General features: G+C 66.5%; 52 protein-coding genes and 1 pseudogene (2 of these 53 only partly in view). 33 read left to right on the top strand and 20 right to left on the bottom strand.

Annotation, left to right across the window (positions count from 1 at the left end; translation table 11 throughout):
* Positions 1-515, bottom strand: the 5' portion of a protein-coding gene (locus HMPREF3014_RS03140; RefSeq protein WP_003082431.1) for an outer membrane protein. Its footprint begins 88 nt before the window's first position; 515 of the gene's 603 nt are visible here — the first part of the coding sequence; it begins with the start codon at positions 513-515; its stop codon lies beyond the left edge, outside the window.
* A 221-nt stretch (positions 516-736) separates the two neighbouring features.
* Between HMPREF3014_RS03140 and napE the strand changes: the two genes are divergently transcribed.
* From napE to HMPREF3014_RS03110, 6 genes are read left to right on the top strand one after another with little or no spacing between them, the layout of a single operon-like run.
* On the top strand, positions 737-904 hold the full coding sequence (gene napE / locus HMPREF3014_RS03135; RefSeq protein WP_003082429.1) for a periplasmic nitrate reductase, NapE protein: 168 nt from the start codon (positions 737-739) through the stop codon (positions 902-904).
* 8 nt (positions 905-912) lie between these two features.
* Positions 913-1,404 carry a ferredoxin-type protein NapF gene (gene napF / locus HMPREF3014_RS03130; protein WP_003116340.1) on the top strand — a complete coding sequence of 164 codons (492 nt, stop codon included), beginning with the start codon at positions 913-915 and terminating at the stop codon, positions 1,402-1,404.
* Positions 1,397-1,726: a chaperone NapD gene (locus HMPREF3014_RS03125; protein WP_003082422.1), complete on the top strand. Its 330-nt coding sequence runs from the start codon at positions 1,397-1,399 to the stop codon at positions 1,724-1,726. Before napF ends, HMPREF3014_RS03125 begins: the two co-directional genes overlap by 8 nt.
* Complete coding sequence (napA, locus tag HMPREF3014_RS03120; RefSeq protein ID WP_003107632.1) at positions 1,707-4,211, top strand: nitrate reductase catalytic subunit NapA; 2,505 nt, start codon at positions 1,707-1,709, stop codon at positions 4,209-4,211. Before HMPREF3014_RS03125 ends, napA begins: the two co-directional genes overlap by 20 nt.
* Before the next feature lie 10 nt (positions 4,212-4,221).
* Positions 4,222-4,713, top strand: a complete 492-nt coding sequence (locus HMPREF3014_RS03115) for a nitrate reductase cytochrome c-type subunit (protein ID WP_003082414.1) — start codon at positions 4,222-4,224, stop codon at positions 4,711-4,713.
* 10 nt (positions 4,714-4,723) lie between these two features.
* Positions 4,724-5,320, top strand: a complete 597-nt coding sequence (locus HMPREF3014_RS03110; protein ID WP_003082412.1) for a cytochrome c3 family protein — start codon at positions 4,724-4,726, stop codon at positions 5,318-5,320.
* Positions 5,321-5,351: 31 nt separating this feature from the next.
* On the opposite strand, the gene HMPREF3014_RS03105 is transcribed toward HMPREF3014_RS03110, so the two are convergent.
* Positions 5,352-6,548, bottom strand: coding sequence for a lytic murein transglycosylase (locus HMPREF3014_RS03105; RefSeq protein WP_023087668.1), 1,197 nt, complete (start codon positions 6,546-6,548; stop codon positions 5,352-5,354).
* A 456-nt stretch (positions 6,549-7,004) separates the two neighbouring features.
* Here HMPREF3014_RS03105 and HMPREF3014_RS03100 point away from each other — a divergent pair, with 456 nt between their 5' ends.
* On the top strand, positions 7,005-7,739 hold the full coding sequence (locus HMPREF3014_RS03100; protein WP_034067906.1) for a TerC family protein: 735 nt from the start codon (positions 7,005-7,007) through the stop codon (positions 7,737-7,739).
* A gap of 42 nt (positions 7,740-7,781) precedes the next feature.
* On the opposite strand, the gene HMPREF3014_RS03095 is transcribed toward HMPREF3014_RS03100, so the two are convergent.
* The 3 genes from HMPREF3014_RS03095 to HMPREF3014_RS03085 all read right to left on the bottom strand — a co-directional run bounded on the left by HMPREF3014_RS03095 (position 7,782) and on the right by HMPREF3014_RS03085 (position 11,408).
* Positions 7,782-9,839 (bottom strand): lipoxygenase LoxA, encoded by a 2,058-nt coding sequence (locus HMPREF3014_RS03095; protein ID WP_023087669.1) that lies wholly within the window; start codon positions 9,837-9,839, stop codon positions 7,782-7,784.
* 77 nt (positions 9,840-9,916) lie between these two features.
* On the bottom strand, positions 9,917-10,237 hold the full coding sequence (locus HMPREF3014_RS03090) for a hypothetical protein (protein WP_003082401.1): 321 nt from the start codon (positions 10,235-10,237) through the stop codon (positions 9,917-9,919).
* A gap of 499 nt (positions 10,238-10,736) precedes the next feature.
* On the bottom strand, positions 10,737-11,408 hold the full coding sequence (locus HMPREF3014_RS03085; RefSeq protein ID WP_003082396.1) for a polysaccharide lyase family 7 protein: 672 nt from the start codon (positions 11,406-11,408) through the stop codon (positions 10,737-10,739).
* A gap of 175 nt (positions 11,409-11,583) precedes the next feature.
* Here HMPREF3014_RS03085 and HMPREF3014_RS03080 point away from each other — a divergent pair, with 175 nt between their 5' ends.
* Positions 11,584-12,372 (top strand): dienelactone hydrolase family protein, encoded by a 789-nt coding sequence (locus HMPREF3014_RS03080; RefSeq protein WP_003082385.1) that lies wholly within the window; start codon positions 11,584-11,586, stop codon positions 12,370-12,372.
* Positions 12,373-12,599: 227 nt separating this feature from the next.
* Entirely contained in the window at positions 12,600-13,328 is a 729-nt protein-coding gene (locus HMPREF3014_RS03075) for a 4'-phosphopantetheinyl transferase family protein (protein ID WP_003082383.1), read from the top strand.
* On the opposite strand, the gene tcdA is transcribed toward HMPREF3014_RS03075, so the two are convergent.
* Positions 13,329-14,141: a tRNA cyclic N6-threonylcarbamoyladenosine(37) synthase TcdA gene (gene tcdA, locus HMPREF3014_RS03070; protein ID WP_003086553.1), complete on the bottom strand. Its 813-nt coding sequence runs from the start codon at positions 14,139-14,141 to the stop codon at positions 13,329-13,331.
* Positions 14,142-14,353: 212 nt separating this feature from the next.
* On the opposite strand from tcdA, the gene ndvB reads away from it, so the two are divergent.
* The 4 genes from ndvB to HMPREF3014_RS03050 all read left to right on the top strand — a co-directional run bounded on the left by ndvB (position 14,354) and on the right by HMPREF3014_RS03050 (position 19,433).
* Positions 14,354-16,963 (top strand): glycosyltransferase NdvB, encoded by a 2,610-nt coding sequence (gene ndvB, locus HMPREF3014_RS03065; RefSeq protein WP_016253717.1) that lies wholly within the window; start codon positions 14,354-14,356, stop codon positions 16,961-16,963.
* A gap of 114 nt (positions 16,964-17,077) precedes the next feature.
* A complete protein-coding gene (dapE, locus tag HMPREF3014_RS03060) occupies positions 17,078-18,229 on the top strand; it encodes a succinyl-diaminopimelate desuccinylase (RefSeq protein ID WP_003082377.1) in 1,152 nt (383 codons plus the stop codon).
* A complete protein-coding gene (locus HMPREF3014_RS03055) occupies positions 18,229-19,032 on the top strand; it encodes a putative RNA methyltransferase (protein ID WP_003101808.1) in 804 nt (267 codons plus the stop codon). The genes dapE and HMPREF3014_RS03055 overlap by 1 nt, the downstream gene beginning before the upstream one ends.
* Positions 19,033-19,049: 17 nt before the next feature.
* Complete coding sequence (locus HMPREF3014_RS03050; protein ID WP_003082373.1) at positions 19,050-19,433, top strand: hypothetical protein; 384 nt, start codon at positions 19,050-19,052, stop codon at positions 19,431-19,433.
* Positions 19,434-19,538: 105 nt separating this feature from the next.
* Here HMPREF3014_RS03050 and HMPREF3014_RS03045 read toward each other — a convergent pair whose 3' ends face one another.
* The 3 genes from HMPREF3014_RS03045 to HMPREF3014_RS03035 all read right to left on the bottom strand — a co-directional run bounded on the left by HMPREF3014_RS03045 (position 19,539) and on the right by HMPREF3014_RS03035 (position 22,478).
* Positions 19,539-19,748 carry a cold-shock protein gene (locus HMPREF3014_RS03045; RefSeq protein WP_003082372.1) on the bottom strand — a complete coding sequence of 70 codons (210 nt, stop codon included), beginning with the start codon at positions 19,746-19,748 and terminating at the stop codon, positions 19,539-19,541.
* 319 nt (positions 19,749-20,067) lie between these two features.
* Positions 20,068-21,684: an ATP-binding protein gene (locus tag HMPREF3014_RS03040; protein WP_003086549.1), complete on the bottom strand. Its 1,617-nt coding sequence runs from the start codon at positions 21,682-21,684 to the stop codon at positions 20,068-20,070.
* A gap of 83 nt (positions 21,685-21,767) precedes the next feature.
* Positions 21,768-22,478 (bottom strand): winged helix-turn-helix domain-containing protein, encoded by a 711-nt coding sequence (locus tag HMPREF3014_RS03035; RefSeq protein ID WP_003082360.1) that lies wholly within the window; start codon positions 22,476-22,478, stop codon positions 21,768-21,770.
* 732 nt (positions 22,479-23,210) lie between these two features.
* Here HMPREF3014_RS03035 and HMPREF3014_RS03030 point away from each other — a divergent pair.
* From HMPREF3014_RS03030 to HMPREF3014_RS03015, 4 genes are all read left to right on the top strand, one after another.
* On the top strand, positions 23,211-26,102 hold the full coding sequence (locus tag HMPREF3014_RS03030; RefSeq protein ID WP_019372026.1) for a ribonucleoside-diphosphate reductase subunit alpha: 2,892 nt from the start codon (positions 23,211-23,213) through the stop codon (positions 26,100-26,102).
* A gap of 263 nt (positions 26,103-26,365) precedes the next feature.
* On the top strand, positions 26,366-27,613 hold the full coding sequence (locus HMPREF3014_RS03025) for a ribonucleotide-diphosphate reductase subunit beta (RefSeq protein WP_003086547.1): 1,248 nt from the start codon (positions 26,366-26,368) through the stop codon (positions 27,611-27,613).
* 359 nt (positions 27,614-27,972) lie between these two features.
* Positions 27,973-28,506: an REP-associated tyrosine transposase gene (locus HMPREF3014_RS03020; protein ID WP_004348668.1), complete on the top strand. Its 534-nt coding sequence runs from the start codon at positions 27,973-27,975 to the stop codon at positions 28,504-28,506.
* Between the two features lie 532 nt (positions 28,507-29,038).
* Positions 29,039-29,593: a BRO-N domain-containing protein gene (locus HMPREF3014_RS03015; RefSeq protein WP_023087670.1), complete on the top strand. Its 555-nt coding sequence runs from the start codon at positions 29,039-29,041 to the stop codon at positions 29,591-29,593.
* Between the two features lie 452 nt (positions 29,594-30,045).
* Here the strand turns inward: HMPREF3014_RS03015 and HMPREF3014_RS03010 are convergent, their stop codons facing one another.
* From HMPREF3014_RS03010 to HMPREF3014_RS34750, 4 genes and pseudogenes are all read right to left on the bottom strand, one after another.
* On the bottom strand, positions 30,046-30,318 hold the full coding sequence (locus HMPREF3014_RS03010; RefSeq protein WP_016561652.1) for a colicin immunity domain-containing protein: 273 nt from the start codon (positions 30,316-30,318) through the stop codon (positions 30,046-30,048).
* A 1-nt stretch (position 30,319) separates the two neighbouring features.
* A complete protein-coding gene (locus HMPREF3014_RS35360; protein ID WP_223699913.1) occupies positions 30,320-30,577 on the bottom strand; it encodes a colicin D domain-containing protein in 258 nt (85 codons plus the stop codon).
* On the bottom strand, positions 30,522-31,106 hold the full coding sequence (locus HMPREF3014_RS35355) for an S-type pyocin domain-containing protein (protein ID WP_223699915.1): 585 nt from the start codon (positions 31,104-31,106) through the stop codon (positions 30,522-30,524). Before HMPREF3014_RS35355 ends, HMPREF3014_RS35360 begins: the two co-directional genes overlap by 56 nt.
* Before the next feature lie 337 nt (positions 31,107-31,443).
* Positions 31,444-32,309 (bottom strand): annotated as a pseudogene (locus tag HMPREF3014_RS34750) (hypothetical protein).
* 475 nt (positions 32,310-32,784) lie between these two features.
* Between HMPREF3014_RS34750 and HMPREF3014_RS03000 the strand changes: the two are divergent.
* From HMPREF3014_RS03000 to HMPREF3014_RS02985, 4 genes are all read left to right on the top strand, one after another.
* The gene (locus tag HMPREF3014_RS03000) at positions 32,785-33,153 is read left to right on the top strand and encodes a DUF2195 family protein (RefSeq protein ID WP_003112477.1); all 369 of its coding nucleotides are present in this window, start codon (positions 32,785-32,787) and stop codon (positions 33,151-33,153) included.
* A 249-nt stretch (positions 33,154-33,402) separates the two neighbouring features.
* Positions 33,403-35,319 (top strand): exotoxin A, encoded by a 1,917-nt coding sequence (toxA, locus tag HMPREF3014_RS02995; protein WP_023087672.1) that lies wholly within the window; start codon positions 33,403-33,405, stop codon positions 35,317-35,319.
* 259 nt (positions 35,320-35,578) lie between these two features.
* On the top strand, positions 35,579-37,069 hold the full coding sequence (locus HMPREF3014_RS02990; RefSeq protein WP_016851884.1) for an APC family permease: 1,491 nt from the start codon (positions 35,579-35,581) through the stop codon (positions 37,067-37,069).
* Between the two features lie 101 nt (positions 37,070-37,170).
* Entirely contained in the window at positions 37,171-38,352 is a 1,182-nt protein-coding gene (locus HMPREF3014_RS02985) for an iron-containing alcohol dehydrogenase (RefSeq protein ID WP_009876076.1), read from the top strand.
* A 4-nt stretch (positions 38,353-38,356) separates the two neighbouring features.
* Here HMPREF3014_RS02985 and HMPREF3014_RS02980 read toward each other — a convergent pair whose 3' ends face one another.
* On the bottom strand, positions 38,357-39,259 hold the full coding sequence (locus tag HMPREF3014_RS02980) for a LysR family transcriptional regulator (protein ID WP_003086538.1): 903 nt from the start codon (positions 39,257-39,259) through the stop codon (positions 38,357-38,359).
* Between the two features lie 493 nt (positions 39,260-39,752).
* Between HMPREF3014_RS02980 and HMPREF3014_RS02975 the strand changes: the two genes are divergently transcribed.
* From HMPREF3014_RS02975 to HMPREF3014_RS02955, 5 genes are all read left to right on the top strand, one after another.
* Complete coding sequence (locus tag HMPREF3014_RS02975) at positions 39,753-41,087, top strand: MFS transporter (RefSeq protein ID WP_014603174.1); 1,335 nt, start codon at positions 39,753-39,755, stop codon at positions 41,085-41,087.
* Between the two features lie 67 nt (positions 41,088-41,154).
* A complete protein-coding gene (locus HMPREF3014_RS02970) occupies positions 41,155-41,808 on the top strand; it encodes an HAD family hydrolase (protein ID WP_003082318.1) in 654 nt (217 codons plus the stop codon).
* A gap of 81 nt (positions 41,809-41,889) precedes the next feature.
* Positions 41,890-42,606, top strand: a complete 717-nt coding sequence (locus HMPREF3014_RS02965) for a UTRA domain-containing protein (protein ID WP_003086532.1) — start codon at positions 41,890-41,892, stop codon at positions 42,604-42,606.
* A 165-nt stretch (positions 42,607-42,771) separates the two neighbouring features.
* Positions 42,772-43,674 carry a LysR family transcriptional regulator gene (locus HMPREF3014_RS02960; protein ID WP_023086496.1) on the top strand — a complete coding sequence of 301 codons (903 nt, stop codon included), beginning with the start codon at positions 42,772-42,774 and terminating at the stop codon, positions 43,672-43,674.
* 136 nt (positions 43,675-43,810) lie between these two features.
* The gene (locus HMPREF3014_RS02955; protein ID WP_003086528.1) at positions 43,811-44,647 is read left to right on the top strand and encodes a bifunctional allantoicase/(S)-ureidoglycine aminohydrolase; all 837 of its coding nucleotides are present in this window, start codon (positions 43,811-43,813) and stop codon (positions 44,645-44,647) included.
* A 97-nt stretch (positions 44,648-44,744) separates the two neighbouring features.
* Here HMPREF3014_RS02955 and HMPREF3014_RS02950 read toward each other — a convergent pair whose 3' ends face one another.
* Both HMPREF3014_RS02950 and HMPREF3014_RS02945 read right to left on the bottom strand, forming a co-directional pair.
* Positions 44,745-45,593, bottom strand: coding sequence for a CAP domain-containing protein (locus HMPREF3014_RS02950; protein WP_023087673.1), 849 nt, complete (start codon positions 45,591-45,593; stop codon positions 44,745-44,747).
* Between the two features lie 90 nt (positions 45,594-45,683).
* Positions 45,684-46,559 (bottom strand): LysR family transcriptional regulator, encoded by an 876-nt coding sequence (locus tag HMPREF3014_RS02945; protein WP_023087674.1) that lies wholly within the window; start codon positions 46,557-46,559, stop codon positions 45,684-45,686.
* 145 nt (positions 46,560-46,704) lie between these two features.
* Here HMPREF3014_RS02945 and HMPREF3014_RS02940 point away from each other — a divergent pair, with 145 nt between their 5' ends.
* Entirely contained in the window at positions 46,705-47,691 is a 987-nt protein-coding gene (locus HMPREF3014_RS02940) for an NAD(P)H-quinone oxidoreductase (protein ID WP_003112484.1), read from the top strand.
* 6 nt (positions 47,692-47,697) lie between these two features.
* On the opposite strand, the gene HMPREF3014_RS02935 is transcribed toward HMPREF3014_RS02940, so the two are convergent.
* Positions 47,698-48,429, bottom strand: a complete 732-nt coding sequence (locus HMPREF3014_RS02935) for a PA1136 family autoinducer-binding transcriptional regulator (RefSeq protein WP_003112485.1) — start codon at positions 48,427-48,429, stop codon at positions 47,698-47,700.
* A gap of 171 nt (positions 48,430-48,600) precedes the next feature.
* On the opposite strand from HMPREF3014_RS02935, the gene hchA reads away from it, so the two are divergent.
* The 3 genes from hchA to HMPREF3014_RS02920 all read left to right on the top strand — a co-directional run bounded on the left by hchA (position 48,601) and on the right by HMPREF3014_RS02920 (position 50,562).
* Complete coding sequence (hchA, locus tag HMPREF3014_RS02930) at positions 48,601-49,476, top strand: glyoxalase III HchA (RefSeq protein ID WP_003082292.1); 876 nt, start codon at positions 48,601-48,603, stop codon at positions 49,474-49,476.
* A 255-nt stretch (positions 49,477-49,731) separates the two neighbouring features.
* Positions 49,732-50,145 carry a thiol-disulfide oxidoreductase DCC family protein gene (locus HMPREF3014_RS02925; RefSeq protein WP_003163116.1) on the top strand — a complete coding sequence of 138 codons (414 nt, stop codon included), beginning with the start codon at positions 49,732-49,734 and terminating at the stop codon, positions 50,143-50,145.
* A gap of 66 nt (positions 50,146-50,211) precedes the next feature.
* The gene (locus HMPREF3014_RS02920) at positions 50,212-50,562 is read left to right on the top strand and encodes a DUF7079 family protein (protein WP_003133878.1); all 351 of its coding nucleotides are present in this window, start codon (positions 50,212-50,214) and stop codon (positions 50,560-50,562) included.
* A 9-nt stretch (positions 50,563-50,571) separates the two neighbouring features.
* On the opposite strand, the gene HMPREF3014_RS02915 is transcribed toward HMPREF3014_RS02920, so the two are convergent.
* Complete coding sequence (locus HMPREF3014_RS02915; protein WP_003123148.1) at positions 50,572-51,261, bottom strand: hypothetical protein; 690 nt, start codon at positions 51,259-51,261, stop codon at positions 50,572-50,574.
* 312 nt (positions 51,262-51,573) lie between these two features.
* Here HMPREF3014_RS02915 and HMPREF3014_RS02910 point away from each other — a divergent pair, with 312 nt between their 5' ends.
* Both HMPREF3014_RS02910 and HMPREF3014_RS02905 read left to right on the top strand, forming a co-directional pair.
* The gene (locus HMPREF3014_RS02910) at positions 51,574-52,842 is read left to right on the top strand and encodes an MFS transporter (RefSeq protein WP_023084971.1); all 1,269 of its coding nucleotides are present in this window, start codon (positions 51,574-51,576) and stop codon (positions 52,840-52,842) included.
* Entirely contained in the window at positions 52,830-53,807 is a 978-nt protein-coding gene (locus tag HMPREF3014_RS02905) for a rhamnosyltransferase (protein ID WP_003158226.1), read from the top strand. The genes HMPREF3014_RS02910 and HMPREF3014_RS02905 overlap by 13 nt, the downstream gene beginning before the upstream one ends.
* On the opposite strand, the gene HMPREF3014_RS02900 is transcribed toward HMPREF3014_RS02905, so the two are convergent.
* Together HMPREF3014_RS02900 and HMPREF3014_RS02895 are read right to left on the bottom strand one after the other, a co-directional pair.
* The gene (locus HMPREF3014_RS02900) at positions 53,804-54,211 is read right to left on the bottom strand and encodes a FosA family fosfomycin resistance glutathione transferase (RefSeq protein ID WP_003158225.1); all 408 of its coding nucleotides are present in this window, start codon (positions 54,209-54,211) and stop codon (positions 53,804-53,806) included. The genes HMPREF3014_RS02905 and HMPREF3014_RS02900 overlap by 4 nt on opposite strands.
* A gap of 35 nt (positions 54,212-54,246) precedes the next feature.
* Positions 54,247-55,158, bottom strand: a complete 912-nt coding sequence (locus HMPREF3014_RS02895; RefSeq protein ID WP_003120586.1) for a LysR family transcriptional regulator — start codon at positions 55,156-55,158, stop codon at positions 54,247-54,249.
* Between the two features lie 134 nt (positions 55,159-55,292).
* Between HMPREF3014_RS02895 and HMPREF3014_RS02890 the strand changes: the two genes are divergently transcribed.
* Positions 55,293-55,873: the 5' portion of an aldo/keto reductase gene (locus HMPREF3014_RS02890; protein WP_003158224.1), read on the top strand. 409 nt of this gene lie beyond the right edge of the window; the window shows 581 of its 990 coding nt (coding positions 1-581); the start codon lies at positions 55,293-55,295; its stop codon lies beyond the right edge, outside the window.

The raw sequence follows: 55,873 nt of genomic DNA, 5'->3' as shown, positions 1-55,873 counted from the left end.
TCGGTGCTGGCGTTGGTGCGCAGATAACGATAGCCGCCTTCGATCGAGGCATTCTTGCTCAGCTCCTGCAGGATACCGGCCTGCAGCCCGGCAGCGTAGCCGACATCGCTGTCGCGCTTGAAGCCCTTGCCGTCCTGTTCCAGCTTGACCAGGCCGAGGGTGGCACCGCCGAACAGCTTGGTGTTGTTGTCGCCGATCGGCAGGAAGGCGTCGTAGCTGCCGAGCAGGTTCTGCTGGCGCAGCTTGTTGCCGCTGCTGGTGTCGGAGATGTTCTCGTAGGTCGCGTAGTAGCGGCCCTGCTCGAACTGCTGGCCGGCGCGGATGCCCCAGGTGCCGGTGTTGTCGATCACCTTGTCGAGGTTCGGGCTGTTCAGGTTGCGGTTCAGCGACTTGGATTTCTGGATGTTGTTGCTGGTCTCGCCCCAGGTCAGGCCGACGAAGTTGTCGGCGGCCTGGACGCCGGCGGCGGAACCCAGCAGGGCGGTGGCGATGAAGAGAGTCTTGAGTGCTTTCATGGTCTTTCTCCGTTCTGCGAGAGTCGTGTCGTTCACGGCTTGCAGAGTACGGACAGGGTACTGAACCGCCCCTGAACGCTTGCTGAACCCGGGCTGAACGACTCGCGTTTGCCGGCGAACGCTCTGTTTCCAGGCTGCCGCGCGCCGGCTCGGCGAGGTTTTTGCCCGTACTGCAAGTAGGGTCTAGGCTTTCTACAGTCGCCTGCATAGAGGCTGGGCCAATGAACGAACAACCCGACCAGGGACGCGTCAAGGGCATGGAAGCCAGGCTCTTCCTGTTTCTCGTGATCTGCCTGTTCCCGCTGCTGTCCGTCGCACTGGTCGGCGGCTTCGGTTTCTGCGTCTGGATGTACCAGCTACTGGCCGGCCCGCCCGGGCCGCCGGCCTGAGGTCGGGTATGAGCAGTCGCCGAGAGCTGTTCCGCCGCCTCGGCGGGCACCCGCCGACGCGTCGCCCGCCGTGGACCGCCGCCGACTTCGCCGCAGGCTGCACAGGCTGCGCCGCCTGCGTCGAGGCCTGCCCGGAAGGCGTGCTGAAGCTCGGCGCCGGTCGGCTCGTCGAACTCGACCTCTCCAGCGCCGGCTGCACGCTGTGCGGGGAATGCGCCAGCCGCTGCGAGGCCGGCCTGTTCGATGGCGCGCGCCCGGCCTTCCCCTGGATCGCCACGATCGGCGAAGCCTGCCTGGCCCTGGCCGGGATCCACTGCCGCAGTTGCCAGGACGCCTGCGAACCCGCCGCGATCCGCTTCCGCCCGGCCCCCGGCGGCGTCGCCCTGGCCGAGCTGGACAGCCAGCGCTGCAACGGCTGCGGCGCCTGCCTGGCGCCCTGTCCGAGCCAGGCCATCCAACTGCGCGCGCTATCCACCAAGGAGTCTCCACGACATGCCTGAAGCCCTGCAGATCGCCAGCCTCATCCTGCATTGCCGACCCGAGCGACTGCCGGCGGTGAAGGCCAACCTGGCGCTGCTCGACGGCCTGGAGATCTACCAGGAAAGCCCGCAGGGCAAGCTGATCCTGGTGCTGGAAGCCGAACGCGAAGAACAGATTCTCGACACCCTGGGCCAGTTGCAGAACCTGCCAGGAGTGCTCAACGCCGTGCTGGTCTACCACGAGATCCTGCACGACGACGATAGCAACGACGCGGCGGCCATGACCGACCGCGCGATACCGTGCTCGCCCGAGGAGACAATCGATGAACCTCACCCGTCGTGAATTCGCCAAGGCCAACGCCGCCGCCATCGCCGCGGCGGCGGCCGGCCTGCCGATCCTGGTCCGCGCCAGCAACCTGGTGACCGAGGCGGACGTCACCAGCCTGGTCTGGAACAAGGCCCCCTGCCGCTTCTGCGGCACCGGTTGCAGCGTGATGGTCGCCACCCGCGACGGCCAGGTGGTGGCCACCCATGGCGACATCAAGGCCGAGGTCAACCGCGGGATCAACTGCGTGAAGGGCTACTTCCTGTCGAAGATCATGTACGGCAGCGACCGCCTGACCCGCCCGCTGCTGCGCATGAAGGACGGCAAGTTCGACAAGCAGGGCGAGTTCCAGCCGATCAGTTGGGAACAGGCCTTCGACATCATGGCCGAGAAGTTCAAGGCCGCGCTCAAGGCCAAGGGACCGGAGTCGGTCGGCATGTTCGGCTCCGGCCAGTGGACGGTCTGGGAAGGCTATGCGGCGAACAAGCTGTTCAAGGCCGGCCTGCGCAGCAACAACATCGACCCCAACGCCCGCCACTGCATGGCCTCGGCGGTGATGGGCTTCATGCGCAGCTTCGGCATGGACGAGCCGATGGGCTGCTACGACGACATCGAGGCCACCGACAGCTTCGTCCTCTGGGGCTCGAACATGGCCGAGATGCACCCGGTGCTCTGGTCGCGGGTCACCGACCGCCGGCTCAGCGCGCCGCAGGTCAAGGTCGCGGTGCTGTCCACCTTCGAGCACCGCAGCTTCGAGCTGGCCGACCTGCCCATGGTGTTCAAGCCGCAGACCGACCTGATCATCCTCAACTATATCGCCAACCACATCATCGAGAGCGGCGCGGTGAACCGCGACTTCGTCGAGCGCCACGTGCGCTTCGCCCATGGCGCCGAGGACATCGGCTACGGCCTGCGCCCGGACGACCCGCTGGAGAAGAAGGCGAAGAACGCCGACAAGGCCAACACCTGGAGCGATATCGACTTCAAGGCCTTCGCCGAGTTCGTCAAGCCCTATACCCTGGAGCGCACCGCGCGCGAAAGCGGCGTGCCGGCCGAGCGACTGAAGGCCCTCGCCGAACTCTACGCCGACCCCAAGCGCAAGGTGGTGTCGTTCTGGACCATGGGCTTCAACCAGCACACCCGCGGGGTCTGGGCGAACAACCTGATCTACAACATCCACCTGCTCACCGGGAAGATCAGCGAACCGGGCAACAGCCCCTTCTCGCTCACCGGCCAGCCCTCGGCCTGCGGCACCGCGCGCGAGGTCGGCACCTTCTCCCACCGGCTCCCCGCCGACCTGGTGGTGACCAACCCGAAGCACCGGGAAACCGCGGAGAAGATCTGGAAGGTGCCGGCCGGCACCATCCAGGAGAAGGTCGGCTTCCACGCCGTGCAGCAGAGCCGGATGCTCAAGGACGGCGTGCTCAACGTCTACTGGACCCAGGTCAGCAACAACATGCAGGCCGGTCCCAACGTGATGCAGGAAGTGCTGCCCGGCTGGCGCAACCCGGACAACTTCGTGATCGTCTCCGACGTCTACCCCACCGTCTCGGCCCAGGCCGCCGACCTGATCCTGCCCAGCGCCATGTGGGTGGAGAAGGAAGGCGCCTTCGGCAATGCCGAGCGCCGCACGCAGTTCTGGCACCAGTTGGTGAAGGCACCGGGCGAGGCGAAGTCCGACCTCTGGCAGCTGGTGGAATTCTCCAAGCGCTTCACCACCGACGAGGTCTGGCCCGCGGAACTGCTGGCGAAGGCCCCCGAGCTGAAGGGCAAGACCCTCTACGACGTGCTGTTCCGCAACGGCCAGGTCGACCGCTTCCCGGCCAGCGACCTGGCCAAGGGCTACGCCAACGACGAGGTCGACGCATTCGGCTTCTATATCCAGAAGGGTCTGTTCGAGGAATACGCCGCCTTCGGTCGCGGCCACGGCCACGACCTCGCCCCCTTCGACGCCTACCACGAGGCGCGCGGCCTGCGCTGGCCGGTGGTGGACGGCAAGGAGACCCGCTGGCGCTACCGCGAGGGCTACGACCCCTACGTGAGCAAGGGCAGCGGCGTGCAGTTCTATGGCTATCCGGACAAGAAGGCGATCGTCTTCGCCCTGCCCTACGAGCCGCCGGCCGAGGCGCCGGACCAGGACTACCCGTTCTGGCTCGCCACCGGCCGGGTGCTCGAACACTGGCACACCGGGAGCATGACCGCGCGGGTCCCGGAGCTGTACAAGGCGGTGCCCGACGCGCTGGTCTACATGCACCCGGAGGATGCGCGCCAGCTCAAGCTGCGCCGCGGCAGCGAGGTCAAGGTGGTGAGCCGGCGCGGCGAGATCCGCGCGCGGGTCGAGACCCGCGGGCGCAACAAGCCGCCCCAGGGGCTGGTGTTCGTGCCGTTCTTCGACGCCAACAAGCTGATCAACAAGGTCACCCTGGACGCCACCGACCCGATTTCCAAGCAGACCGACTACAAGAAGTGCGCCGTTCGCATCGAACTGCTCAACCTGGCCTGAGGAGCGCGCCATGAAACCTCTGCTGACTGCCCTGCTCCTCGTCCTGCTCGGCGCCCCCGCGGCCTTCGCCGCCGACCTCGGCTACCCGCTGGACGCGCCCGCCCCCGACGGCCGCCGCCCCGGCGGCACGCTGGCCGAAAGCCGCCCCGCGCCGCCGCTGGCGGCCGAGGAAAACAAGGACCTGAAACGCGAGCGCAACTACCCCGAGCAGCCGCCGACCATTCCCCACAGCATCGTCGGCTATCGCATCGACAAGGACAGCAACAAGTGCCTGTCCTGCCACAGCCGCGCCAACAGCGCGCGAACCCAGGCGGTGATGATCAGCATCACCCACTACATGGACCGCGACGGCCAGCCGCTGGCCGCCGTCTCGCCGCGCCGCTACTTCTGCGTGCAGTGCCATGTGCCGCAACAGGACGTAAAGCCGCTGGTCGACAACCGCTTCGAGAACATCGACCAGATCCTCGAGAAAGAAGCCGCCAATGCGGCGCGCAAACCCTGAGGGAGGCCGCATGAAAGCACTCATCGCCTGGCTGGCCGGTTACTGGCGGGTCCTGCGTCGTCCCAGCGTGCATTTCAGCCTGGGCTTCCTCACCCTCGGCGGCTTCATCGCCGGGATCGTCTTCTGGGGCGGCTTCAACACCGCCCTGGAGGCGACCAACACCGAGACCTTCTGCATTTCCTGCCACGAGATGCGCGACAACGTGTTCGTCGAACTCAAGGACACCATCCACTACAGCAACCGTTCCGGAGTCCGCGCCACCTGTCCCGACTGCCACGTGCCACACAAGTGGACCGACAAGATCGCGCGCAAGATGCAGGCCTCCAAGGAGGTCTGGGGCAAGATCTTCGGCACCATCAACACCCGCGAGAAATTCCTCGATCACCGCCGCGAGCTGGCCGAGCACGAATGGGCACGACTCAAGGCCAACGATTCGCTGGAATGCCGCAACTGCCACAACTTCGAGTTCATGGACTTCACCCGGCAGAGCGTGCGCGCGCGGCAGATGCACTCCACCGCCCTGGCCAGCGGCGAAGCCACCTGCATCGACTGCCACAAGGGGATCGCCCACCACCTGCCGGACATGACCGGGGTGAAGGGCTGGTAGCGCCGCCCGCGGACCGGGCGGCGCGGCGCAATCAGGGCTGGGCGCCCTTCAGCGCCTCGAGGACCTTGCGCCCGGCGCGACCGTCGGCCGGGGTCAGGCCGAGGCGCTTCTGCTCGGCCTGGATCGCCTTGCGCGTGCTGGTGCCGATCAGCCCGTCGGCCTCGCCGATGTCGTAGCCGCGCGCCAGCAACGCCTTCTGCAATTGCTTGCGCTCGAGCCGGCTGATGCCCGGGTCGTCGGTCGGCCAGGACGCCACCAGGCCGCTGCCGCCGCGCAGGCGGTCGGAAAGCAGGGCGATGGCCAGCGCGTAGCTTTCCGCGGCGTTGTAGGAATAGATCGCATCGTAGTTGCGATAGACCAGGAAGGCCGGGCCCTGGGCCCCGGCCGGCAGGAGGATCGCGGCCTTCTCGTCGCCGCCCGGCAGCGGCTGGCCGTCGACCCGCCTCACCCCACGGGCGACCCAGGCCGACAGCGGCTGGCGCTTGCCGCGCCCGGCCAGGCTGGCGGGGAAGTCGGCCGGCACCTTCACTTCATAGCCCCACGGCTGTCCCGTGCGCCAGCCAGCCTTCTTCAGGTAGTTGGCGGTGGAACCGAGGGCATCCGGCACGCTGCCCACCAGGTCGCGGCGACCGTCGCCGTCGAAGTCCACGGCGATCCGCGCGTAGGTCGATGGCATGAACTGGGTATGGCCGAAGGCCCCGGCCCAGGAGCCGGTGATGCCGGCGTCGCGGATGTCGCCGGCCTGCAACAGCTTCAGGGTGGCGAGGAACTCGCCCTGGAAGAACGACTGGCGGCGCCCGTAGCAGGACAGGGTCGACAGCGAGGTCAGCAGCGGACGCTTGCCGAAGATCCGCCCGTAGTCGCTTTCCACGCCCCACACCGCCACCACCGTGTACTTGTCCACGCCGTAGCGCGCGGCCACCTGGTCGAGCAGCTTGTCGTGCTGGGCGAGCATCGCCTTGCCATCGCTGACCCGCTGCTCGTCCACCAGACCGGCCAGGTAGTCCCACAGCGGGGTGGTGAACTCCGGCTGCGCGTCGAGCAGGTCGAGCACGCTGAGGTCGGCCTGCAGGCCGCTGGTGAAGCGCTCATAACTGTCGGCGGAAATGCCCTGCGCCTGGGCCTTCTTCTGCAGGCCGGCGAGGCAGGAAGGGAAGCTCGAGGCGTCGGGTTGCGCCAGGGCCAGGGCGGGTAGCAGGGCCAGCGAGGAGAGAAGAAGACTGCGCATGGGGTTTCCTTGTACGGTGAACGGTCATCCATGGCACCGGCGGGCTTCCCCCGGCGCCGAAGGCCTGGTGGCCTGTACGGTTGACTCGGTGATCGGCGTTCGACTGGTCGAGTCAGCCACACGGGCCACTAGCCTACCGTCCCGCCGGGTGCGGCGCCATCTCCGCCCTGAAAGGCGGGTGAAACCTTGCTCGGGCAGACTGGCGGCGGAATACGCATGCCGGGTGTCTCGCGGCCGATCCGCCGCGTCACATCCGTGCCCGAACGCGCTGCGCCACCCGCGCGTCCGTTTTCCGGGCACTGGCCGGGCGTTCGCCGGTCCAAGCAGTGTTCCCCGCCTCCGTCCACAAGCCGGAGCCGGCCCCGACGGTCCCAGACCACCGCAGGAAAGCCGGGCGGCCGCCACCCGCCACCGCCCCGGGCTTTCCACCCTCACTACACGTTTCGGAGTACAACCTTGATCCACTGGTTGAGCGACCCGACGTTCTGGACAGCCCTGCTGCAGATCGTCGCCATCGATATCCTCCTGGGCGGCGACAACGCCGTAGTCATCGCCCTCGCCTGCCGGCACCTGCCGGCGCACCGGCGCAAACAGGCGATCTTCGGCGGCGCCGCCGGTGCCATCCTGATCCGCATCCTGCTGCTGTTCTTCGCCCTGCACCTGCTCGACCTGCCCTACCTCAAGGTAATCGGCGCGCTCCTGCTGCTGTGGATCGGCATCAAGCTGCTGCTGCCGGAGGAGGAGAACGGCGACGACATCAAGGGCAGCACCCACCTGCTCGGCGCGATCAAGACCATCATCATCGCCGACGCGGTGATGAGCCTGGACAACGTCATCGCCCTGTCCGCCGCCTCGGCCGGGGATTTCTTCCTGGTCTCCCTGGGCGTGCTGATCAGCATCCCGATCATCGTCTGGGGCAGCCAGCTGATCCTGCGCCTGATCGACCGCTTCCCGCTGATCATCCTCTTCGGCGGCGGCCTGCTCGGCTGGATCGCCGGCGGCATGCTGCTCACCGACAGCGCCCTGAAGCCCTGGCTGGCGCCCTACGCGCAATGGGATTCCTACCTGCACTACGGTGCGGCGGCCTTCGGCGCGCTGTTCGTGATCCTCCTCGGCAGCCTCCTGGCGCGCCGCCAGTTGAAGCAGCGGCATGCCGCGCCGGCGGACGCCGCCGAAAGCGAAGGCCGCTAAGAGCGACGGGGCGCCCAGGGCGCCCCGTCCTCTTTCTCCGGCTCAGATATTGGTGCTCGCCGGGATCCGGCTCGGCAACAGGTACTCGTAGGGCCTGCGGCGCGCCTGGTTGCGCGTGCGAATGGTCGCCTCGACCTCCTTCAGACGTGCCTGGAAGCGCTCCAGCGGGCCGCCACTGGCGGTCACCCGCCTGTCCGAGAACACCGGCGCGTAGGGGAACCCGGTCTGCCGGTAGTCGCCGAGGCGACCGTGGTAGACCGAACCGAGCAGGTGATAGATGTTCACCTTCTCCAGCGCCACCAGGGTCGGCGGCATCATCTTCAACCAGTCGGCCTCGCTCTTGCCACTCGGCGAGTCCGGTGCCGGCGCCGCGCTCATGGCGCAGATCGCTGGCGCGTAGGTCATCATCGAAGGCTGGGGAAAATTGACCGCCGCATGCTGCGCGGAGGCGGTGAAGATCACCATGGTCAGCACCTCGACCAGTTGGCTGCGACCGGTGATCGGGCGGAACCCGGCCACCTTGCCGCTGCCGATCACTTCGCCGACCCAGGCCGCCAGTTCGACGTCAGCGGTGACGTCGCCGTCGCTGGCGTAGTACACCGCCACGTAGTCGGCCGCCCACTGGCGGATCGCATTCCACACCAGCAGGCCGTCGTCGCGGTAGGGGTAGTCCGGTAACGCGGCCGGGTCGTCGACGTTCCGCGCCTTCAGGCTCTCCGGCAACATGCCGCGGTAGAAGTCGAAACCCAGCCGATTGCCGCCGGCGGTGGCCTGGGTGTCCTGGATCGGCGCGGCGAACATCACGTCGATGAAGCCCGCGCTGGGCAACAGGATCCGCGCCGCCCCCTCGTTGATGAACAGGGTGCCCTCGAAGTGCGGGGCGAGCAGGACGTGCAGCGGATGGCTGGGCGCCAGGGTGCGCTGGGTGGCCAGGCAGAACGCCTCGCTCACCAGGTGGGTCTGGGCCAGGTGGACGAACATCTCGTGGTAGTTCTCCTCGGCGACCTGGACCACCGTCTTGGCCATCTGCCAACCCCAGTACAGATCACTCTCCGACTCGGCGGGACGCACGAACATCGGATGGGTAGCGGGGTCCTGACCGCACTGGATGGCCACCGGCAATAGCCTCGCCCGATCCTTGCCAAGGGCGAACAGGGCGATTGGCGCATAGGCGAAGCCCGTCCCGGTGAGCAGTTTGTCCACCGCTCCCGACGGCGCCAGCTTGCCCAGCTCGGCGTAGTCCAGCAGATACAGGCGGCGGCTGGCGGCGGCCTCCAGCAAGCTGTCGTCGGCGCCCATCACCCGGCGGAACTGCTCCTCGCCCAGCGGAAAGTTGGCCGGCAGCGCATCGACGCGACGGATCAGCAGCGGATTAGACCCGGCCACCCGCCAGTAGGCGAACGCTTCGTCGTCACGGAAGCTGTCGGCGACCTCCGGCAGGCGCAGGGTGCCGAACACCGCGCGGAAGCGATTCAGGCCGTCGCCCTGTCCACCCTGGGTAACCAGGTTGCTGGCGCTCTTGAGGATGTCGTCGACCAGCAGGCCGACCCGCGTCAGCAAGGCGATCACCCGCGTCTGCAATTCCGTGAAGCGCAGCAGCAGGCTGCCGGCCGCGGCCGGATCGTTCTTCGCCTCCTCCAGCAACGCCTCGTGGACCTGGCGCGCCGCCTCCAGATCGCCGCTGAGCCCGGCGGCGATCCGCTCGAACTGCGCGGCGGCCGACGCCGGCAACGAGGCGACGAAATTGACGATCAGCTCGACGATCACCCCGGCGGTCTTCAACAGCCAGTCGACATTCGGCAACTCGCCCAGCGGCACCGAGCGGGCCATCGGCACGCCTTTGACATTGGCGAAGTTCTCGGTCCAGACATATACCAGTTTCTTGCTGGTCAATACCGCACGCCGCGCCAACTTTCCGGCCAGGTTGTCATATTGCGGCAAACTCGGCGGAATCAGGTTGTCCAGCAAACTTCGCGAGGCATCGATAGATCGCTGTTGTTCCGCCCCGAGGTATTTCAAGGGCGAAAAGAATATCGAGTCATTGGCCAGCGCGGTTCCACTCAGGGCGACACCCGACAAGAGCACACTCCTGCGTTTCATATCATCGACTCCATCAATGCATTAACCAGGAACGACTCGATGCCTGAGCATCGAATCGCTCTTTCAACAGGTTGCGATCAGCTGTAAAGCCCTTCGCCGCTTTCCTTGTTGTAATGCAACGGAACATTGTGGTTGTCGGTCCCGCCGAGAATCTTGCCGACGGTGATCGCCGCCACCGAAGGCACCTGGAAGGCCAGCAGGTCGACCAGCTCGTGGGTACGGTTGAGGCCGATGGCGCTGGCCGCGTTGCCGATGCTGGAGAACAGCGGCGAGTTCAGGAAGGAGTTGGCCGCGTAGACGCCATTGATGATGGCATCGCCCAGGAAAGTCCCGGCGCCAGAAACTTGTTCGATTTCACCCACACTTAGAACCGCCAGGGCATTCACCTGATTTTTCATGTCTGAATCTCCACGTATTCAAATGATCGAAACGAATGGTTCTCGCTGAAAACAGCAAAGAAACCTGTACGTCCGAACTTCTTCGGAACGTGGAGAAAGCAATAGCGAGAGGAAAAATCGGCAATAAGCTGACGCTTCGCACAGTTGACAGGAAAATCCTGAAACAATAGTTATCCACAATAATTATTGACGGCAAACTTTTGACTTGCAAAGAACTACACCGGACAACGGCAATAGCCGATTTTATCCCGCCAGGCCTCGACCCATTGTGCAAACCCGGCAGGCCGTTGCGCAGAACGTGGCATTTATTCGGGGCGATCCGCCAAGGCGATTTCATGTACTGAAGTACCAGAATCAGCGGATCGTGAGACCTATTCCCCCCTGGAAAGATACGGATATTTTTTCCCGCGCCCGGTTTCCTCTCTTCCGCGCCTGCCAGATCTGGCAGTTGCAAAACGCCACGGCAACGCGAAGTCCGCGGCGCAGACGCCTCGACCGCTCATTGATGGCTAACGCGCAGCTCGCTGAACGTCGCCCGCCCGCCCTCGCTGGACGGCCCGCGGTTGTCCTGCAGGTAGAGTCCGGCCTTGAAATAGAGGCCCTGGTAGGCCCACTGCGGGTCCAGTTGCTGCTCCAGGGCGCTGCCATTCACCGACACGCTGAGCAATCCGCTGCGAGACACGCCGATGCGGTAGCTGAACGACTGGCCGAGAGGAATCCCGTCCATCAGTGTGTAGGCTCTGGTCCCGCCGTCGTCCGGCCGCTCGCGGACCAGCGCCTGGACCCGCCCCTGGTCGAGCCGCAACTGGTAGAGCAGCTTCACCAGCGGCGCGGCCTGGCCGCTATTGCTGCCATCGCTGTGGATCTGGCCGATGATCATGCGCCGGGTCGAGGGCACCGCCTCGATGCGCAGAGTCGCCTCCAGCCAGTTGTCGGCCCTGGCGTAACGCCAGTTGTAGGGCCTGCCGCTGGACAGGGTCTCGCGCAACTCGCTGCGCGGGAACTCGCTGTTGCGCGTGTGGCTGCCGTTCACCGGCACCCAGAAGCGAATGCCGTCGGCGGTGCGCTGGAAATAGTCGCTGCGGTAGTCGCGCTGCAATTGGCTGGTGGAGATGGTGATGGCCGGGCGGCCCTGGGGAATGGTCAGGTTCCAGGTACTCAGGTCAGGCATCCAGACGGTGTCCTAGCGAGGGGAAGGGACTCGCCCATAGGGTAGATGAGCGGCGCACGCTTTGCCTGGCCGAATGGCCCGCGTTTGAGCGGCGCAAGGCCGGCACCGAGGGTTTTCCCCGCGTCCCGCGCACAAGCGTCTATCTTGATCGGGGACCCTTTCACGGAGAGATGCCATGCGCCTGTTCTGCGCCCTGCTGCTCATCGCCTGCGCCGCCAGCGCCCAGGCCGCTATCCAGACCCGCGAGATGCCTTACCGGAGCGCAGACGGCACGCGCATGGTCGGCTATTTCGCCTACGACGACAGCAAGCCGGGGATCCGCCCTGGGGTCATCGTGGTCCACGAATGGTGGGGGCTCAACGACTATGCCAAACGCCGCGCCCGCGACCTCGCCGAACTCGGCTACAGCGCCCTGGCCATCGACATGTACGGCGAAGGCAAGCACACCGAGCACCCGCAGGACGCGATGGCCTTCATGCAGGCCGCGACCCGGGATGCCGACGCCGCCAAGGCGCGCTTCCTCGCCGGCCTGGAACTGCTGAAGCGGCAACCGCAGACCGATCCCAGCCAGATCGCCGCGATCGGCTACTGCTTCGGCGGCAAGATCGTCCTCGACATGGCCCGCCAGGGCCTGCCGCTGGCCGGCGTGGCGAGCTTCCACGGCGCCCTCGGCACCGCCACCCCGGCCAGCAAGGGCAGCGTCAAGGCCAAGATCCTGGTGGAGCACGGCAGCGCCGACAGCCTGGTCCCGGCCAAGGACCTCGACGCCCTGAAACAGGAACTGAACGCCGCCGGCGCCGACTACCGGGTGGTGATCCAGGACGACGCCAAACACGGCTTCACCAACCCCGACGCCGACGCGCACAAAGGCCACGGCCTGGACATCGGCTACGACCGCCAGGCCGACCAGCGCTCCTGGGCAGACCTGCAGGCGTTCCTCAAGGACATCTTCGGGCAGGGTTGAACCCTGCGCCGACGCATAAAAAAACGGGAGTCCCCGGAGGGACTCCCGTCTTGAAAGGTCGAGACAGGACAGTATCCCGTCATCAACAAACAACCTCACCTGCATTCCACAGGAATGCGCGGCGCAGTCTGTCAAAACCGGGCCTCGCGGTCCGTTTTCCTTTGTTGCGCTTTTGCAATCTTGTGTAAGCGCCGCGTGACTGGTGGGCCACGTCGGGAACCGGCACAATGCGCGCCATGAACGACCGTCTCCCCTCCTTCTGCACCCCACTGGACGACCGCTGGCCGCTGCCCGTCGCGCTGCCCGGCGTGCAACTGCGCAGCACCCGCTTCGACCCGGCGCTGCTGCAACCCGGCGACTTCGCCCTGGCCGGCATCCAGCCGCCGGCGAACATCCTCCGCGCGGTGGCCAAGCGCCAGGCCGAGTTTCTCGCCGGGCGCCTCTGCGCACGCGCCGCCCTGTTCGCCCTCGATGGCCGCGCCCAGACGCCGGCCGTCGGCGAGGACCGCGCACCGGTCTGGCCGGCCGCGATCAGCGGCTCGATCACCCATGGCGACCGCTGGGCCGCCGCTCTGGTGGCGGCGCGCGGCGACTGGCGCGGGCTCGGCCTGGACGTGGAAACCCTGCTCGAAGCCGAACGGGCGCGCTACCTGCATGGCGAGATACTCACCGAAGGCGAGCGCCTGCGCTTCGCCGACGACCTGGAGCGACGCACCGGCCTGCTGGTGACCCTGGCGTTCTCGCTGAAGGAAAGCCTGTTCAAGGCGCTCTATCCGCTGGTGGGCAAGCGCTTCTATTTCGAACATGCGGAACTGCTGGAATGGCGCGCCGACGGCCAGGCCCGGCTGCGCCTGCTCACCGACCTGTCGCCGGAGTGGCGCCACGGCAGCGAGCTGGACGCCCAGTTCGCCGTGCTCGACGAACGCCTGCTCAGCCTGGTGGCGGTCGGCGCCTGATCAGGCGTTCCCCGGCGTGCGCCGCGACGGCCGCAGCGCGCGGCCTTCCGCCAGGCGCTCGACGGCGCGGGCGGCGGCGACCATGCCGAAGGTGGCGGTGACCATCATCACTGCACCGAAGCCGCCGGCGCAGTCCAGCTTCACCCCTTCGCCGACGAAACTCTTCGACTGGCACACCGTGCCGTCCGGCTTCGGGTAGCGCAGCTGCTCGCTGGAGAACACGCAGGGCACGCTGTAGGTGCGCCCCGGCGTGCGCGAGAAGTTGTAGTCGCGGCGCAGGGTGGAACGCACCTTGGCCGCCAGCGGGTCGTTGAAGGTCTTGTTCAGGTCGGCGACCTGGATCTGCGTCGGGTCGACCTGGCCACCGGCGCCGCCGGTGGTGATCACCGGGATCTTGCGCCGCTTGCACCAGGCGATCAGCGCGGCCTTGGCGGCCACGCTGTCGATGCAGTCGATCAGGTAGTCGAAGTCGACGATGTACTCGGCCATGGTCTCGCGGGTGACGAAATCGGCCACCGCGTGGACCCGGCAGGCCGGGTTGATGGCCCGGATGCGCGCCGCCATCACCTCGACCTTGGCCTTGCCCACCGAGCCTTCGATGGCATGCACCTGGCGGTTGGTGTTGGTCACGCAGACATCGTCGAGGTCGAACAGGGAAATCTCGCCGACGCCGCTGCGGGCCAGCGCTTCCGCCGCCCAGGAACCGACCCCGCCGATGCCGACCACCGCGACGTGGCTATCGGCCAGGCGTTGCAGCCCCTCGCGACCGTACAACCGGCCGATACCGCCGAAGCGCTGTTCATCCACCTGCATCACCAACCACCTCTGAAACCGAATCGCGGATTGCCGCGCGCATTATAAGAAAGCCGCGGCCGCCGCGTCGCCTGCGTTCTTACGGCTCGTCGCGCAGGCCGGACTAGACTTGCAACAGACCCGCCGGCCCGGCGCCTGTACACCCCGGGGGGTGCGGGGTAGCATGCGCCGCCCCGTGTTCAGCGAAACATCCGGAACCTGGTTTCATCTCTATGTCTTCACGCAAGATCGGGCTCAACCTGGTGGTCATCGTCGCCCTGGCCGCCCTCTTCACCGGCATCTGGGCCCTGTACAACCGTCCGGTCAGCGTACCGGACTGGCCGGAACGCATCTCCGGCTTCTCCTTCTCGCCGTTCCGCCTCAACCAGAACCCGCAGAGCGGCCGCTACCCCAGCGCCGAACAGATGCGCACCGACCTGGAACTGGTCGCCCGGCACACCCACAGCATCCGCACCTATTCGGTCCAGGGCGCGCTCGGCGACATCCCGGCGCTGGCCGAGGCGTTCGGCCTGCGCGTCAGCCTGGGCATCTGGCTCGGCCCGGACCTGGCCAGCAACGAGGCCGAGATCGCCCGCGCCATCCGCATCGCCAACGAGTCGCCGAGCGTGGTGCGAGTGATAGTCGGCAACGAGGCGCTGTTCCGCCGCGAGGTGACGGCGGAACAGTTGATCGCCTACCTCGACCGGGTCCGCGCGGCGGTCAAGGTTCCGGTGACCACCGCCGAACAGTGGCACGTCTACCGCGAACACCCGGAACTGGCGCAACACGTCGACCTGATCGCCGCCCACGTCCTGCCCTACTGGGAGGCTACGCCGGTGGCCGACGCGGTGGACTTCGTGCTCGAACGCGCGCGCGAACTCAAGGCCGCCTTCCCGAGGAAGCCGCTGCTGCTCGCCGAGGTCGGCTGGCCGAGCAACGGGCGCATGCGCGGCAGCGCCGAGGCGACACCCGCGGACCAGGCCATCTACCTGCGGCGCCTGACCAACGCGCTCAACGGCGAAGGCTACAGCTACTTCGTCATCGAAGCCTTCGACCAGCCCTGGAAGGTCAGCGCCGAAGGCTCGGTGGGCGCCTACTGGGGCGTCTACAACGCCGACCGCAAGGCCAAGTTCAACTTCACCGGGCCGGTGGTGCCGATTCCCAAGTGGCGCGCCCTGGCCATCGCCTCGGCGGTACTCGCGGTACTCGCCTTCACCCTGCTGCTGATCGACAGTTCCTCGCTGCGCCAGCGCGGGAGGACCTTCCTCGCCGTGGTCTCGTTCGCCTGCGCCTCGGTGCTGGTGTGGATCGCCTACGACTACAGCCAGCAGTACAGCACCTGGTTCAGCCTGACCGTCGGCGCGTTGCTGGGCGTCGGCGCGCTGGGGGTGGTCATCGTGCTGTTCACCGAGGCCCACGAGCTGGCCGAGGCGGTCTGGACGCGCAAGCGGCGCCGGCCATTCCTGCCGATCACCGCCGCGCAGGCCTATCGGCCCAAGGTGTCGATCCACGTGCCCTGCTACAACGAGCCGCCGGAACTGCTGAAGCAGACCCTCGACGCCCTTGCCCGCCTCGACTACCCGGACTACGAAGTCCTGGTGATCGACAACAACACCCGCGACCCGGCCGTCTGGCAGCCGGTCGAGGCGCACTGCGCGCGCCTGGGCGAGCGCTTCCGCTTCTTCCACGTCGCCCCGCTGGAAGGCTTCAAGGCCGGCGCGCTGAACTTCGCCCTGGGCCACGTGGCGGCGGACGTCGAGGTGGTCGCGGTGATCGATGCCGACTACTGCGTCGACCCCGACTGGCTCAGGCACATGGTGCCGCACTTCGGCGACCCGCGGATCGCCGTGGTGCAGTCGCCGCAGGACTACCGCGACCAGCACGAGAGCGCCTTCAAGCGGCTCTGCTACGCCGAGTACAAGGGCTTCTTCCACATCGGCATGGTCACCCGCAACGACCGCGACGCGATCATCGAGCACGGCACCATGACCATGATCCGGCGCAGCGTGCTGGACGAGCTGAGATGGCCGGAATGGTGCATCACCGAGGACGCCGAGCTGGGCCTGCGGGTGTTCGAGAAGGGCCTGTCGGCCGCCTACTTCGAGCGCAGCTACGGCAAGGGGGTGATGCCCGATACCTTCATCGACTTCAAGAAGCAGCGCTTCCGCTGGGCCTACGGCGCGATCCAGATCATGAAGCGGCATACCGACGCCCTGCTGCGCGGCCGCGGTCCCGACGGCAGCCGCCTGACCCGCGGCCAGCGCTACCACTTCGTGGCCGGCTGGCTGCCGTGGATCGCCGACGGCCTGAACATCTTCTTCACCCTCGGCGCGCTGCTCTGGTCGGCGGCGATGATCATCGTGCCCAAGCGCGTCGACCCGCCGCTGCTGATCTTCGCGATCCTGCCGCTGGCCCTGTTCGTCTTCAAGGTCGGCAAGATCCTCTTCCTCTACCGGCGCACCGTCGGCGTCGACCTGCGCGACTCGTTCTTCGCCGCCCTCGCCGGCCTGTCGCTCTCGCACACCATTGCCAAGGCGGTGCTGTACGGCTTCGTCACCCGCGGCATCCCGTTCTTCCGCACGCCGAAGATGCGCTCCAGCCACGGCCTGCTGGTGGCCCTGGCGGAGGCCCGCGAGGAAGTCTTCGTGATGCTCCTGCTGTGGGGCGCGGCGGCCGGCATCGTGGCGGTTCAGGGCGTGCCGAGCCGCGACCTGCTGATCTGGGTCGCCATGCTCCTGGTGCAATCGCTGCCCTACCTGGCGGCGCTGGTCATGGCCCTGCTCTCGTCGCTGCCGAAACCGCGCGAGGAACTGGCCGGCGGCGCCGAGCGGATCGGCGGTTGAGGTCGAGCGAGGCGTCGGGACAGCCGGCTCCGCTCGCCTAAACGGCGTCCCTTCGCCCGCGTTTATGCTTTAAGATTCCCCCTTTCCGCTCGACCCGCTCAGGATGCCCTCCCCATGACCGCCTCTTCGCCGAGTCTCTCGCCGACCCTCGAACTCGCCTGCGAGTTGATCCGCCGCCCCTCCGTCACGCCGCTCGACGCCGACTGCCAGGCCCTGATGATGCGCCGCCTGGAAGCCGCCGGCTTCGCCCTGGAGCCGATGCGCATCGAGGAGGTGGACAACTTCTGGGCACGGCGCGGCGGCGACGGCCCGGTGCTGTGCTTCGCCGGGCACACCGACGTGGTCCCCACCGGCCCGCTGCAGGCCTGGCAGCACCAACCCTTCGACGCCCTGATCGACGACCAGGGCATGCTCTGCGGGCGCGGCGCGGCGGACATGAAAGGCAGCCTGGCGTCGATGATCGTCGCCGTCGAGCGCTTCGTCGCCGACCACCCGGAGCACAAGGGTGCCATCGCCTTCCTCATCACCAGCGACGAGGAAGGCCCGGCCCACCACGGCACCAAGGCGGTGGTCGAACGCCTCGCCGCACGCGGCGAGCGCCTGGACTGGTGCATCGTCGGCGAACCGTCGAGCACCAGCCTGGTCGGCGACGTGGTGAAGAACGGCCGCCGCGGCTCCCTCGGCGCCAAGCTGACCATCCGCGGCGTACAGGGCCATGTGGCCTACCCGCACCTGGCGAAGAACCCGATCCACCTGGCCGCCCCGGCGCTGGCCGAACTGGCGGCGGAACACTGGGACGACGGCAATGCCTTCTTCCCGCCGACCAGCTTCCAGGTTTCCAACCTGAACTCCGGCACCGGCGCCACCAACGTCATCCCCGGCGAACTGACCGCGCTGTTCAACTTCCGCTTCTCCACCGAATCCACCGTCGAAGGCCTGCAGAAACGCGTCGAGGCGATCCTCGACAAGCACGGCCTGGACTGGCACGTCGAATGGGCGCTGTCCGGCCTGCCGTTCCTCACCGAGCCGGGCGAACTGCTCGATGCGGTGGCCGCCAGCATCAGGGCGGTCACCGGCCGCGAGACCCAGCCCTCGACCAGCGGCGGCACCTCCGACGGACGCTTCATCGCCACCATGGGCACCCAGGTGGTCGAACTCGGCCCGGTCAACGCCACCATCCACCAGGTCAACGAGCGGGTCCTGGCCAGCGACCTGGAGCTGCTCACCGAAATCTACTACCAGACCCTGGTGAGGCTGCTCGCCTGATGCTGATCTGCCCGCTCTGCTCCGCCGCCCTGGGCGAGGTCGACAACGGCGTCGCCTGCCCCGCCGGGCACCGCTTCGACCGCGCCCGCCAGGGCTACCTGAACCTGCTGCCGGTGCAGCACAAGAAAAGCCTCGATCCGGGCGACAACGCCGCCATGGTCGAGGCCCGTCGCCAGTTCCTCGGCGCCGGCCACTACGCGCCGCTTGCCCGGCGCCTGGCCGAACTGGCCGCCGAACGCGCGCCGCGACGCTGGCTGGATATCGGCTGCGGCGAGGGCTACTACAGCGCCCGGCTCGGCGAAGCCCTGGCCGGCGCCGAAGGCTATGCCCTGGACATCTCCCGCGAGGCAGTGAAACGCGCCTGCCGCCGCGCGCCGCAGTTGTCCTGGCTGGTGGCGAGCATGGCCCGGCTGCCGCTGGCCGACGCCAGTTGCGAGCTGATCGCCAGCGTGTTCAGCCCGATCGACTGGAACGAAGCCGTGCGCGTCCTCGCCCCCGGCGGCGGCGTACTGCGCCTGGGCCCGGCCAGCGCGCACCTGCTGGAACTGCGCCAGCGGCTCTATGACGACGTGCGCGACTACGCCGACGACAAGCACCTCGCCGGCCTGCCCGCGCAACTGCGCCTGCGCCACACCGAGACCCTCGAGTTCCGCCTGGCGCTGGACAGCTACGACGCGCGGGAAAACCTCCTGGCCATGACCCCGCACGGCTGGCGGGTCAACCCCGAGCGCCGCGCGCGAATCCTGGCCGAACCCTTCGAAGTCAGCGTGGCGGTGCGCTACGATTGGCTGCAACGCGACTGACCGTCCCCGAGGACCCCATGCGCCAACCGGATATCGAGATCTACCTGAAAGACGCCGAGCACGCGGCCGTCGCCGCCTGGCTGGAACAGGCGCTGGGGCCCTGCGGCCCATGGCAGGAGCACGGCCAGACCCTCAAGTGCACCGCCCGCGGCGAGCACGGCGCGGTGCGCGTCACCTGGCTGCCGAAGGCGGTGGGCAAGTGGCACAGCCTGTTCTTGGAGAGCGACAGCACGCCCTGGGACGACGACCTCGCCTGCGCCAGGGCCGCGCATGCCGCGCTCGGCGTGGAGATCCGCTGCGCGCCGGGCGGCTGGGAGGAAAACCAGGGCGAAGAGGACGCCGACCGCTGGCTGCGGGTCGACGCCGGGGGCGTCGAGGAAATTACCTGGCGCACCGCCTGAACGACGAAAACCCCGCGCTGCGAGGGGCCGCCCAACGGGGGCCTGGCGGGGTGGATGCGCTGGATGACAAAAGCCCGTCTCGCGACGGGCTTTTGCTTGCGGGAATCAGACCTTGGAGACGTCTTCCGCTTGCAGGCCTTTCTGGCCCTGGATCACCGAGAATTCCACTTTCTGGCCTTCCACCAGGGAGCGGTGACCCTCGCCGCGGATGGCGCGGTAGTGAACGAATACGTCCGGACCGCTATCGCGTTGAATGAATCCATAACCTTTGGCGTCATTGAACCACTTGACGGTTCCGACCTCACGATCAGCCATTACCACACTCTCCAACTTGCAATTTTTTATAAGTGGCCTTCCCAATCCGGGAAGACTTCGACGGTTCGGCTGCGCAACGCTGTTCTTGTTATCCGACCCCGGCAAAATGCCGTTGGAGCGGGCATTTCGAATGGCGTTCCACTAGCCACCGCGTCCCGGAGTATAAACAAACGAGTCCAACTGAAAAGGACTTTTTTAGCCCCTGGCGGAATACTCGCCACGCCCGGCGGGACTGGCCTTTCGATATGTTTTCGCTACGCCTGGAATACGTCTGCGCATGCACTTGCAGATAGCTAGCCGCCATATTTCCGTCGGCTTTTCAGCGGTCGCGCAGACCCGCCTTGCGCGGCCAGGCCAGGGTGAAGCAGGCGCCGCCGAGAGTCTCGCTGCGGCCGATGGAGGCCCGGCCGCCATGCCAGTAGACGATCCGCCGGACGATGGACAGTCCCAGGCCATGCCCGCCGGAAGCACGGGTCCGGCTGTCGTCCAGGCGTAGGAATGGCGTAAAGAGCCGCTCCCATTGCGCCTCCGGCACCCCCGGCCCGTCGTCCTCGACATCCACCCGGCAACGCTCCAGGCTGACCCGGTAGCTGATCCTGACCCGACGATCGGCATGCCGCAGCGCATTGGTCAGCAGGTTCTGCAAGGCCCGATGCAGGTAGCGCGGCTCGGCCTCGATCCAACTGCCCAGCTCCTCAGGCACCAGCGCGCCCTCCTCGCAACTGACCAGCACCTCGCGGCGCAGCGGAGCGATCTCCTCCACCACCTGGCGCACCAGCACGCCCAGCTCCAGGCGCTGGTAGGTCAGCGGCGGCGAGCCCTGTTCCAGGCGCGCGTAGGTGAGCATCTCGTCGACCAGCTTGTCGAGGTCCTGGATATCGTTGTCCATGCCCTCCAGGTACTTCAGGCGGGCGCCGTCGGTCTCGGCGGTCTCGATCATCTCCAGGCCGAAGCGCAACCGCGCCACCGGCGTGCGCAGCTCGTGGGACACCGCGCGAACCATCTCGCGCTGCACCGTCAGCAGCCGGTGGATGTGCTCGGCCATATGGTTGAAGGCCGCGCCCAGGCGTCCCACCGAGTCGCCTCCGCGCACCTCGACGCGAGTATCCAGGCTGCCGCGGGCGATCCGCGTGGCGGCCGCCTCCAGGCTGCGCAGGCGCTGCTCCAGACGACGCACCAGCAGGTAGGTGATCAGGCCGATGAAGCTCAGGCACAGCGCGCCGAGCAGCAACAGCAGCTGCGGCGGATAGGGGTTCATCTGGAACAGCGGGCCCAGCTCCAGCACCCAGGGCGTGTCGAGGATGCCGGCGAAGATGCGGATCGAGTCGCCGTCCTTGCCCAGCGCCATCACCGTGTCGCCCTCCACCACCCGCCGGCGCTGGTCGTCGTCGAGGTCCAGCTCCTTGACCTGGAGCAGGTGCACCGGGAAGCCGAAGCGCTTGTCGCGGACGATCCGCGCCAGGTGGTAAGGCTGTTCGCTGGCCGGGTAGCGCACCAGTTCGTCCATCAGCAGGTACACCGTGGCCCGCGCCAGTTGCTCGCTGACCTGCTGCACCTCGCCGCTGAGCACCAGGTTCTCGGCGGCGCTGGCCTGGGTATAGACGGTGACGGCGTGCTCGGCGGTCTGCTTCACCAGCACCTGGCCGTTCATCAGGCGCGCGCGGCTGCGTCCATCCATCCGCAGCTCATCCAGCCCGCGCAGTTGCAGGGGAATCCCCAGCAAGCGGCTCCACTGCGCCAGGGCGCGCTTGCGCTCGGTGGCGGTCATCGGTTGCAGGTTGTCGGCCATCAGGCGGAAGGTGCCGCGCGCCAGTTCCTCGCGGTAGTGCTCGCCGCGCACCTCGTTGATCCAGTGCAGGCCGAGCAGGCCCAGGCCGCTGACCAGCAGCAGGGCCAGGAGCATGCCGCCATAGATGCGCAGGAAGATGGATTTCATCGGCGAGCCCCCGGCCGCTGTCCGCTGCTGTTGATTCTGGCCGACCGGGACGCCCGCGCCCCGGCCCGCAGGAAAAAAGCGCCTCAGCCCTCGCCGACGAACAGGTAGCCCTTGCTGCGCACGGTCTTGATCAGCCGCGGGTGCATCGGGTCGTCGCCGATCTTCGGGCGAATCCGCGAGATGCGCACGTCGATGGAGCGGTCCTGGCCGTCGTACTCGATACCGCGCAGGGCGTTGAAGATCTCCTCGCGGGAGAGAATGCGCCCGGCGTTCGCCGCCAGCAGCCAGAGCAGGTCGAATTCGGCGCTGGTCAGCTCGATGGTGGTCCCGTCCAGCCAGGCCTCGCGCATCGCGTTGTCGATCACCAGGCGACCGAACGCCAGGCGTTTGCTGTCCGCCGCCGGGGCGCCCGCTTCCGGCGCCTCGCTGCGCCGCAACAGGGCACGGATGCGCGCCAGCAGCACACGCGGGCGCACCGGCTTGCACACGTAGTCGTCGGCGCCCATCTCCAGGCCGAGCACCTCGTCCATGTCGTCGGTGCGCGCGGTGAGCATCAGGATCGGACCGTCGAATTGCGGACGCACCTGGCGGCAGATGGACAGGCCGTCCTCGCCCGGCAGCATCAGGTCGAGCACCACCAGGTCCGGGCGTTCGGCGAGGATACGCGCCGCCGCCAGTGCGCCGTTGGCTTCGATGTCGACCTTCAGGCCGTTGCCTTCCAGGTATTCCCGGGTCAGCTCGGCCAGGCGTCGATCGTCCTCGACGATCAGGATGCGCCAGGCTTCTTGCTCCACACAGCCTCCTCGTATCGCGGTCCCGGAGCCGCCGTGCGGCCCCCTCAGAGCGGCCCGCATTGTAGCCAATACGGGGGCCGCGCGGCAGCACGCGAGGAACATCTTGCAAACACTACATATTGTGGGTAGGGTGCGCGCCCCGAAAGGTTGGGGAGTAGGTCTGCGCCGGTGCTTTCCGAGGGCGACGAATGGCATTCTCCAGCGCTGCCGCGGCCTACGGACGCTTCCTAGGACTCACGCACAGAAGACCCACACTTTATCCACAGGTTTCCCCCAGACTGTCACCTTGCAAACACCCCATTAGCGCATTATCTTGTATCCCCATCGTCGCCACCCCCTATATCTTGGGTTTCGAGCGCACGAACGGCTACAACGGAACCAACCGCGCACGGACCACTCTGATGGCTCCGGCGGCTCCGCAAAAAAGCATTTTCCAGACGTACTGAAAGCATCGACGGCGCTCACCGCAAGGAGCCCTTCATGACGATGGAAAAGCGGTACGGGTGTTGCAACGGACGCTGTAAACAGACAGTCAACACCACTAGGTATTGTGTTCGACGGCAAAACGCCACGAACCCGCCAGGGCCAGGGAGGCACGCACAGTCCCCACCCTCAGCATTCGAATGAAGCAGCCGCCGCGAGGCCGGCTGCCCGGCTCTTTATCGATTCAAGGGAATGGGCGCCCCGGCGCCCGCTAGCAAAACCATTACGAGAACGTGGAGATACCCACCCATGCATACCGACACCACACGCGAGAACCCGCAGGCCAGCGCGCCGCAGGCCGCCGATTCGTCGCAGGATCTGGCCGCCACCGCGCCGGGCCAGCTGCGCGTGATCAAGCGCAACGGCACCGTAGTCCCCTACACCGATGACAAGATCACCGTGGCCATCACCAAGGCGTTCCTCGCCGTGGAAGGCGGCACCGCCGCCGCCTCGTCGCGTATCCATGACACCGTGCGCCGCCTGACCGAGCAGGTCACCGCCACCTTCAAGCGCCGCATGCCGTCCGGCGGCACCATCCACATCGAAGAGATCCAGGACCAGGTCGAACTGGCCCTGATGCGCGCCGGCGAGCAGAAGGTCGCCCGCGACTACGTGATCTACCGCGAAGCCCGCGCCGCCGAGCGCAAGAACGCCGGCGCCGCCAGCGATGTCGCCCAGCCGCACCCGAGCATCCGCATCACCCGCGCCGACGGCAGCCTGTCGCCGCTGGACATGGGCCGCCTGAACACCATCATCAGCGAAGCCTGCGAAGGCCTGGCCGAGGTGGACGGCGCGCTGATCGAGCGCGAGACCCTGAAGAACCTCTACGACGGCGTCGCCGAGAAGGACGTCAACACCGCCCTGGTGATGACCGCGCGCACCCTGGTCGAGCGCGAGCCGAACTACTCCTACGTCACCGCCCGCCTGCTGATGGACACCCTGCGCGCCGAAGCCCTGGGCTTCCTCGGCGTGGCCGAGAGCGCCACCCATCACGAAATGGCCGAGCTGTACGCCAAGGCCCTGCCGGCCTACATCGAGAAAGGCGCCGAGTTCGAGCTGGTCGATGCCAAGCTGAAGGAATTCGACCTGGAGAAACTGGGCAAGGCCATCGATCACGAGCGCGACCAGCAGTTCACCTACCTCGGCCTGCAGACCCTGTACGACCGCTACTTCATCCACAAGGACGGCATCCGCTTCGAACTGCCGCAGATCTTCTTCATGCGCGTGGCCATGGGCCTGGCCATCGAGGAGAAGGACCGCGAGGCACGCGCCATCGAGTTCTACAACCTGCTGTCGTCCTTCGACTACATGAGTTCCACCCCCACCCTGTTCAACGCCGGCACCCTGCGTCCGCAGCTCTCCAGCTGCTACCTGACCACCGTGCCGGACGACCTGTCGGGCATCTACGGCGCCATCCACGACAACGCCATGCTGTCGAAATTCGCCGGCGGCCTGGGCAACGACTGGACCCCGGTGCGCGCGCTGGGCTCCTACATCAAGGGCACCAACGGCAAGTCCCAGGGCGTCGTGCCCTTCCTGAAAGTGGTCAACGACACCGCGGTCGCGGTCAACCAGGGCGGCAAGCGCAAGGGCGCGGTCTGCGCCTACCTGGAGACCTGGCACCTGGACATCGAGGAATTCCTCGAGCTGCGCAAGAACACCGGTGACGACCGTCGTCGTACCCACGACATGAACACCGCCAACTGGATCCCCGACCTGTTCATGAAGCGCGTCTTCGACGACGGCTCCTGGACCCTCTTCTCGCCGTCCGACGTCCCCGACCTGCACGACCTCTACGGCAAGGCCTTCGAGGAGCGCTACGAGTACTACGAGGCCCTGGCCAGCTACGGCAAGCTGAAGCTGCACAAGGTCGTCCAGGCCAAGGACCTGTGGCGCAAGATGCTCTCCATGCTGTTCGAGACCGGCCACCCGTGGCTGACCTTCAAGGACCCGTGCAACCTGCGCAGCCCGCAGCAGCACGTGGGCGTGGTGCACAGCTCGAACCTCTGCACCGAGATCACCCTGAACACCAACAAGGACGAGATCGCCGTCTGCAACCTGGGCTCGATCAACCTGGTCAACCACATCGTCGACGGCAAGCTGGACACCGCCAAGCTGGAGAAGACCGTCAAGACCGCGGTACGCATGCTCGATAACGTCATCGACATCAACTACTACTCGGTCCCGCAGGCGCAGAACTCCAACTTCAAGCACCGTCCGGTCGGCCTGGGCATCATGGGCTTCCAGGACGCCCTGTACCTGCAGCACATCCCCTACGGTTCGGACGCGGCCATCGCCTTCGCCGACCAGTCCATGGAAGCCATCAGCTACTACGCGATCCAGGCTTCCTGCGACCTGGCCGACGAGCGCGGCGCCTACCAGACCTTCCAGGGCTCGCTGTGGTCGCAAGGCATCCTGCCGATCGACTCGGAGAAGAAGCTGATCGAAGAGCGCGGCGCCAAGTACATCGAAGTCGACCTGTCGGAAACCCTCGACTGGGCGCCGCTGCGCGAGCGCGTACAGAAAGGCATTCGCAACTCGAACATCATGGCCATCGCGCCGACCGCGACCATCGCCAACATCACCGGCGTCTCGCAGTCGATCGAGCCGACCTACCAGAACTTGTACGTGAAGTCGAACCTCTCCGGCGAGTTCACCGTGATCAACCCCTACCTGGTACGCGACCTCAAGGCCCGCGGCCTGTGGGACCCGGTCATGGTCAACGACCTGAAGTACTACGACGGTTCCGTGCAGCAGATCGAGCGCATCCCGCAGGACCTCAAGGACCTCTACGCCACCGCGTTCGAAGTCGAGACCCGCTGGATCGTCGAAGCCGCCAGCCGTCGCCAGAAGTGGATCGACCAGGCCCAGTCGCTGAACCTGTACATCGCCGGCGCCTCGGGCAAGAAGCTCGACGTGACCTACCGCATGGCCTGGTTCCGCGGCCTGAAGACCACCTACTACCTCCGTGCCCTGGCCGCCACCAGCACCGAGAAGTCCACCATCAACACCGGCAAGCTCAACGCCGTGTCGGCCGGTGGCAACGACGGCCTGCAAGCCACCCCGGCCGCCGAGCCGAAGCCGGCGCCGGTGCCGCAGGCATGCAGCATCGACAACCCCGACTGCGAAGCCTGCCAGTGATCGCGCGTCGCTGAACGGCGTCCGTGTCGCGGCCGGGCAGCCCGGACTCCTCGCGTGGGTCCGGCCTGCCCGGCGCCTGACGGTCGCTCGTCCAGCGCCACGCTGGCAGCACAAGGCCCCTCGCCAGGGCCAGGAACAATCCCCTTCTTCCCTCCGGGGGAGAAGAACGGCCCGGCCAGACCGTGCCGGACCACCGCTTTCGCGTGCACCTCACGCCCCATATCCAGGCCGCCGAGACGGCCGCCAGACCAGGAGAGAGCAAGATGCTGAGCTGGGACGAATTCGACAAAGAAGACCCGACCGAAGCCAAGGCCGCGCCCGCCGCCGCCCAGGCCGTTGCCCAGGGCCATGACAAGCTGGACGACGAAGCCGCCGGCTCGGTGGAAGAAGCGCGCGCCGTTTCCGCCGACGACTCCGACGCCGTCGCCCGCGCCAAGAAAGCCCTGAACGACCTCGACATCCAGGAAGGCCTGGACGACCTCGAAGGCTCCGCCGCGCGCGTGCAGGTCGGCGACAAGCAGATGATCAACGCCCGCGCCGACCTCAACCAGCTCGTCCCCTTCAAGTACGACTGGGCCTGGCAGAAGTATCTGGATGGTTGCGCCAACCACTGGATGCCGCAGGAAGTCAACATGAACGCCGACATCGCCCTGTGGAAGAGCAAGGACGGCCTCAGCGAGGACGAGCGGCGCATCGTCATGCGCAACCTCGGCTTCTTCTCCACCGCCGACTCGCTGGTCGCCAACAACCTGGTGCTGGCCGTGTACCGCCTGATCACCAACCCCGAGTGCCGCCAGTACATCCTGCGCCAGGCCTTCGAAGAGGCGATCCACACCCACGCCTACCAGTACTGCATCGAGTCGCTGGGCATGGACGAGGGCGAGATCTTCAACATGTACCATGAGATCCCCAGCGTGGCGAAGAAGGCCTCGTGGGGCCTGAAGTACACCCGCTCGATCTCCGACCCGATGTTCCAGACCGGCACCCCGGAAACCGACCGCCAGTTCCTGCGCAACCTGATCGCCTACTACTGCGTGCTGGAAGGCATCTTCTTCTACTGCGGCTTCACCCAGATCCTCTCCATGGGCCGCCGCAACAAGATGACCGGCACCGCCGAGCAGTTCCAGTACATCCTCCGCGACGAGTCGATGCACCTGAACTTCGGTATCGACGTGATCAACCAGATCAAGATCGAGAACCCGCACCTGTGGGACGCCCAGATGAAGGACGAGGCGACCCAGATGATCCTCCAGGGCACCCAGCTGGAGATCGAATACGCGCGCGACACCATGCCGCGCGGGGTGCTGGGCATGAACGCGGCGATGATGGAGGACTACCTGAAGTTCATCGCCAACCGGCGCCTGACCCAGATCGGCCTGAAGGAAGAGTATCCGGGGACCACCAACCCGTTCCCGTGGATGTCGGAGATCATGGACCTGAAGAAGGAGAAGAACTTCTTCGAGACGCGGGTTATCGAGTACCAGACGGGCGGAGCACTGAGCTGGGATTGAGATTCTCGATTTAGGTCAAGATCGTTAGACGCTGTCGCCGGAAAGGGATTTCGGGACAGTGGTAGAGATGAAGAGCCCCGCCTTGTGCGGGGTTCTTCATTAAAGAGAAATAAAAACCCAAGGTGTTCAGCAAGTTAATTCACCAAATCAAATAGAAGATATGTGCCAAGCTCACTATCCCCAAGACACCATCGACAGACTATTTGAGGACTGTCAAACAGCCCTAGAAAACAAGAAATAAAAACATGCCCAACCATTCGCTCAATCTGAAATCTCCGTAGGGCGAATAACGCGCAGCGTTATCCGCCAGCTGGCCAAGGTACGCTCCGAAATCCTTCTGGATACACGGACGATCCCCAATGCCAAGCTACCGACGAACCTGGGTCCCCGGCGGCACCTATTTCTTCACCGTCACCCTGCATGACCGCCGCTCCAACCTGCTGACCCGCGAAATCGACCTGCTGCGCCGCGTGGTCGCCCAGACCAGGCGCCGGCATCCCTTCCGCATCGATGCCTGGGTCGTGCTGCCGGAGCACATGCATTGCCTCTGGACCCTGCCGCCCGACGACGCCGATTTCGCCACCCGCTGGAAGGTCATCAAGTCCGGCTTCGCACGGCGCATCCCCTGCCACGAATCACGTACCTTCGCGCAACGGCGGCGAGGACAACGCGCCATCTGGCAGCAGCGCTACTGGGAACACCTGATTCGCAATGACACGGACTGCCGGCGCCATTTCGACTACATCCATCTCAACCCTGTGAAACACGGGCTGGTTACGGCGGTCAAGGATTGGCCCTTCTCCACCTTCCACCGGGCCGTGGCTGATGGGCTTTATCCCGAGGATTGGGCCGGTGATCCTTCCTTGGAGGTCCGGGCGGCCGAGCGGGTTTGAGTCTGCTGGCGGATAACGGCTGTGCCGTTATTCGCCCTACCCCGGCTACCAAGTCTTTTTCTCGGCCTCGCAGGATGGCCGGCCCCGAGAAAGTAACCAAAGCGCTTGCCCCTGCATTCGGCCTCCTACACGACGATTCCGCTCGGCCTCCTGATGGGGCGGACCGGAGCATCGGATGTTTCTCTGGAAGAGGTAGGGCGAATAACGCGAAGCGTTATCCGCAGCTACACAGGATTTTCCTGTAACGCCCGAGCATCGGGGGATTGAAAGAACTTCGTCAAGTCGATGTACAAGCAATGGCTTCAGAGAATCGGCGGATAACTGCTTTGCAGTTATTCGCCCTACCGTTGACCGCTATCGGTGCGCTCCATAATCATTCTTCGGCGCTAAGAACGCATACCACCCAGCGGCAAACCGCTCCCGAAAGTAGCGGTGTATTCCATTGAGGAAATGCGTATGCCATTCGTTTTTCAACCCACCCTATTCATCCCCTCGCGGCACGACACCAACACCACCTCCCCGGAGGTGCGTCATGTCTGACGCCCTCCTCCACCCCAGCCGTTTCACCCACCACCATCGGGTCCTGCGCGCCGTGCTGCTGGATGAGGAAGGCTGGTTCGTGCTCTCCGACCTGGTACGGCTGCTGGGCCGTTACCTGGGCGGTCGGGCGCCGGCGGCGTTGTGTGACGAGGCGCCGTGGCCGCTGGCGACGACGGAACAGCGCGAGCGCTTGTTCGCCCTCTGTCATGCGCTGGAGCGGCATCTGGACACCGATCAGTGGCGGCTCGCCTGGCTCCATGACGAACGCCACGGGCCACGCCAGGACTGCCTGGTCAGCGAGTCCGGGCTCTACGCTCTGCTCTGGCTCGCAGTGCCTGGCGCGGCACGAGGCTTGCGCCGTTGGGTCAGCGGCTCGGTACTGCCACGCCTGCGCAGCCAGGCCCGCCCCAACGCCACGCCCCAGCGCGCCGTGCTGCACTGGAAAACCGCCGAGATCGACACCCTGCACTGGCAAGGCAAGACCTGGATCCCCCTCTGCGACTGCCCCCAACTCCTCGACAGCCCACGCCCGCTGATCCGGGCCTGACCCCGCCACATGCCCTGAAAGGAGTCAGGGCTTGAAGCAGCGGAGTGACCTGCTTTTACATGACTACTTGTCGTGGCCTGCAATCAGCACCGGCCTGTAATCCATCGCGGCCAACCAGAATTATCTGCGACTGACGGATAGGCTGGGCTCAGATTAATTGCAAGTTTGCAATCCATTCGACGGGCTCGTGCTCTTTGCGACTGACGCTCATACTGGTAATCCGGCACTTTGCATCTTTTCCTGCAACTCGGTCGCTCGCGCCGAGTCCAGCGTATTGCTGAACAACGCACTAACCTCCGTAGGCCTGGCATCGAACTGCTCTACCAGGCTTTTATGGTTTATCTTGCTAGTAGTCGACGCGCTTCTGCATCTCGAGACGGGAAGCCACTCTCTACGAGAAGACAGAAGCCCCTCACAGAGGCCTCTGTCTACACCTACTAAAGTTCGGCTTATTATATGTATTTATATTCTTTCAATAGATCACTCAGCGCTATTTTAAGCTCACCCTCTGTAAGTTCACCTGGGCGCTCTTTCTTTCCTTCGGTAAAGCTGTCGGCCAGACCAAACATTAAACTCAAGCATCTCCCAAGCGATGCATCATCTTGGGCCAGCACCCCTGAATCGCGCTCGGACCTCCAAGTCTTAAAAAATTCTTCGCTGAAGGTTTTCCCGTCAATCGATGAGGCTAATAGCTTCTTTGCAATATCTATCATTTCCATGCTCATCTTAAAGCACCTCATTTTTCATGTAAAAATTGTATTGATCCGTGCCAGGCTCAATCCTCCACCCAGAAACAAACATCCCATCCTCTCCAATGATAACAACAATATTAGTCCTGGCATTGTAATGTACTTTTGATTTTACTTCGGAGTGGTAAGTCCCTTTTTCTACGGTTGCAGGATCAGCAAGGTGCTCAAGAATTTTATCCCTAAACTCTGCAAGCGTTCCATTGTTGGCGCTTTTTTTCACCCAGCCCAAAATCATATTTGTGGCTATCAAATTTTTTCTGTAGTTGCCTCCGTGTGAAGATACCACTATCAAGAGGACTACTGAGCATTACATAAACAGGTTTGACTCCAGAATCCGCCGGGAAAATCACGATCAGATCGTTTAGGTCCAGTAGCACTCCCGGATAGGACTCCGGCTTGGTCTTCAACGGTGTGAGGGTCACCCCCTCATATACCGGCACCGGCTTCGGTACGACCGGAGTGGTACTCGAAGGGTTCTGGTTTCCTGGAGGACTCGCCGGCGTCCAGGTCAGGATCAGTGGCGGCGCTTCTGCGGTCGTAGAGGGAACCGTAACCTCGTACAGGCCTGTCGTGGCATTGTAGGCCGCCATCCGGACCGGAACGGCTTTCGGAACGCTCACACCATCGGTGCTGACCACCGAAAGGGTCGTCGTGTTGCCTCGTGCCTCGTTGGTCAGGCGCATCGGCAGATCGACGGTACCGCTGGCTTTTGCAACCGCGTTCAGGTTTACGCTTGGGGGAAGCCCCAATTTAGCGGCATCCATGCCCAGGGCGTAACGAACGCTATCGGGCGTTTGGTCCTGCCATTGCTCGGCAGTCCGGGAGGAGTAGGTCAGACTGGCAAAGCCCACGGCCATCACCGAGGGTGCTGAAGCCAAGACCCGGCCCAGGACGGCAATCGCATCGGAGATCGCTTGAGCAAGGGATGCGGCGCCTTGTGCGACCTGGATCAGACCCCGGCCTGCGGCGGTGGCGACAACGCTGCCATTGGCTGGCATGGCATAAGTATTGGCAGCCCTGATCGCCGCTTGACGAGCGATTTCCTTGCGCCTTGCCGTTTCGGCGTTCAGCTTGTCCAGCCGGGCTTGCAGGCTGGCGATTTCATCCACTAGGAGATCGGCGTTGTAGGTTGCCTTTTGTTTCTCCAGTGCATTGGGTGCCTTGGCAATCAAGGCATTGTTTGCAGTCTGCAATTTCTTCTTATTGGCGATCGCCTGCGTAACCAGTTGAGTAGCGCGTTCAAGCCACTGCTCTGGCGTTGGATTGGTCAGTTGAGGCAAAGCATTCCCAGCCTGGTCAAGCTCGGACTGCACTTTTTTCTCGACATTTGCCTTCCTGGCCTTGTAGTCCGCCTCCACCTCAGCAGCGGCTCGCTGGGCTTCTGCTTCCAATGACCGGGCTTTATTCTCCAGCTCTTGAGACGTTTGTTTCAAGATAGCGATTTGCTCCTTATAGATATCGGCGCTGTACGCTTTGGCCAGCTCACTCATATGGCGATCCAGGAACTCTCCATAGAATTTTCGGCTGGCCAGCAACTGACTCTGGTACATCGACTCTGACTTCTGAGGAAAGTCTGAAGCCGTATAAAGATTGGCCGGGCGATCCTCAATGACCTTTAGCGATTTTGCTTTGGCATCCATGAGTGCATCAACGATACTCTTTTCATCGCGGATGTCATTGGCACTGACCGCTTTACCTGGCAACCCCGCTTCATTCTTGAGTTCATCAACCTCCTTCAGGGTTTCATTTTTCAGGTTTTTCTTGAGCTCTGAATGGGACTTATCAAGCGTACTTCTTAGCTTCCTGTACTCCTGCATTCCAGTACCGACATACGGACTTGGTCCTGGTGGGACAAATGGTGGAGTACCGTAGCTTGATCGAGCAGGAATATACTGGATTATGTCACGCCCACCACCCTGCACATGTGTAATAACCATCGAACCAGGTTCGTAATCATTGACAGCCATAGATCGCCCCTACATTAATTTGAAAGTGTAATGTATTGAGCGACTCCCACCTCGAGAACCCTCTCCCAGTCAATAAGCCCCAATGCATCGGCAATACACTGCAATCAACTTCAATATCCCGTGTTTAGATGATCCAGAAGGTGCGCTCTCTCACCTCTTATAATCGCGCCTGCGTCAAACGGTCATTTCCTTAACGCACACCTCATCTACCCCGGCCAGTCACGGAAGCCGCATACCTTCGGTTCATTAACGAACTCCCACTTTCAAAATTCATCCATGCCGCCCCTTCGCGAGCTTCCGGACAAAACCACGCTGATTGCGAGCCCAGCGTTTTTGATTGCAAGCCGCTGCACTTGGTCAGGCCGTTTCCGCAGCGCATGAAGTCCTGGCCGATCTACCGGCAGGGCCAGCCATCGTTCGACGAATAAAGCCACCTCAGCCATGATGCCCTTTCCATCCCCAGCGGAACCCCGACATGGACGCCAAAGCCCTGCTCCTCGGCAGCCTCTGCCTGGCCGCCCCATTCGCCGACGCGGCGACGCTCGACAATGCCCTCTCCGCCTGCCTCGCCGCCCGGCTCGGTGCACCGCACACGGCGGAGGGCCAGTTGCACCTGCCACTCACCCTTGAGGCCCGGCGCTCCACCGGCGAATGCGGCTGTACCTCAGCGCTGGTGCGATATCGGCTGCTGGCCAGGGGCGCCAGCGCCGACAGCCTCGTGCTTCAAGAGGGGCTGCTCGATAGTCGCCAAGACACGCCGCGCACGCTGACCCTGGCGGCGGACGCCGGCTTGGCGAGCGGCCGCGAACTGGTCGTCACCCTGGGTTGCCAGGCGCCTGACTGACAGGCCGGGCTGCCACCACCAGGCCGAGATGGACGCCCTGCATGCACACGCCGATCGGCAAGCCTCCCGTTCGCACATTCACCACTCTGCAATCCAGTTCATAAATCCCATAAAAGCCCTCTTCCGCTCCCCGCCAGCCTCCCCGCATCCCGCACCCTAGACGCCCCGCCGCTCTCCGCCGGCCCGCCCGACAAGAAAAACCAACCGCTCGATCAGCCTCATCCTTCACCCATCACAGGAGCCATCGCGATGCACCTGATACCCCATTGGATCCCCCTGGTCGCCAGCCTCGGCCTGCTCGCCGGCGGCTCGTTCGCGTCCGCCGCCGAGGAAGCCTTCGACCTCTGGAACGAATGCGCCAAGGCCTGCGTGCTCGACCTCAAGGACGGCGTGCGTTCCAGCCGCATGAGCGTCGACCCGGCCATCGCCGACACCAACGGCCAGGGCGTGCTGCACTACTCCATGGTCCTGGAGGGCGGCAACGACGCGCTCAAGCTGGCCATCGACAACGCCCTCAGCATCACCAGCGACGGCCTGACCATCCGCCTCGAAGGCGGCGTCGAGCCGAACAAGCCGGTGCGCTACAGCTACACGCGCCAGGCACGCGGCAGTTGGTCGCTGAACTGGCTGGTGCCGATCGGCAACGAGAAGCCTTCGAACATCAAGGTGTTCATCCATGAACTGAACGCCGGTAACCAGCTCAGCCACATGTCGCCGATCTACACCATCGAGATGGGCGACGAGTTGCTGGCGAAGCTGGCGCGCGATGCCACCTTCTTCGTCAGGGCGCACGAGAGCAACGAGATGCAGCCGACGCTCGCCATCAGCCATGCCGGGGTCAGCGTGGTCATGGCCCAGGCCCAGCCGCGCCGGGAAAAGCGCTGGAGCGAATGGGCCAGCGGCAAGGTGTTGTGCCTGCTCGACCCGCTGGACGGGGTCTACAACTACCTCGCCCAGCAGCGCTGCAACCTCGACGATACCTGGGAAGGCAAGATCTACCGGGTGCTCGCCGGCAACCCGGCGAAGCATGACCTGGACATCAAGCCCACGGTCATCAGTCATCGCCTGCACTTCCCCGAAGGCGGCAGCCTGGCCGCGCTGACCGCGCACCAGGCCTGCCACCTGCCGCTGGAGACTTTCACCCGTCATCGCCAGCCGCGCGGCTGGGAACAACTGGAGCAGTGCGGCTATCCGGTGCAGCGGCTGGTCGCCCTCTACCTGGCGGCGCGACTGTCGTGGAACCAGGTCGACCAAGTGATCCGCAACGCCCTGGCCAGCCCCGGCAGCGGCGGCGACCTGGGCGAAGCGATCCGCGAGCAGCCGGAGCAGGCCCGTCTGGCCCTGACCCTGGCCGCCGCCGAGAGCGAGCGCTTCGTCCGGCAGGGCACAGGCAACGACGAGGCCGGCGCGGCCAGCGCCGACGTGGTGAGCCTGACCTGCCCGGTCGCCGCCGGTGAATGCGCGGGCCCGGCGGACAGCGGCGACGCCCTGCTGGAGCGCAACTATCCCACTGGCGCGGAGTTCCTCGGCGACGGCGGCGACATCAGCTTCAGCACCCGCGGCACGCAGAACTGGACGGTGGAGCGGCTGCTCCAGGCGCACCGCCAACTGGAGGAGCGCGGCTATGTGTTCGTCGGCTACCACGGCACCTTCCTCGAAGCGGCGCAAAGCATCGTCTTCGGCGGGGTGCGCGCGCGCAGCCAGGACCTCGACGCGATCTGGCGCGGTTTCTATATCGCCGGCGATCCGGCGCTGGCCTACGGCTACGCCCAGGACCAGGAACCCGACGCGCGCGGCCGGATCCGCAACGGTGCCCTGCTGCGGGTCTATGTGCCGCGCTCGAGCCTGCCGGGCTTCTACCGCACCGGCCTGACCCTGGCCGCGCCGGAGGCGGCGGGCGAGGTCGAACGGCTGATCGGCCATCCGCTGCCGCTGCGCCTGGACGCCATCACCGGCCCCGAGGAGGAAGGCGGGCGCCTGGAGACCATTCTCGGCTGGCCGCTGGCCGAGCGCACCGTGGTGATTCCCTCGGCGATCCCCACCGACCCGCGCAACGTCGGCGGCGACCTCGACCCGTCCAGCATCCCCGACAAGGAACAGGCGATCAGCGCCCTGCCGGACTACGCCAGCCAGCCCGGCAAACCGCCGCGCGAGGACCTGAAGTAACTGCCGCGACCGGCCGGCTCCCTTCGCAGGAGCCGGCCTTCTCGGGGCCTGGCCATACATCAGGTTTTCCTGATGCCAGCCCAATCGAATATGAATTCATCCTGATAGGTAATCCGCCTAACCTGCGTCTGCCACGCTTTCGCTCGTCCCGGAAGCGGCCATAACAATTCCAATAGCCGACGAGGACTCTCCATGCTCACCCATCGCATCGGTGGCATCCGCCTTTCCCCTTCCCCGCAGCGCTCGCCCGGAGACCGCCATGACTGATCTCCGCGATGCCTCCCGCGACGAACGCCTGCTGGCGGCCCACGGCTATCGCCAGGAACTGGAGCGCGGGCTGAGCCTGTGGTCGTCCTTTTCCGTCGGCTTCGCCACCATTTCGCCGGTGGTGGGCATCTACTCGGTGATGTCCCTCGGCGCCATGAGCATGGGCCCCTCCTGGGTCTGGGTGGTGCCGCTGTGCCTGCTGCTGCAGTTCGGCGTGGCGCTGGTCTACGCCGAGCTGTCCTCGCAGTTTCCGCTGGCCGGCGGCTGCTACCAGTGGGTGCGACGCCTGGTGGGCGACCGCCTGGCCTGGTTCACCGGCTTCCTCTACCTGGCTTCGGCGCTGGCCTCGCTGACTACCGTGGCCTACCTCGGTGGCTTCTGGCTCGGCCTGCTGGCGACCGGCGCGCCGCCGTCGGCCAACGGCCAGGTGCTCTGCGGCGCGCTGCTGCTGGCGCTGGGACTGGCGGTGAACCTGCTGGGGATCAACCCGTTGAAGTACTTCGTCAATGCCGGGATCGTCGCCGAGGCCATCGCCTCCATCGGTATCGGCGTGCTGTTGCTGCTGTTCTTCCGCAACCATCCGCTCGATCTGCTGTTCAGCGGCCCGGGCGGCACAGGCGATGCGGACGGTTCCTACCTGGACGGCGTGCTGACCGCGCTGGCGGTGGGCGGCTGGGCTTTCCTCGGCTTCGACGCCTGCTCGCAGATTTCCGAGGAAACCACCGATGCCCGCGTCTCCACTCCCCGGGCGATCCTGCGCTCGATGCTGGTGGTGGGATTCACCGTGATGCTCACCGCCTTCGCCGTGACCCTGTCCTACCAGGACATCGGCGCGGTGGTCAGCGGCCAGGTGGTCGACCCGGTCACCCCGGCGGTGGTGGACGCCTTCGGCGCCTGGGCCGAGCGGCCCTTCGTCGCAGTGGTGCTGATCGCCTTCGTCGCCTGCGTGGTGTCGGTGCAGACCTACATCGGCCGGGCGATCTTCGGCATGGCGCGCGACGCCATCCTGCCCGGCTCCGCCCTGCTGCGCCGGGTCGACCGGCGCAAGGTGCCGATGGCGGCGATGGTCTGCAGCACGCTGCTGGCCAGCCTCGGCCTGGCCCTGGGGCTGAACGCCACGGCGGTCGGCACGCTGATCGCGTTCGGCAGCGGCGGTTTCTTCGTGGTCTTCCTGATCGTCGCCGCCTGCGCTCTCTGGGCCCGCCTCGTCGGCCGCTGGGACCCGGACAAGGGCGCCTTGCGCCTGGGGCGCGCGGGGCTGGCGGTGAACGTCCTGGCAGTCGCCTGGCTGTCGTTCGAGGCGCTCAACGTCGCCTGGCCGCGGGCCAGCCTCGCCCCGCCCGACGCGCCCTGGTTCCAGGTCTGGGCGGTGGTCGTGGTGTTCTCCGCGCTGGCCGCGTTCGGCCTGCTCTACATGCTCATCGCCAAGCCGCATCGGCGCATCGCCACCAGCCTCAGCTTCGCCGCTCCGCCGGCGGACTGACCCGCACGCGCCGGCCGTTCCGGCGCCTCCTCCGGTTGTTCCCGCACGCTGGCTTCGCGCCCGGCGGGGCCCGGATCATCCTGCTTTCACGGAGCATCGCCATGAGCGACCTGCATTACTGGAACTACCCCACCGATATCCTCTGCGGCGTCGGCGCCCTGGAACAACTGCCGAGGCGTTGCGCGCTGGCGGGCGCACGCCGGCCCCTGCTGGTCACCGATCCCGGCATGCTCGCCCTGGAGCCCCTGCGCCTGGTGCGCGAGTGCCTGGAACGCGCCGGCATCGACCATGACCTGTTCCACGAACTGTCGAGCAACCCCAGCCTCGCTGAAGTCCACGGCGGCGCCAGGCGCTTCGAGGCTGGCGGGCATGACGCGCTGATCGCTCTCGGCGGCGGCAGCGCCCTCGACGCGGCCAAGGGAATCGCCCTGCTCAGCCGCGATCCGCACGGCCTCGAACGCTTCGAATGGACCCAGACGCTGCGCAGCTATCCGACCCTCGCCGACTACCCGCTGCTCGGCCTGCCGCCGCTGCTGGCGCTGCCCACGACCGCCGGCACCGGCTCGGAACTGGGACGCGAGGCGGTGCTGACCGACACGCAACTGGGCATCAAGCGGGTCGTCGGCCATCGCGAGCTGCTGGCCGCCTGCGTATTCCTCGACCCGCGCCTGACCCGCGGGTTGCCGCCGGCGCTGAGCGCCGCCACCGGCATGGACGCCCTCACCCATCACCTGGAGGCGCTGTTCTCGCCGCTCTACCATCCGATGTCGGCGGGCATCGCCCTGGAAGGCGTGCGCCTGGTCAGGCAGCACCTGGAAAACGCCGTGCGCGACGGCAACGACCTCGCCGCCCGGGAAGGCATGCTGGTAGCCTCGGCCAGCGCCGCAGTGGCATTCCAGAAGGGGCTTGGCGGGGTCCACGCCCTGGCCCACCCGCTGGGCGCTCGCCATCACCTGCACCACGGCCTGCTGAACGCCGTGCTGCTGCCCTACGTTCTGCTGGCCAACCGCCCGGCGGTAGAAGCCGACGCCGCGCGCCTGGCGCGCTACCTGGAACTCGACGAAGCGAGCTTCGACGGCCTGCTGGCGTGGATCCTCGAACTGCGCGCGCGCATCGGCATCCCGGCGAACCTCGCCGCCCTCGGCCTGGATGGCGAGGACGCGCAATGGGTGGGCGAGCAGGCGCTGGCCGACCTGTCGTCCTCGGCGACCAACGCCCTGCCGCTCGATGCCCGGGATTATGCGCGCATCTACCGCCAGGCGGTGGCCGGGACTCTCGCCTGAGCGCTCAGGACGCCAGGCCGTGGACCTGCAGCAGGTCGTCGATGAAGGCGCGGGCGGCTTCGCTGAGGGGGCGCCCGGCATAGACGATCATGCTGTGCTCCACCGGGTAGCTCAGCCGCTCCGGCAACAGCGCGCGCATCCGCCCACGCTCGATCCAGGCTTCGGCGTAATGGGTCGGCAGGTAGCCCAGGTGGGTGCCGGCCAGCACGGCATGGGCGACCGCTTCCATGTGGTAGGCGGTGGCGCGGCTGCGCGACGGGCGTAGCGGCAGGACCAGGTTTTCCGGCAGAAAGCCGTGCATCACCCAGTCACAGGCGGCGATCCGCTCCAGGGTCGGCTGCGCCTCGGCGAACAGCGGATGGCGATCGCCGCAGAACACGCCGATCTCTTCGCGATACAGCGGGCGGTATTCGAGGCTCGGCCGCGAACGGCTGAAATAGGAGATCGCCAGGTCCAGCTCGCCTTCGATCACCGCCAGTTCCAGCTCGGTGGGCGAATTGACGAAAAGGTTCAGTTGGACATCCTGGTCGCGCCGCTGGAAGCGCGCCAGCGCATCGCCGAAACGGGCCTGGGGCAAGGTCGCGAGATTGTCCGCGAGGCCCAGGTACAGCTCCCCGACCAAACGTCCGGACAACGCCTGCGCCTGGTCGCGAAACAGGCCGATGGCGTCGAACATCGTTCGCGAAGCCTCCAGCACCCGGCGACCCTTGGCGGTCAGTCGGAAACCGCCCTTGCCGCGCTCGCAGAGCCGGTAGCCGAGGCGCTTCTCCAGGCTGGCGATGTGCATGCTGATGTTCGACTGGCTCATGTTCAGCTCGGCCTGGGCCGCGGTGAAACCGCCGCACTTCACCACGCAGGCGAAGATGCGCAACAGACGCAGGTCTAGGTCGGTGACGTTTCTCAGCATGGCGGTCCGATCCGGCGCGAGGTCCCGCAGTCTAGCCGAGCGCCGCGACACGCGGCCATCCAGCGGCGGCGCACGGCGCACCAGAGGCGCTGGCGTATCATCGAAAATCTGGTCTATTCCAATTTCTTGAAAATACGTAGAAAAGTCCCGCCCAAAGGTGCCGCCAGGACAAGAAAATGCACCAATCCCAGGCAATCCCTCGAAAAAATCGAATCGTTTCGCCCTGCTTTTGGTCTAGACCATAAAAATACCCAGTGCTAGATTGACCTTCGCCAGCCGGCCCAGCCTGACCGGATCGGCGCCATGCACCGCCACCAAGCCTTCACAATCCATCTCAGCCTCGGCAGGACCGAGCAGGAGCGCGTCGACAGCCAACCTTGCGCACGAAAAAAGTCATGGGAAAGGCATCTGGCCTAGACCATGCATCCGGACAGCTTTGCAGCAGCACAACAAGAACAACCTCCCCGCACTGTCTAGACCCATAGGGACCCACATGAACAACCACAACGGTACCCTGCACCGTGGCTGGCAATCGCTCCAGCGCTGGCGCATCCAGATCTTCGTCATCACCTGGCTGGCCTACGCCGCCTTCTACTTCACCCGCAAGGCCTTCTCGGTGGCCAAGCTCGGCATCGCCGAAGACCCCTCCTTCGAGCTCGACAAGAGCGCCATGGCCGATCTCGATGCCCTCTACCTGGCCGCCTACGCCGTGGGCCAGTTCATGTGGGGGGTGTTCGCCGACCGTTTCGGCACCCGCGTGGTGGTGCTCGGCGGTTTGCTCACCTCGGCGCTGGCGGCGCTGGCGATGGGTACCTTCGCCACCCTGCCGATCTTCGCCGCCTGCATGGTGGTTCAGGGCCTGGCGCAGTCCACCGGCTGGTCGGGGCTGTGCAAGAACATCGGCGCCTTCTTCGCCACCTACGAGCGAGGCCGCGTGCTCGGCCTGTGGAGTACCTGCTACGCCTTCGGCGGGCTGGTGGCGACGCCGTTCGCCGGCTGGTGCGCCTACCGGTTGACGCATGACTGGCGCATGGCCTTCCTGTCCTCGGCGGGAGTGGTGCTGGCGGTGGCCGCGCTGTTCTTCTTCCTCCAGCGCAACCGTCCGCAGGACGTCGGCCTGCCGCCCGTGGAGGCCGAGGCCGCGCCCCCCGCCAACGCGCCCCGGCCGAGCCATTCCGGCGCCCTGCTGAAGGCGCTCAGGAATCCCCACGTGCTGGTCCTCGGCATCGCCTACTTCCTGCTCAAGCCGGCGCGCTACGCGATCCTGCTCTGGGGCCCGGTGATCATCTACGAACGCATGCCGGAGATCGGCAAGGTCGCCTCGGCCATCGTGCCTTCGGCCTTCGAGGTCGCCGGGCTGGCCGGGCCGATCCTCATCGGCCTGGCCTCGGACAAGCTGTTCGGCGCCCGCCGCATGCCGGCCTGCGTGCTCAGCCTGGCGGCGCTGACCGTGAGCCTGGCGTTGTTCGTCCCGGCGATGCAGAGCGGCAGCCTGTACCTGGTGGTCGGCCTGCTGTTCATGATGGGCGTCACCCTCTACGGGCCGGACTCGATGATCAGCGGCGCCGCCGCCATCGACTTCGGTACCAGCGAAGCAGCCGGTACCGCCACCGGCTTCGTCAACGGCTGCGGCTCGGTCGGGGCGATCCTCGGCGGCCTGCTGCCGGGCTACTTCGACACCCTCACGGTGTTCTTCGTGTTCACCGCCACCGCGCTGCTCGCCAGCCTGCTGCTGGTGCCGTTCTGGAACAGCCGGCCAGGCGCGTGCCGCGTCGAACCGAAGGCGCATGCCGGCGGGCCGCTGCTGGCGGCCGGCAAGCCGCGTTGAAACCTCGCCGAACCACCGCCCGGCGCCAGGCGTGCCGGGCCAATCCCTAGCGAACAAGGAACCGCCTATGCCACTTGCCCTCTTCGACCTCGACGACACCCTGATCGACGGCGACTGCGCGACCCTCTGGGGGCGCTACATGACCGAACTGGGCTGGGTCGAGAAGACCGCCTTCCTGCACCAGGAACGCCGCCTCATGGAACTCTATGCCGAGGGCCGGCTGGCCATGGAGGACTACATGGACTTCAGCCTGGCGCCCATCGCCGGCCGCACCCCGGCGGAGATCGCCGGCGCCGTCGAGGATTTCGTCGCGCGGATCATAGCGCCGCGCATCCACGCCGACGCCCTGCGCTGCCTGGAACGCCACCGCCAGGCCGGCGACCGCCTGCTGATCATCTCCGCCTCGGCGCACTTCCTGGTCAGCGCCATCGGCCGCCGGCTGGGGGTGGACGAGGTGCTGGCGATCGACATCGAGGAGCGCGACGGCCTCTACACCGGGCGCACCCGCGGCACCCTCACCTACCGCGAGGGCAAGGTCCGTCGCCTCGACGCCTGGCTGGCCCAGGAGGGCGAGACGCTGGCCGGCGCGACCTTCTATTCCGACTCGCGCAACGACCTGCCGCTGCTCTCGCGGGTCGACCGACCGCACACGGTGAACCCCGACCCGGCGCTGCTCGGGCACGCCCGCGAGGCCGGCTGGCCAGTGCTGGAATGGCGCTGAGAAGGCGCGCCGCGCTATACCGCCGGCGGCCCGGAAGCATTACCCTGTAGCCCCCCGGAGCCCCAGCGGAGAAGCGTCGATATGCGCGACGAGCCGTCCCGCCCCCTGACGGTGATCTACCAGTCCCTGCGCGAGCAGATCGAGCGCGGCCTGCTCGCGCGCGGCAGCAAGCTGCCCAGCGAACGGCAATTGAGCGAGCTGTTCTCGACCACCCGCATCACCCTGCGCGAGGCGCTCGGCCAGTTGGAGGACCAGGGCCTGATCTACCGCGAGGAACGCCGCGGCTGGTTCGTCTCGCCGCAGCGGCTGCTGTACAACCCGCTGGTGCGCAGCCACTTCCACGCGATGGTCGCCGACCAGGGCCGGGTGCCGGAGACCGAGGTGCTCGGCGCGGCGATGATCCCGGCCAGCGTCGACATCTGCCAGCGCCTGGAGCTGCCGGCGCTGTCGCGGGTGTTCCAGATCCGCCGGGCGCGGCGGGTCGACGGGCGGCTGGTGCTGTACGTCGAGCACTACCTGAATCCCGCCTACTTTCCCGGCATCGAGCGCTTCGACCTGACTCGCTCGCTGACCGATCTCTACGCCAACCACTACGGCATCCGCTACGGCCGGGTGCGCTTCGAGATGGTCCCGACCATCCTCCCGGCGGAAGCCGCCGGGCCGCTGCGGGTTTCGGTGGGCAGCCCGGCGCTGCAGATCGTGCGGGTCAACCGCGACCAGGCGGGCCGCCTGATCGACTGCGACCTGGAGTACTGGCGCCACGACGCGCTACAGGTCAACGTCGAGGTGCCCGAGTAGCGCTCCGCGGTCCTGTTCCTGGCGCATGCATGACCGCCTGGCGGGTTTCCCGCCGCTTCCAGCGCATTGGTCGACCGCTGGGCACGCTGCGTCGACGCTGAGCGGTTGCCGCTGACGGCACGGCCTGCTAAAAGCGGCGACGACATTCGAAAATGCGATACGACCATGAGCGACAGTGAAAAATCGAATAGCCGCCTGTTCGACCTCGACCTGCTCCGCGCCATCGTCACGGTGGCCGACTGCGGCAGCTTCACCACTGCCGCCGCGCGCCTGCACTCGACCCAGTCGACCGTCAGCCAGAAGGTTCGCCGCTTGGAGGAAATGGCCGGACACCGCCTGCTGGAGCGCGGCAACCGCGACGTGTTGCCGACCGACGCCGGCGATACGCTGCTCGGCTATGCCCGCCGCCTGCTGGCACTGAACGACGAACTGGCCGAGGCGCTATCCGGCGGCACGGTGGCGCTGACGGTACGTATCGGCGTGCCGGACGACTTCGCCGCCGGCCGTACCACCGAGCGACTGGCGGCCTTCAACCGGCGTTATCCACAGGTCAAGCTGGAAGTCACCAGCGGCATGAGCCGCGACCTCAGCGCCAGCTACGACCGCGGCGAACTGGACCTGGTGCTGCTCAAGCAGCGACGCGCCAGCCGCGAGGCACTGGCCTGCTGGCCGGAAAAGACATGCTGGGTGGACAGCGCCAGGAACCCCTGCATCGACCTCGACCCGCTGCCCATCGTCACCTTCCCGCCGCGCGGGGTCTACCGCGACGAGATGATCGCCGCCCTGGAAGCGGTCGGCCGGCGCTGGCACATCAGCTTCACCAGTTCCAGCCTCAGCGGCCTGCAATCGGCCATCGCCGACGGCATGGGCATCGGCCTGCTGCCGCTGCGCGCGGTGAGCGCAGGCCATGCGGTGCTGCCGAAGAACGCCGGGCTGCCGGCGGTGGACGTGTTCGAAGTGGCGCTGCTGCACCGGCCGGCGGCGGATCCGATGGTGAAGGCGCTGGCGCGCGTGCTGTCGCGGGTGCTGGCGGAAGATACCCGGAGCCGCCCCGCATTCGAAAAATGAATATGCTGGATTCCAACATTTAATTTGTGCATGCGCCAGGCGCTGGATATCGTTGCCGTCAGCAACGGCTCGCGCCCGCCCGTTTCGCTCCGGCGGCGCGTGAGCCGGCAGCAAGACAACAACGAGGAAACGCTCCATGTCCAAGTCCAGCTACTACGCGCCGCACGGCGGGCACCCGGCACAGACCGAGCTGCTCACCGACCGGGCGATGTTCACCGAAGCCTATGCCGTGATTCCCAAGGGGGTGATGCGCGATATCGTCACCAGCCACCTGCCGTTCTGGGACAACATGCGCATGTGGGTGATCGCCCGCCCGCTGTCCGGCTTCGCCGAGACCTTCTCGCAGTACATCGTCGAACTGGCGCCCAACGGTGGCAGCGACAAACCGGAGCAGGATCCCAACGCCGAGGCCGTGCTGTTCGTCGTCGAGGGCGAGCTGAGCCTGACCCTGCAGGGCCAGGTCCACGCCATGCAGCCGGGCGGCTACGCCTTCATTCCGCCGGGCGCCGACTACAAGGTGCGCAATACCACCGGCCAGCACACCCGCTTCCACTGGATCCGCAAGCACTACCAGAAGGTCGACGGCGTACCGCTGCCGGAAGCCTTCGTCACCAACGAGCAGGACATCCAGCCGCTGGTGATGCCGGACACCGAAGGCCGCTGGAGCACCACCCGCTTCGTCGACATGAGCGACATGCGCCACGACATGCACGTCAACATCGTCAACTTCGAGCCGGGCGGCGTGATCCCCTTCGCCGAGACCCACGTGATGGAGCACGGCCTGTACGTGCTGGAAGGCAAGGCGGTGTACCGCCTGAACCAGGACTGGGTCGAGGTGGAGGCCGGCGACTTCATGTGGCTGCGCGCCTTCTGCCCGCAGGCCTGCTATTCGGGCGGCCCGGGGCGCTTCCGCTACCTGCTGTACAAGGATGTCAACCGGCACATGCGCCTGACTCTCAATGCGCCGCATTGAGGGCGGGACAGGCTGAAAGGGAACCCGGCGCCATGGCGCCGGGTTTTTCGTTTGCGGAAGGCGCCCAGCCCGTCGTCAGCTCCGGGCGCGGAGGACTTCAGGGCGAACCGAACATGGCCGTCCAGTAGATTCCCGCGTCGCTCTTCGGATCGGTGGCGTAGGCCGCGCCCAGCTCGCGGTAGCCGGGGCTCATCAGGTTGGCGCAGTGGCCCGGGCTGGCCAGCCAGCCGTCGACCACCTTGTCCACCCCGTCCTGGCCGGCGGCGATGTTTTCGCCGACCAGCCCGCCGCTGTAGCCGGCCAGCTCGGCGCGGTCGCCGGGGGTGCGGCCGTCGCGGTCGAGGTGGTCGAAGAAATTGCCGTTGGCCATCGCCCGCGAATGCGCTTCGGCGGCGCCGCCAAGGGTGGCGTTCCAGGCCAGCGGCTGGGCCGCTGCGTAAGGTTTGCCACCGCACTGGCGGGCTTGCCCGCGGGCGGCATTGATCCGTTCCAGGAGCTTCTGCCCTTCCGCCTGCCAATCGCCCATGCCGCCGCGCAGCAATGGCCGGGCGAGGACGATGCGCCAGTCGCGGTCCTGGCGGCTGACGCCGACGTCGACGAACTGCGGGTCGAGCACCACGCGACAGAAGCTTTCCTCCAGCGCCTTCATCGCCGCGCCGGCATCGCGCGGCCCGGAAAGGCTGACCGACTGCACGTTGACCATCGGGTAGGCGGCCTGTGCCATCGCCTGCTGCAGGTCGCCAGCGGCATTCACCGGCAAGGCCAGGCGCGGGTCGGCGGCCAGCGGCGGCAGTTCACCGCTGGCCTGCCCGCCGCAGGACTGCACCTGACCGCGGTAGGCGTTGATCGCCTCGATCAGTTGCGCCTCGTCGGCGGCACTGGCGGCCGCTGCGAGCGCCAGCCCGAGCGTCAGTACGGCCAAACGCGGGATGCTTGGGATTGCCATGGAAATCTCCTCGATCTGATGGCGCCTATGATGCGCGATTCCGCGGCGCGCCGCCGCATTCGACCGGAACCCGGCGCCGGCGCTGCAGGCTCAGGCCGGTGCTTCGGCGAACGCCTCCACCAACTGCTCGATCACCGCGCGGACCCGCGCGGTGTGGCGCAGGTCCTTGTGGGTAACCATCCACACCTCGTATGGCCGGCGTCGCTCGCGCTGCGGCCAGACCCGCACCAGTCCGTCGCGCTCGCCCATGTACAGCGGCAGCTCGCAGAGCCCCAGGCCGCGCGCCAGGGCCTGGCGCACCATCATGTTGGAATTCACCGCGATGACCACCCGGCCGTCGCGGATCGGCTCGCCGCCCAGGGTCAGTTCGCGCTGGCTGTGCCAATAGGGTTCGTACATCACCAGGTCGTGGCCGCGGAAACGCTCGCCGGGCACCGGCACGCCGTTGCGCCGCAGGTAGTCCGCGGAAGCGAACAGGCCCATGGGCCAACTGGCGAGTTTTCTCAGGATCAAATCGGGATTTTCCGGCCGCAGGGTGCGAATCGCGATGTCGGTCTCGCGCTTGGGCAGGTCGACCACGGCCGAAGCGCTGTCGAGCAGCACGCGGATATCCGGGTGTTCAAGGTGCAGGCGGCCCAGGGCGGGTAGCACGAAGTCGACGGCCAGGGAGTCGGTGGTGGACAACCGCACCTCGCCGGACAGTCGGTGGTCCATCCCGCGGGTCCGCCGCAGCAACTCCAGGGCCGAGCGCTCCATCTTCTCGGCCAGTTCGAAGGCCGCCTCGCCGGCCGGGGTCAGCAGGTAGCCGGACGAGGTGCGCAGGAACAGGGTCGAGCCCAGCGCCGCCTCCAGCGACGCCAGCCGCCGGCCCACCGTGGCCTGGTCGACGTGAAGCGCGCGGGCGGCGCCGCGCAGGGTGTGCTCGCGGCAGAGCGCGAGGAAGACGCGGGTGTCGTCCCAATTCATGGCGGTTTTCCTGATGCATTTTCGCATCAGTCTAATGAAAAAGCGCTGCGCGACCACGGCATCCGCGCTGCTTACCATGCGAACCAGGTCCGAACCACTTTCCCAGGAGCATGCGATGAGCAGCACGAACCGATTTCCCAAACGAATGACCGCCATCGAGATCGCCCGGCCCGGCGGCCCCGAGGTACTGGTGGCGACCAGCCGGCCGCTGCCGACGCCCGGCCCGCGCGAGGTCCTGGTCGAAGTCCGCGCCGCCGGCGTCAACGGTCCCGACGTGCTTCAGCGCAAGGGCGTGTACGACCCGCCACCCGGCGCCTCGGACATTCCCGGCCTGGAGATCGCCGGCACGGTGCGGGCGGTCGGCAGCGAGGTCAGCCGCTTCGCCGTCGGCGAGGCGGTGATGGCGTTGATTCCCGGCGGCGGCTACGCGCAGTTCGCGGTGGCCGACGAGCGCACCACCCTGCACCTGCCCGACGGCCTGGGCATGGAGGAAGCGGCGGCGCTGCCGGAAACCTTCATGACCGTCTGGGTCAACCTGTTCCAGCGCGGTGGCTTCAAGGCCGGAGAGACGCTGCTGGTCCACGGTGGCGCCTCCGGCATCGGCACCGCCGCGACCATGCTGGGCAAGGCCTTCGGCGCGGCGAAAATCTTCACCACGATCTCCAGCGAGGCCCAGCGCGAGGCCAGCCTGCGCCTCGGCGCCGACGTGGCGATCGACTACACCGAGCAGGATTTCGTCGAGGAAGTGCTGCGCGGCACCGAAGGACGCGGGGTCGATGTGATCGTCGATATCGTCGCCGGCGACTATGTGACGCGGAACTATCAGGCGGCGGCGATGAACGGACGGATCGTGCAGATCGGCGTGATCAAGGGCAAGGCCGCCGAAGTCGACCTGTTCCCGATGCTGAGCAAGCGCCTGGTCCATCTTGGCTCGACCCTGCGCTCGCGAAGCCACGACGAGAAAGGCGCGATCATCGCCGAACTGGAGCGCCAGGTCTGGCCGCACGTGCGCGCCGGCACTGTCCGGCCGCAGGTGTTCCGCACCTTCCCCCTGGAACAGGCGCGCCAGGCCCACGAACTGATGGACTCCGGCCAGCACATCGGCAAGATCGTCCTCACGTCAGCTCCCTGAGGCCGCTCAGACCTCGATATCGCCCAGGCGCAGCGCCCGCGCCACCGCCTGGGCGGTGGACGCCGCGCCGAGACGGCGGCGGGCGGCACGCAGGTGATTCTCCACGGTGCGCTCGGAAATCATCAGGATCGCCGCCACCTCCGCCTGCTGCTTGCCCAGGGCGATCCATTGCAGGACTTCCCGCTCGCGCTCGCTGAGCGCTTGCGCATCGCCCGCCGACACAGGGCCGCGCAGGCGCTTCAGGGCGAAGAACAGGATCGGGCAGAAGGCCTGGGCGGCGAGCTTGCAACCGGCATTCAGGTCCAGCCGCTCGCCGGCGAAAGACACCGCGCCCTCCAGGCCGTTGCGGCCGAACACCGGCACCTGCATGCCATTGACCTGGCCGAGGTCGCGGACCCCACGGACGATGCGGTAGGTCATGCGCTCGGGATCCTCCGAGGGGCTCTTCGACCAGAAGAACGGCTCGTCCAGTTCGAGGATGTGCCGGGTGACCGGACAGTGCAGAAGATAGGCGTCGCGCTCCTGGGCGCTGCGCCCTTCGGCCCAGTCGCCATGGACGAAGAACAGCTCGTCGATCAGTTCGTCCTCGTCGGGGCGGGGGAAAAGGCTGCAGACGATCACCCGGTCGAAGCCCAGGCGTGCGGCGAACTCCACCATCTCGCGGCAGACCGCCTCGGTGGTAGCGGCCTTGCGCAGCCGGGCGACGCTGTCGAAGAGAAGGCTGGCGTAGTCGGTCATGGAGCGGACGTTCCTGGCTTTTTCCGCATGATCCCCGGCTTGCCGGCAAAAGCCCATAGGGGAAAACCCTCAGGCGACCGATCGTGGGTTAGGGGATTTCCCCTATTTCGCCGGCCGGCGACCCCGCCTATCGTCTTGGTACGACCTCCATCACGCAGAAAGGAACGAGCCATGAGCAACGAGCGCGATACCAGCAGAACCCCGACGCCCGACCACGCCGAGCACAACGCGTTCTTTCCCTCGCCCTATTCCCTGAGCCAGTACACCTCGGCAAAGACCGACTTCGACGGCGCCGACTACCCGACCCCGTACAAGGGCGGCAAGAAGGTGCTGATGATCGGTACCGACGAACGCTACATCCTGATGCAGAACGGCAGCATGTTCTCCACCGGCAACCACCCGGTGGAAATGCTCCTGCCGATGTACCACCTGGACAAGGCCGGCTTCGAGTTCGATGTCGCCACGCTCTCCGGCAACCCGGTGAAGCTGGAGATGTGGGCGATGCCCGGTGAGGACGAGGCGGTGAAGAGCATCTACGCGAAGTACCTGCCCAAGCTGAAAGCGCCGCGGAAGCTCGCCGACCTCCTGGAGCAGGCCGTCGCCGACGACTCGCCGTACGCCGCGGTGTTCGTTCCCGGCGGCCACGGCGTGCTGGCGGGCATTCCGCACAGCCGGGAGGTGAAACGGCTGCTCAATGCCTTCCTCGCCAAGGACCGCTACATCATCACCCTTTGCCACGGTCCGGCCTGCCTGCTGGCACCGGCGGTCGACGAGAAGCCGGAGGACTACCCGTTCAAGGGCTACGAGATCTGCGTGTTCCCCGACGCCCTGGACACCGGCGCCAACCTGGAGATCGGCTACATGCCCGGTCCCCTGCCCTGGCTGGTGGGCGAGAACCTGCAGAAGCTCGGGGTGAAGATCCTCAACAAGGGCATCACCGGCCAGGTCCACCGCGACCGCAAGCTGCTCACCGGCGACAGCCCGCTGGCCTCCAACAACCTTGGCAAGCTGGCCGCCAAGACCCTTCTCGAAGCGTTCGCCCGCTGATTCCCCGCCGCGCCCCGTCCGTGCCCCACGGACGGGGACATCTCCCGTTCGTCCCGGCGTCATCGAACTTAAACCGGCCTGGCGCAGCATCGTCCTTCAGGAAGAGGAATGGCGCGTTGCCCGGCGCCGTCCGGCGAAAGACGAATCGATGACCGCACAGAAAGAAAACTCTGACAGCACCCCGACTAGTCGTCCTCCCTTCCCGCCGTTACGGTTCCGGGCTTGCGCACAAAGCCGAACCCAAGGGGGCCCTTCATGTCACTGCCGCCGTACCTCAAGCCCGGCGACAAGGTCGTGTTGTACGACCAGCACTGCCGCTTCTGCACGCTCTGGAGCGGTTTCCTGGCACGCCGCGCCGACCACCGGCTGAAGCTGCTTGCCGCGCAGTCCGCCGAAGGCCTGGCGATTCTCGATTGGTTCGGGCTGGCACCCGATCATTTCGACACCTGGCTGTTCGTCGACGGCGCCTACGCCTGCGACGACAACGATGCCCTGCTCGAGGTGCTGCGCCTGTTGCCGGGCCCCTGGCGTCACCTGCGCTGGCTGCGCCTGCTGCCAGCCTGGCTGCGCGACGAGTGCCACGAGGCGCTACGGCGCAACCGCTGGCGCTGGTTCGGCCGCCAGCGCCCACCCCTTCGTCGTCGCTCCTGGCGTCCCCGTCGAGCCTGACGCCTCTCCACGCTGGCCGTGGCGGGTTATGCTGCCTGCGCACCAGCCTGCGGACCCATACTTGCCATGGCCCTTGACCCGAGCCAACGCCGACGACTGCGCCACGCGCTATCCGACGCCTTCGTCGACACTCTCCTGGAGCCCGAGGATATCGCCCGGCGGATAAAGGGCGTCGACCCGGCGTTGCTGGAGCGGTTGTTCTTCGAGGAAGTGGCGCCGGTCTGCCACGGCAACCTGCTCAGCCCCGCTCCGGCGGTATGGACCGCCTTCGACGAGGCCTGGCTGGAAGAGGCCATCGAGCGACGCCTGGCGCGGCAAAGGAGCAGCGCCCTGCGACGCTGGCACGAGCGCTGCCTGGTCGCCTGGCTGCGATGGCGATACGCCGACACCTGGCGCGCGATCGCCGGCGCTCTTTGAGCGAGCGCCTCAGCGAAATACCGAATGGATGAGCTTGCCGGCCTTCTTCGTGTCGACCGCCTGCTGGCGTACCGGCGGCAGCGGCTCGCGCTTGTCCTTGTCTGCCTCGTTCATCTGCGCCACCCAGGCGTCCACCCGATCGCGGCTGACGGCGCCGTAGTTGAGACGGCAGCTGTCGACGAGGGTCTTGCCCTTCTTCTCCTTGTAGCTGCACTGCACGCGGAAGTCGCCGATGTAGTTGGTGGCGAAGCTCTCGGCACGGAACGGCGCGGAGAACGGCTTGGAGGTATAGGTCTCGTAGTAGTAGTCGGTCTTGGTCAGCGGCGTAGAACGACAGTTGGACTCCACGTTTACCGCCGTGTGGGTGACGCTGCGCTTCCTTTTCCGGACCGTCTTCTCCAGCGCCTCGCCGTTGGCCTCGCAGCGCTCCTCGTACGCACCGGTCTCGCGGGTGACGGTATAGGACAGGTACCTCACCTCGAACTCGTAAAGCTCGTAGTAGCGCGGCGTCAGTGCGAGGCTGAACAGCTCGGAGTACGACGAGGTGGTGACGTGGGCCGCATGGGTCTTGGAGGCGGGATCGCGGAAACGCAGGGTCAGGCGGGTGGACGGGTCGTTGCTGCCGGTGTTCTCGAAGCCGACCACGCCGGTGACGAAGCTGGGCGGATCGCCGGCGCGCATGGAGAACCAGGACGACACCGAGCCCTGGTTCGCCGGGTTGATGTTGCAGCCCGCCAGCGCTGCCATGCAGGCGAGCACGGCAGGTAGCTTTCCTTTTCTGGGCGTCATTGAAATCCCTTTGCTCGCGACAGGAGGAAAATATCGTTAGGAAACAACGTTGAGAGGCCGGCAAGGATACCCGACTGGCGCACGGGTCGCATCATTATGACATCACGCCGCCCGCCGGCGTTGCCGCGACCGTTCGTCGAACCTGTGAATTCCGGTAGTTTCCCTTGCCCTCGCTGGCGTCCCAGGATCGGGATTTCCTGTGTTCGCCGGGAGGGTCCTGGCGTGTCCACGACCAGCCTCTGCCCCTCCGCCACGCGGGAACACGGTCCCGGCGCGAAACGCGTCCTGCCTCTGCTGTTCCTCACCTGCCTGCTGGATGCCGCTGGCGTCGGCCTGATCGTGCCCCTGCTGCCGACGCTGATCGGCAGCGTGGCGCCGCTGGCGATCCGCGACGCGGCCACCTGGGGCGCCGCCCTGGTGATGACCTTCGCGCTGCTGCAATTGTTCTTTTCGCCGGTCCTCGGCAGCCTCAGCGACCGCTTCGGACGCCGCCCCGTCCTGGTCCTGGCGATGCTCGGCTTCGCCCTCAGCTATCTGCTGCTGGCGCTGGCCGACAGCCTCTGGATGCTGTTCCTCGGTCGCGCGCTGGCCGGGCTCACCGGCGCCAGCGTGGCCACCGCGATGGCCTGCGCGGCTGACCTCGGCACGCACGGGCAGCGCACCCGGCACTTCGGCTGGCTGTACGCCGGCCTCGCCCTGGGCATGATCCTCGGCCCCGCCCTCGGTGGGCTGCTGGCGGTGCACGGCACGACGCTGCCGCTGTTGCTGGCCGCCGGCCTGTGCCTGCTCAACGCCCTGCTCGCCGGCCTGTTCCTCGAGGAAACCCTGCCCCCGACGCGACGCCGCCGCCTGGACCCGAGGCGGATGAATGCCTTGCGCTCGATCAGCGGCCTGGCTCGGCAACCGGGGGTCGGACGCCTGCTGGCGGTGCTTGCCCTGGTATTCCTCGGCTTGCAGGCGGTGATGGTGGTCTGGCCGTTCTTCGTGATCGAGAAGTTTCACTGGAGCAGCGCCTGGATCGGCTACTCGCTGGCCCTCTACGGCGTGCTCGCGGTGCTCGCCCAGACCCTCGGCGTGAACCTCTGCAAGCGGCGCCTGGACGACGCCCGCCTGCTGCGCCTGGGCCTCGCCCTGCAAGGCTGCGGCCTGCTGCTGTTCGCCCTGGTCGACTCGTCATTCTGGCTGGTCTGCGCGCTGCTGCCCTTCGCGCTCGGCAGCCTCGCCACCCCGGCCATGCAGGGGCTGCTCTCGGCCCGCGTGCCGGTCGACCGCCAGGGCGAGTTGCAGGGCGTGCTGAGCAGCCTGATGAGCCTCGCCGCGATCGTCGGTCCGCCGCTGATGAGCGGCCTGTTCCACTGGGGCAGCGGTCCGCTCGCGCCAGTGCCCCTGGCCGGCGCGCCATTCCTCGCCGGCGCCCTTCTCGTTCTGGCCGGGCTGGTCCTGGCCTGGCAACTTCGACCTACGGGAGAAGAACGATCATGGACCGGATAGACATGGGCGTGCTGGTGGTGCTGTTCAATCCTGGCGACGACGACCTGGAACACCTTGGCGAACTGGCGGCGGCGTTTCCGCAACTGCGCTTCCTTGCCGTCGACAACTCACCGCACAGCGATCCGCAGCGCAATGCCCGGCTGCGCGGGCAAGGCATCGCCGTGCTGCACCACGGCAACCGGCAGGGCATCGCCGGCGCCTTCAACCAGGGGCTCGACGCGCTGTTCCGGCGTGGCGTGCAGGGTGTGCTGCTGCTCGACCAGGACTCCCGTCCCGGCGGCGCCTTCCTCGCCGCCCAGTGGCGCAACCTGCAGGCGCGCAACGGTCAGGCCTGCCTGCTCGGCCCACGGATCTTCGACCGGGGTGACCGGCGCTTCCTGCCGGCCATCCATCTCGACGGACTGACGCTCAGGCAATTGTCTCTGGACGGCCTGACGACCCCGCAGCGCACCTCGTTCCTGATCTCCTCCGGCTGCCTGCTGACCCGCGAGGCCTACCAGCGCCTCGGCCACTTCGACGAGGAACTGTTCATCGACCACGTGGACACCGAATACAGCCTGCGCGCCCAGGCGCTGGACGTGCCCCTGTACGTCGACCCACGGCTGGTCCTCGAGCACCGCATCGGCACGCGCAAGACCCGCCGCCTCGGCGGTCTCAGCCTCAGCGCGATGAACCACGCCCCGCTGCGCCGCTACTACCTGGCGCGCAACGGCCTGCTGGTCCTGCGCCGCTACGCCCGGTCCTCGCCGCTGGCCCTGCTGGCGAACCTGCCGACCCTGACCCAGGGCCTCGCGGTGCTCCTGCTCGAACGCGACAAGCTGCTCAAGCTGCGCTGCCTGGGCTGGGGCCTGTGGGACGGCCTGCGGGGACGCGGCGGCGCGCTGGAGACCAACCGCCCGCGCCTGCTGAAGCGCCTCGCCGGTCCGGCGGTGGCGCCCACAGTTCCCGGCAAGGCCAAGGCCTAGTCGGCGAAACGCATTCCCGCATAGGGCGCTTGCCGGCACGCCGCGAGCCGGCTGCGCAGGTCGCCGACGTGGGCCTCCAGGCGATGGCCGTCCGGGTCGAGGAAGTAGAACGAATCGCCCTCGCTGCGGTTCTGCTTCCATTCGCGCACGCCATGCGCGCGCAGCTGCGCGGCGAAGCGGGCGAAATCCGCGGCGGCGATGCCGAAGGCGTAGTGCGTGTAGTCCGCGGCCGGCCCGCCGCATTGCGGCTCCCGGGACAGGCACAGCCACAGAGAACCCAGTTCGAGATAGGCGCCCTGGTCCCAGCGCGCCTCCAGGCGAAAGCCGAGAAGATCGCGGTAGAAGGCGATGCTGGCCGGCAGGTCGGCGACCGCCAGGGTCAGGTGATTGAGACCGGTGAGCATGGGGGGCTCCTTGCAAGGTTTGGCGGGAGGACGATTCAGGCACGCCCCAGCCAGTCGCCGCGGATCATTTCCATCAGTTGGCGCAAGCCGGGTTGCGGCTGGCGTCGGCTCGGATAATAGAGGCAGAACGGCGCGCCCATCGAGGTCCAGTCGGGCAATACCAGTTGCAGCCGGCCGCTACGCAGCTCCTCGGCGATTCCCACTTCCAGGCAGTAGGCCAGGCCAATGCCGTCCAGGGCCGCGGCGACCGCCGTATTGCTTTCGTTGACGCTGAAAGGGCCGGGCACGTCGACCTCGACCATCCGCTCGCCGTCGCCCAGTTCCCATTTGTAGAACGAGTTGTCGCCCAGGCGCATGCGGATGCAGGCGTGCCGCAACAGGTCGTCCGGCCGCTGGGGCACGCCGTGGCGCGCCAGGTAATCGGGCGACGCGGCCACCACCCAGCGCAGCTCCCCGGTCAATGGCACCGCGACCATGTCCTGGGGCACCGTGCCGCCGTAACGGATGCCGGCGTCGTAGCCGTCGGCGACGATGTCGACCATGCGGTCCTCCACCGAAAGTTCCAGTTGCAGGTCCGGATATGCCTCGGTGAAGCGCCTGAGGACCGGCCCCAGCAGCAGCCGCGAGGCATCGCGCGGCACGTTCAGGCGCAGCCGGCCCACCGGCGAGGTGCGATAGGCATCGAGCTCGCCGAGCGCCTCGCCGATCACCTGGAAACCATCCTCCAGCTTGGCCGCCAGCGCGCTACCGGCATCGGTCGGCACCACCGAACGGCTGGTACGGTTGAGCAGCTTCACCCCGAGCCGCGCCTCGAGATTGCGCATGCTGTGGCTCAGCGCCGAGGTACTGACACCCAGCTCCTGGGCTGAGTGACGGAAGCTGCGGCGCCGGACGATGGTCATGAAGACGTTCAGGTCGGCGAGTTCGGAACGGGTGAAAGCCGGCATTCCAGGGCTCCTGGCAGTTCTCGGAGGTCAATGCAGCATTGAGCCACATTCAATCTCGGGTGATCTAGAGTAATCGCTCCGTGCCGCCGAGCGCATTGCCGGCAAGCGTTTTCCCGATCTGCAGGAGTATTTCCATGAGCGTTGAAAGCATTCGCATCGAGGGTATCGACACGCCGGTCTCGCGCATCGGCCTCGGCACCTGGGCCATCGGCGGCTGGATGTGGGGCGGCGCTGACGACGCGACGTCGGTGGAAACCATCCGGCGTGCGGTGGAATCCGGGATCAACCTGATCGACACCGCGCCGGTCTATGGCTTCGGCCATTCCGAAGAGGTCGTCGGCAAGGCCTTGCAGGGCCTGCGCGACAAGGCGGTGATCGCCACCAAGGCGGCGCTGGAGTGGAGCGACGCGGGCATCCACCGCAACGCCTCCGCCGCACGCATCCGCCGGGAGGTCGAGGACTCGCTGCGGCGGCTGAAGACCGATCGTATCGACCTGTACCAGATTCACTGGCCGGACCCGCTGGTGGCGCACGAGGAAACCGCCGGCGAACTGGAGCGCCTGCGCCGCGACGGCAAGATCCTCGCCATCGGCGTGAGCAACTATTCGCCGGAACAGATGGACGGGTTCCGCCAGTTCGCTCCGCTGGCCAGCGTGCAGCCACCCTACAACCTGTTCGAGCGCGCCATCGACGCCGACGTGCTGCCCTACGCCGA

It is taken from the genome of Pseudomonas sp. HMSC065H01, assembly GCF_001815235.1.
Classification (GTDB): domain Bacteria; phylum Pseudomonadota; class Gammaproteobacteria; order Pseudomonadales; family Pseudomonadaceae; genus Pseudomonas; species Pseudomonas aeruginosa.
Note: the sequence above shows the minus strand (reverse complement) of the source record. Positions and strands in the feature narration are given on the sequence as shown.

Coding starts and splice junctions, on each gene's coding strand:
- napF (WP_003116340.1), top strand. CDS start 913: ATGAGCAGTCGCCGAGAGCTGTTCCGCCGCCTCGGCGGGCACCCGCCG.
- HMPREF3014_RS02985 (WP_009876076.1), top strand. CDS start 37,171: ATGAGCGACCTGCATTACTGGAACTACCCCACCGATATCCTCTGCGGC.
- HMPREF3014_RS02920 (WP_003133878.1), top strand. CDS start 50,212: ATGGCCCTTGACCCGAGCCAACGCCGACGACTGCGCCACGCGCTATCC.
- HMPREF3014_RS02950 (WP_023087673.1), bottom strand. CDS start 45,593: ATGGCAATCCCAAGCATCCCGCGTTTGGCCGTACTGACGCTCGGGCTG.
- HMPREF3014_RS02990 (WP_016851884.1), top strand. CDS start 35,579: ATGACTGATCTCCGCGATGCCTCCCGCGACGAACGCCTGCTGGCGGCC.
- tcdA (WP_003086553.1), bottom strand. CDS start 14,141: ATGCAGGTGGATGAACAGCGCTTCGGCGGTATCGGCCGGTTGTACGGT.
- HMPREF3014_RS02955 (WP_003086528.1), top strand. CDS start 43,811: ATGTCCAAGTCCAGCTACTACGCGCCGCACGGCGGGCACCCGGCACAG.
- dapE (WP_003082377.1), top strand. CDS start 17,078: ATGACCGCCTCTTCGCCGAGTCTCTCGCCGACCCTCGAACTCGCCTGC.
- HMPREF3014_RS02965 (WP_003086532.1), top strand. CDS start 41,890: ATGCGCGACGAGCCGTCCCGCCCCCTGACGGTGATCTACCAGTCCCTG.
- HMPREF3014_RS03075 (WP_003082383.1), top strand. CDS start 12,600: ATGCGCGCCATGAACGACCGTCTCCCCTCCTTCTGCACCCCACTGGAC.
- HMPREF3014_RS02935 (WP_003112485.1), bottom strand. CDS start 48,429: ATGACCGACTACGCCAGCCTTCTCTTCGACAGCGTCGCCCGGCTGCGC.
- HMPREF3014_RS03020 (WP_004348668.1), top strand. CDS start 27,973: ATGCCAAGCTACCGACGAACCTGGGTCCCCGGCGGCACCTATTTCTTC.
- HMPREF3014_RS02925 (WP_003163116.1), top strand. CDS start 49,732: ATGTCACTGCCGCCGTACCTCAAGCCCGGCGACAAGGTCGTGTTGTAC.
- napA (WP_003107632.1), top strand. CDS start 1,707: ATGAACCTCACCCGTCGTGAATTCGCCAAGGCCAACGCCGCCGCCATC.
- ndvB (WP_016253717.1), top strand. CDS start 14,354: ATGTCTTCACGCAAGATCGGGCTCAACCTGGTGGTCATCGTCGCCCTG.
- HMPREF3014_RS35355 (WP_223699915.1), bottom strand. CDS start 31,106: ATGGATGCCGCTAAATTGGGGCTTCCCCCAAGCGTAAACCTGAACGCG.
- HMPREF3014_RS02970 (WP_003082318.1), top strand. CDS start 41,155: ATGCCACTTGCCCTCTTCGACCTCGACGACACCCTGATCGACGGCGAC.
- HMPREF3014_RS03010 (WP_016561652.1), bottom strand. CDS start 30,318: ATGAGCATGGAAATGATAGATATTGCAAAGAAGCTATTAGCCTCATCG.
- HMPREF3014_RS03125 (WP_003082422.1), top strand. CDS start 1,397: ATGCCTGAAGCCCTGCAGATCGCCAGCCTCATCCTGCATTGCCGACCC.
- HMPREF3014_RS03015 (WP_023087670.1), top strand. CDS start 29,039: ATGTCTGACGCCCTCCTCCACCCCAGCCGTTTCACCCACCACCATCGG.
- HMPREF3014_RS03030 (WP_019372026.1), top strand. CDS start 23,211: ATGCATACCGACACCACACGCGAGAACCCGCAGGCCAGCGCGCCGCAG.
- HMPREF3014_RS02940 (WP_003112484.1), top strand. CDS start 46,705: ATGACCGCCATCGAGATCGCCCGGCCCGGCGGCCCCGAGGTACTGGTG.
- HMPREF3014_RS02960 (WP_023086496.1), top strand. CDS start 42,772: ATGAGCGACAGTGAAAAATCGAATAGCCGCCTGTTCGACCTCGACCTG.
- HMPREF3014_RS02980 (WP_003086538.1), bottom strand. CDS start 39,259: ATGCTGAGAAACGTCACCGACCTAGACCTGCGTCTGTTGCGCATCTTC.
- HMPREF3014_RS03090 (WP_003082401.1), bottom strand. CDS start 10,237: ATGAAAAATCAGGTGAATGCCCTGGCGGTTCTAAGTGTGGGTGAAATC.
- HMPREF3014_RS03095 (WP_023087669.1), bottom strand. CDS start 9,839: ATGAAACGCAGGAGTGTGCTCTTGTCGGGTGTCGCCCTGAGTGGAACC.
- HMPREF3014_RS02895 (WP_003120586.1), bottom strand. CDS start 55,158: ATGCCGGCTTTCACCCGTTCCGAACTCGCCGACCTGAACGTCTTCATG.
- HMPREF3014_RS03050 (WP_003082373.1), top strand. CDS start 19,050: ATGCGCCAACCGGATATCGAGATCTACCTGAAAGACGCCGAGCACGCG.
- HMPREF3014_RS03110 (WP_003082412.1), top strand. CDS start 4,724: ATGAAAGCACTCATCGCCTGGCTGGCCGGTTACTGGCGGGTCCTGCGT.
- HMPREF3014_RS03045 (WP_003082372.1), bottom strand. CDS start 19,748: ATGGCTGATCGTGAGGTCGGAACCGTCAAGTGGTTCAATGACGCCAAA.
- HMPREF3014_RS03055 (WP_003101808.1), top strand. CDS start 18,229: ATGCTGATCTGCCCGCTCTGCTCCGCCGCCCTGGGCGAGGTCGACAAC.
- napE (WP_003082429.1), top strand. CDS start 737: ATGAACGAACAACCCGACCAGGGACGCGTCAAGGGCATGGAAGCCAGG.
- HMPREF3014_RS02900 (WP_003158225.1), bottom strand. CDS start 54,211: ATGCTCACCGGTCTCAATCACCTGACCCTGGCGGTCGCCGACCTGCCG.
- HMPREF3014_RS02905 (WP_003158226.1), top strand. CDS start 52,830: ATGGACCGGATAGACATGGGCGTGCTGGTGGTGCTGTTCAATCCTGGC.
- HMPREF3014_RS03000 (WP_003112477.1), top strand. CDS start 32,785: ATGGACGCCAAAGCCCTGCTCCTCGGCAGCCTCTGCCTGGCCGCCCCA.
- toxA (WP_023087672.1), top strand. CDS start 33,403: ATGCACCTGATACCCCATTGGATCCCCCTGGTCGCCAGCCTCGGCCTG.
- HMPREF3014_RS03040 (WP_003086549.1), bottom strand. CDS start 21,684: ATGAAATCCATCTTCCTGCGCATCTATGGCGGCATGCTCCTGGCCCTG.
- HMPREF3014_RS02945 (WP_023087674.1), bottom strand. CDS start 46,559: ATGAATTGGGACGACACCCGCGTCTTCCTCGCGCTCTGCCGCGAGCAC.
- HMPREF3014_RS03025 (WP_003086547.1), top strand. CDS start 26,366: ATGCTGAGCTGGGACGAATTCGACAAAGAAGACCCGACCGAAGCCAAG.
- hchA (WP_003082292.1), top strand. CDS start 48,601: ATGAGCAACGAGCGCGATACCAGCAGAACCCCGACGCCCGACCACGCC.
- HMPREF3014_RS03105 (WP_023087668.1), bottom strand. CDS start 6,548: ATGCGCAGTCTTCTTCTCTCCTCGCTGGCCCTGCTACCCGCCCTGGCC.
- HMPREF3014_RS02975 (WP_014603174.1), top strand. CDS start 39,753: ATGAACAACCACAACGGTACCCTGCACCGTGGCTGGCAATCGCTCCAG.
- HMPREF3014_RS03085 (WP_003082396.1), bottom strand. CDS start 11,408: ATGCCTGACCTGAGTACCTGGAACCTGACCATTCCCCAGGGCCGCCCG.
- HMPREF3014_RS03115 (WP_003082414.1), top strand. CDS start 4,222: ATGAAACCTCTGCTGACTGCCCTGCTCCTCGTCCTGCTCGGCGCCCCC.
- HMPREF3014_RS03080 (WP_003082385.1), top strand. CDS start 11,584: ATGCGCCTGTTCTGCGCCCTGCTGCTCATCGCCTGCGCCGCCAGCGCC.
- HMPREF3014_RS35360 (WP_223699913.1), bottom strand. CDS start 30,577: ATGATTTTGGGCTGGGTGAAAAAAAGCGCCAACAATGGAACGCTTGCA.